Annotated in this window: 50 protein-coding genes and 2 riboswitches (1 of these 52 running past the window's edge); of the genes, 36 read left to right on the plus strand and 14 right to left on the minus strand. The window is 69.0% G+C overall.

The window, feature by feature from the left end:
* The 5 genes in view from C4F17_RS15440 to rfbB are tightly spaced (at most 37 nt apart) and all read right to left on the minus strand, a layout consistent with a single transcriptional unit that may run on beyond the window.
* A protein-coding gene (locus C4F17_RS15440) for a sugar phosphate nucleotidyltransferase (RefSeq protein WP_106935827.1) crosses the window boundary here: on the minus strand, window positions 1-376 show its 5' portion. 341 nt of this gene lie to the left of the window's left edge; only the first 376 of its 717 coding nucleotides appear in the window; it begins with the start codon at window positions 374-376; the stop codon falls past the left edge of the window.
* A gap of 13 nt (window positions 377-389) precedes the next feature.
* Window positions 390-1,394: a GDP-mannose 4,6-dehydratase gene (locus C4F17_RS15445; RefSeq protein ID WP_106935828.1), complete on the minus strand. Its 1,005-nt coding sequence runs from the start codon at window positions 1,392-1,394 to the stop codon at window positions 390-392.
* 37 nt (window positions 1,395-1,431) lie between these two features.
* Entirely contained in the window at window positions 1,432-2,328 is an 897-nt protein-coding gene (rfbA, locus tag C4F17_RS15450; protein ID WP_106937569.1) for a glucose-1-phosphate thymidylyltransferase RfbA, read from the minus strand.
* Between the two features lie 23 nt (window positions 2,329-2,351).
* Window positions 2,352-3,242 (minus strand): dTDP-4-dehydrorhamnose reductase, encoded by an 891-nt coding sequence (gene rfbD / locus C4F17_RS15455; protein ID WP_106935829.1) that lies wholly within the window; start codon window positions 3,240-3,242, stop codon window positions 2,352-2,354.
* On the minus strand, window positions 3,239-4,309 hold the full coding sequence (gene rfbB, locus C4F17_RS15460; protein ID WP_106935830.1) for a dTDP-glucose 4,6-dehydratase: 1,071 nt from the start codon (window positions 4,307-4,309) through the stop codon (window positions 3,239-3,241). The genes rfbD and rfbB overlap by 4 nt, the downstream gene beginning before the upstream one ends.
* Window positions 4,310-4,435: 126 nt before the next feature.
* Window positions 4,436-4,539, plus strand: a riboswitch (glycine riboswitch).
* 17 nt (window positions 4,540-4,556) lie between these two features.
* Window positions 4,557-4,664, plus strand: a riboswitch (glycine riboswitch).
* 93 nt (window positions 4,665-4,757) lie between these two features.
* Between rfbB and C4F17_RS15465 the strand changes: the two genes are divergently transcribed.
* Complete coding sequence (locus tag C4F17_RS15465) at window positions 4,758-6,065, plus strand: D-amino acid dehydrogenase (RefSeq protein WP_106935831.1); 1,308 nt, start codon at window positions 4,758-4,760, stop codon at window positions 6,063-6,065.
* 19 nt (window positions 6,066-6,084) lie between these two features.
* Here the strand turns inward: C4F17_RS15465 and C4F17_RS15470 are convergent, their stop codons facing one another.
* The 4 genes from C4F17_RS15470 to C4F17_RS15485 all read right to left on the minus strand — a co-directional run bounded on the left by C4F17_RS15470 (window position 6,085) and on the right by C4F17_RS15485 (window position 11,332).
* Entirely contained in the window at window positions 6,085-7,491 is a 1,407-nt protein-coding gene (locus C4F17_RS15470) for an RtcB family protein (protein ID WP_106935832.1), read from the minus strand.
* Between the two features lie 189 nt (window positions 7,492-7,680).
* A complete protein-coding gene (locus C4F17_RS15475; protein WP_106935833.1) occupies window positions 7,681-8,961 on the minus strand; it encodes an FIST signal transduction protein in 1,281 nt (426 codons plus the stop codon).
* A 45-nt stretch (window positions 8,962-9,006) separates the two neighbouring features.
* A complete protein-coding gene (locus C4F17_RS15480) occupies window positions 9,007-9,777 on the minus strand; it encodes a PhaM family polyhydroxyalkanoate granule multifunctional regulatory protein (RefSeq protein WP_106935834.1) in 771 nt (256 codons plus the stop codon).
* A gap of 91 nt (window positions 9,778-9,868) precedes the next feature.
* The gene (locus C4F17_RS15485; RefSeq protein WP_106935835.1) at window positions 9,869-11,332 is read right to left on the minus strand and encodes an aminotransferase-like domain-containing protein; all 1,464 of its coding nucleotides are present in this window, start codon (window positions 11,330-11,332) and stop codon (window positions 9,869-9,871) included.
* A gap of 122 nt (window positions 11,333-11,454) precedes the next feature.
* Here C4F17_RS15485 and C4F17_RS15490 point away from each other — a divergent pair, with 122 nt between their 5' ends.
* The 10 genes from C4F17_RS15490 to C4F17_RS15535 are packed head-to-tail and all read left to right on the plus strand — an operon-like array spanning window position 11,455 to window position 19,739.
* Entirely contained in the window at window positions 11,455-12,054 is a 600-nt protein-coding gene (locus C4F17_RS15490) for a LysE family translocator (protein WP_081268328.1), read from the plus strand.
* The gene (locus C4F17_RS15495; RefSeq protein WP_106935836.1) at window positions 12,051-13,037 is read left to right on the plus strand and encodes a DMT family transporter; all 987 of its coding nucleotides are present in this window, start codon (window positions 12,051-12,053) and stop codon (window positions 13,035-13,037) included. The genes C4F17_RS15490 and C4F17_RS15495 overlap by 4 nt, the downstream gene beginning before the upstream one ends.
* Before the next feature lie 53 nt (window positions 13,038-13,090).
* A complete protein-coding gene (locus C4F17_RS15500) occupies window positions 13,091-14,293 on the plus strand; it encodes an aminotransferase-like domain-containing protein (protein ID WP_106935837.1) in 1,203 nt (400 codons plus the stop codon).
* Window positions 14,294-14,315: 22 nt separating this feature from the next.
* Window positions 14,316-14,954, plus strand: coding sequence for a LysE family translocator (locus C4F17_RS15505; protein WP_106935838.1), 639 nt, complete (start codon window positions 14,316-14,318; stop codon window positions 14,952-14,954).
* A gap of 12 nt (window positions 14,955-14,966) precedes the next feature.
* A complete protein-coding gene (locus tag C4F17_RS15510; protein ID WP_106935839.1) occupies window positions 14,967-15,803 on the plus strand; it encodes a PhzF family phenazine biosynthesis protein in 837 nt (278 codons plus the stop codon).
* 35 nt (window positions 15,804-15,838) lie between these two features.
* The gene (locus C4F17_RS15515; protein ID WP_106935840.1) at window positions 15,839-16,480 is read left to right on the plus strand and encodes a glutathione S-transferase; all 642 of its coding nucleotides are present in this window, start codon (window positions 15,839-15,841) and stop codon (window positions 16,478-16,480) included.
* A gap of 5 nt (window positions 16,481-16,485) precedes the next feature.
* Window positions 16,486-17,409: a PhzF family phenazine biosynthesis protein gene (locus C4F17_RS15520; protein ID WP_199851858.1), complete on the plus strand. Its 924-nt coding sequence runs from the start codon at window positions 16,486-16,488 to the stop codon at window positions 17,407-17,409.
* Between the two features lie 14 nt (window positions 17,410-17,423).
* Window positions 17,424-18,116, plus strand: coding sequence for a VOC family protein (locus C4F17_RS15525; RefSeq protein WP_106937570.1), 693 nt, complete (start codon window positions 17,424-17,426; stop codon window positions 18,114-18,116).
* 5 nt (window positions 18,117-18,121) lie between these two features.
* Window positions 18,122-18,754 (plus strand): LysE family translocator, encoded by a 633-nt coding sequence (locus tag C4F17_RS15530; protein WP_106935842.1) that lies wholly within the window; start codon window positions 18,122-18,124, stop codon window positions 18,752-18,754.
* A gap of 13 nt (window positions 18,755-18,767) precedes the next feature.
* On the plus strand, window positions 18,768-19,739 hold the full coding sequence (locus C4F17_RS15535) for a threonine dehydratase (protein ID WP_081268320.1): 972 nt from the start codon (window positions 18,768-18,770) through the stop codon (window positions 19,737-19,739).
* Window positions 19,740-19,748: 9 nt separating this feature from the next.
* Here the strand turns inward: C4F17_RS15535 and C4F17_RS15540 are convergent, their stop codons facing one another.
* Entirely contained in the window at window positions 19,749-20,579 is an 831-nt protein-coding gene (locus tag C4F17_RS15540) for a creatininase family protein (RefSeq protein ID WP_106935843.1), read from the minus strand.
* Between the two features lie 389 nt (window positions 20,580-20,968).
* Here C4F17_RS15540 and pgaA point away from each other — a divergent pair, with 389 nt between their 5' ends.
* The 5 genes from pgaA (at window position 20,969) to C4F17_RS15565 (ending at window position 28,342) form a co-directional block, all read left to right on the plus strand.
* The gene (gene pgaA / locus C4F17_RS15545; protein ID WP_106935844.1) at window positions 20,969-23,473 is read left to right on the plus strand and encodes a poly-beta-1,6 N-acetyl-D-glucosamine export porin PgaA; all 2,505 of its coding nucleotides are present in this window, start codon (window positions 20,969-20,971) and stop codon (window positions 23,471-23,473) included.
* Window positions 23,473-25,569, plus strand: a complete 2,097-nt coding sequence (gene pgaB, locus C4F17_RS15550; protein ID WP_106935845.1) for a poly-beta-1,6-N-acetyl-D-glucosamine N-deacetylase PgaB — start codon at window positions 23,473-23,475, stop codon at window positions 25,567-25,569. The genes pgaA and pgaB overlap by 1 nt, the downstream gene beginning before the upstream one ends.
* On the plus strand, window positions 25,566-26,843 hold the full coding sequence (gene pgaC / locus C4F17_RS15555) for a poly-beta-1,6-N-acetyl-D-glucosamine synthase (protein WP_081268316.1): 1,278 nt from the start codon (window positions 25,566-25,568) through the stop codon (window positions 26,841-26,843). The genes pgaB and pgaC overlap by 4 nt, the downstream gene beginning before the upstream one ends.
* Entirely contained in the window at window positions 26,833-27,417 is a 585-nt protein-coding gene (gene pgaD / locus C4F17_RS15560) for a poly-beta-1,6-N-acetyl-D-glucosamine biosynthesis protein PgaD (protein WP_081268315.1), read from the plus strand. Before pgaC ends, pgaD begins: the two co-directional genes overlap by 11 nt.
* A gap of 127 nt (window positions 27,418-27,544) precedes the next feature.
* On the plus strand, window positions 27,545-28,342 hold the full coding sequence (locus C4F17_RS15565) for an SDR family oxidoreductase (protein WP_106935847.1): 798 nt from the start codon (window positions 27,545-27,547) through the stop codon (window positions 28,340-28,342).
* Between the two features lie 290 nt (window positions 28,343-28,632).
* On the opposite strand, the gene C4F17_RS15570 is transcribed toward C4F17_RS15565, so the two are convergent.
* Entirely contained in the window at window positions 28,633-29,541 is a 909-nt protein-coding gene (locus tag C4F17_RS15570) for a LysR family transcriptional regulator (protein ID WP_106935848.1), read from the minus strand.
* Between the two features lie 85 nt (window positions 29,542-29,626).
* Here C4F17_RS15570 and C4F17_RS15575 point away from each other — a divergent pair, with 85 nt between their 5' ends.
* Together C4F17_RS15575 and C4F17_RS15580 are read left to right on the plus strand one after the other, a co-directional pair.
* A complete protein-coding gene (locus C4F17_RS15575) occupies window positions 29,627-30,637 on the plus strand; it encodes a zinc-binding alcohol dehydrogenase family protein (RefSeq protein ID WP_106935849.1) in 1,011 nt (336 codons plus the stop codon).
* Window positions 30,638-30,667: 30 nt separating this feature from the next.
* On the plus strand, window positions 30,668-31,237 hold the full coding sequence (locus C4F17_RS15580; RefSeq protein WP_106935850.1) for a GNAT family N-acetyltransferase: 570 nt from the start codon (window positions 30,668-30,670) through the stop codon (window positions 31,235-31,237).
* Window positions 31,238-31,244: 7 nt separating this feature from the next.
* On the opposite strand, the gene C4F17_RS15585 is transcribed toward C4F17_RS15580, so the two are convergent.
* Entirely contained in the window at window positions 31,245-32,633 is a 1,389-nt protein-coding gene (locus tag C4F17_RS15585; protein ID WP_199851859.1) for a PQQ-dependent sugar dehydrogenase, read from the minus strand.
* A gap of 131 nt (window positions 32,634-32,764) precedes the next feature.
* Between C4F17_RS15585 and C4F17_RS15590 the strand changes: the two genes are divergently transcribed.
* From C4F17_RS15590 to C4F17_RS15625, 8 genes are all read left to right on the plus strand, one after another.
* Window positions 32,765-33,538, plus strand: a complete 774-nt coding sequence (locus tag C4F17_RS15590; RefSeq protein ID WP_106935851.1) for an alanyl-tRNA editing protein — start codon at window positions 32,765-32,767, stop codon at window positions 33,536-33,538.
* 43 nt (window positions 33,539-33,581) lie between these two features.
* Window positions 33,582-35,810 carry a protein-disulfide reductase DsbD family protein gene (locus C4F17_RS15595; RefSeq protein ID WP_199851860.1) on the plus strand — a complete coding sequence of 743 codons (2,229 nt, stop codon included), beginning with the start codon at window positions 33,582-33,584 and terminating at the stop codon, window positions 35,808-35,810.
* A gap of 94 nt (window positions 35,811-35,904) precedes the next feature.
* Window positions 35,905-36,597, plus strand: coding sequence for a thioredoxin family protein (locus C4F17_RS15600; protein ID WP_199851861.1), 693 nt, complete (start codon window positions 35,905-35,907; stop codon window positions 36,595-36,597).
* Window positions 36,597-37,205 (plus strand): class I SAM-dependent methyltransferase, encoded by a 609-nt coding sequence (locus C4F17_RS15605; protein ID WP_106935852.1) that lies wholly within the window; start codon window positions 36,597-36,599, stop codon window positions 37,203-37,205. Before C4F17_RS15600 ends, C4F17_RS15605 begins: the two co-directional genes overlap by 1 nt.
* 84 nt (window positions 37,206-37,289) lie before the next feature.
* Window positions 37,290-38,630, plus strand: coding sequence for an MFS transporter (locus tag C4F17_RS15610; RefSeq protein WP_106935853.1), 1,341 nt, complete (start codon window positions 37,290-37,292; stop codon window positions 38,628-38,630).
* A 47-nt stretch (window positions 38,631-38,677) separates the two neighbouring features.
* The gene (gene hemE / locus C4F17_RS15615) at window positions 38,678-39,787 is read left to right on the plus strand and encodes a uroporphyrinogen decarboxylase (RefSeq protein ID WP_106935854.1); all 1,110 of its coding nucleotides are present in this window, start codon (window positions 38,678-38,680) and stop codon (window positions 39,785-39,787) included.
* A 480-nt stretch (window positions 39,788-40,267) separates the two neighbouring features.
* On the plus strand, window positions 40,268-42,343 hold the full coding sequence (gene priA, locus C4F17_RS15620) for a replication restart helicase PriA (RefSeq protein WP_106935855.1): 2,076 nt from the start codon (window positions 40,268-40,270) through the stop codon (window positions 42,341-42,343).
* A 49-nt stretch (window positions 42,344-42,392) separates the two neighbouring features.
* Window positions 42,393-43,307 (plus strand): hypothetical protein, encoded by a 915-nt coding sequence (locus C4F17_RS15625; RefSeq protein WP_234382113.1) that lies wholly within the window; start codon window positions 42,393-42,395, stop codon window positions 43,305-43,307.
* A 22-nt stretch (window positions 43,308-43,329) separates the two neighbouring features.
* Here the strand turns inward: C4F17_RS15625 and C4F17_RS15630 are convergent, their stop codons facing one another.
* Entirely contained in the window at window positions 43,330-43,539 is a 210-nt protein-coding gene (locus C4F17_RS15630; RefSeq protein WP_081268301.1) for a hypothetical protein, read from the minus strand.
* Between the two features lie 270 nt (window positions 43,540-43,809).
* Here C4F17_RS15630 and C4F17_RS15635 point away from each other — a divergent pair, with 270 nt between their 5' ends.
* Entirely contained in the window at window positions 43,810-44,499 is a 690-nt protein-coding gene (locus C4F17_RS15635; RefSeq protein ID WP_234382115.1) for a hypothetical protein, read from the plus strand.
* A 12-nt stretch (window positions 44,500-44,511) separates the two neighbouring features.
* On the opposite strand, the gene C4F17_RS15640 is transcribed toward C4F17_RS15635, so the two are convergent.
* The gene (locus C4F17_RS15640; protein WP_106935857.1) at window positions 44,512-45,531 is read right to left on the minus strand and encodes an AEC family transporter; all 1,020 of its coding nucleotides are present in this window, start codon (window positions 45,529-45,531) and stop codon (window positions 44,512-44,514) included.
* Window positions 45,532-45,643: 112 nt separating this feature from the next.
* Between C4F17_RS15640 and C4F17_RS15645 the strand changes: the two genes are divergently transcribed.
* From C4F17_RS15645 to C4F17_RS15685, 9 genes are all read left to right on the plus strand, one after another.
* Window positions 45,644-47,746, plus strand: coding sequence for an ATP-dependent helicase (locus C4F17_RS15645; protein ID WP_106935858.1), 2,103 nt, complete (start codon window positions 45,644-45,646; stop codon window positions 47,744-47,746).
* Window positions 47,743-48,222 carry a hypothetical protein gene (locus C4F17_RS15650; protein ID WP_081268298.1) on the plus strand — a complete coding sequence of 160 codons (480 nt, stop codon included), beginning with the start codon at window positions 47,743-47,745 and terminating at the stop codon, window positions 48,220-48,222. Before C4F17_RS15645 ends, C4F17_RS15650 begins: the two co-directional genes overlap by 4 nt.
* Entirely contained in the window at window positions 48,219-49,388 is a 1,170-nt protein-coding gene (locus C4F17_RS15655; protein ID WP_081268297.1) for a phospholipase A, read from the plus strand. The genes C4F17_RS15650 and C4F17_RS15655 overlap by 4 nt, the downstream gene beginning before the upstream one ends.
* Window positions 49,389-49,413: 25 nt before the next feature.
* The gene (gene nadE, locus C4F17_RS15660; RefSeq protein ID WP_081268296.1) at window positions 49,414-50,271 is read left to right on the plus strand and encodes an ammonia-dependent NAD(+) synthetase; all 858 of its coding nucleotides are present in this window, start codon (window positions 49,414-49,416) and stop codon (window positions 50,269-50,271) included.
* 87 nt (window positions 50,272-50,358) lie between these two features.
* Window positions 50,359-51,078 carry a DUF3348 domain-containing protein gene (locus tag C4F17_RS15665; RefSeq protein WP_106935859.1) on the plus strand — a complete coding sequence of 240 codons (720 nt, stop codon included), beginning with the start codon at window positions 50,359-50,361 and terminating at the stop codon, window positions 51,076-51,078.
* Window position 51,079: 1 nt separating this feature from the next.
* Window positions 51,080-53,593 carry a DUF802 domain-containing protein gene (locus C4F17_RS15670; RefSeq protein ID WP_106935860.1) on the plus strand — a complete coding sequence of 838 codons (2,514 nt, stop codon included), beginning with the start codon at window positions 51,080-51,082 and terminating at the stop codon, window positions 53,591-53,593.
* Window positions 53,593-54,252 carry an OmpA family protein gene (locus C4F17_RS15675; protein WP_106935861.1) on the plus strand — a complete coding sequence of 220 codons (660 nt, stop codon included), beginning with the start codon at window positions 53,593-53,595 and terminating at the stop codon, window positions 54,250-54,252. Before C4F17_RS15670 ends, C4F17_RS15675 begins: the two co-directional genes overlap by 1 nt.
* Window positions 54,245-54,919, plus strand: a complete 675-nt coding sequence (locus tag C4F17_RS15680) for a DUF2894 domain-containing protein (protein ID WP_234382118.1) — start codon at window positions 54,245-54,247, stop codon at window positions 54,917-54,919. The genes C4F17_RS15675 and C4F17_RS15680 overlap by 8 nt, the downstream gene beginning before the upstream one ends.
* Window positions 54,920-55,061: 142 nt before the next feature.
* Window positions 55,062-56,450, plus strand: coding sequence for a coniferyl aldehyde dehydrogenase (locus tag C4F17_RS15685; RefSeq protein ID WP_442805189.1), 1,389 nt, complete (start codon window positions 55,062-55,064; stop codon window positions 56,448-56,450).
* The last annotated feature ends 60 nt before the right edge of the window (window positions 56,451-56,510 follow it).

Raw genomic sequence — 56,510 nt, forward strand, 5'->3', positions numbered from 1 at the left:
CCGACTGCCGTTCTGTATGCGTGCGCACCAATTGACCGATGTCAAAGGTGGTGAGCAGGTCGCCGTTAGTGACGATGAAGTTTTCCCCAACATCTTCGATCAACGCTCCGAGCGGACCTGCCGTGCCTAGCGGGCTGTCCTCAAGGCTGTAGTCGATCTTCAGCCCGAAACGCGAACCGTCGCCGCAGAACGCGCGAATCAGGTGATGCAGATGATTGACCGCTAGGATCACTTCCTCGACACCAGCGCGGCGAAGCTGACGCAACAGGAGTTCAAGCACGGGCATATCACCCAGCGGCATGAGAGGCTTGGGGAACGAGGCGGTGAACGGCTGAAGGCGGGTGCCCTTGCCGCCGGCCATGACGACTGCTTTCATGATTAGTGCTCCCTTAGACGGTATAGACAGTGGGACGGTACAGGTGAATATTGCGACGGATGAATTCAATGCTCTGGCGCAGTCCTTCGTCCAGATCCACCTGCGGTGACCATCCCATCACTTTTGCGGCCAGCGAGTTATCGGAAACGAGTTTGAGAACCTCGCTCTTGTCAGGACGCATGCGCGCGGAGTCGGCAACGATCTCTTTTTCCACACCCATCAGTTTCAGGATGCGCTCGGCAAAATGTCCGATGGTGAATGTCGAGCCTGTCCCGAGGTTGATCGTCCGCCCTTCGATTCCAGGCGCCACCGAGGCAGCAATGAAACCGGCCACGGTGTCCGTCACGAAAGTCATGTCGCGTTCGGGTGTCAGTGAGCCAAGCTTGATCACATCCTGCGTCAACGCTTGAGAAATGATGGTCGGAATGAACGCGCGCGCAGACTGCCGCGGGCCGAACGTATTGAAGGGACGCAAGGTCACTACGCCGGTATCGAACGAACGGTAGTAGCTCTCCGCGATCTTGTCGGCGCCAATCTTGGAGGCCGAGTAAGGTGACTGCCCCTGCAGCGGATGTTCTTCGTCGATTGGCACTCGTATGGCAGTGCCGTACACCTCCGATGTGCTTGTGTGGACCACACGACGCACCGACAGCCGACGTGCGGCCTCGACGACGTTTAGCGTACCTTCGACATTGGTGCGCACGTAGCTGCGCGGCGCAACGTAGGAGTACGGAATAGCAATGAGGGCTGCCAGATGGCACACGACGTCGATACCCTGCATCGCATGCATCACAAAGTCACCGTCGTCGACGTTACCCGCTACAACGCGAAATTCACCCTTCACATCGTCCGAAACAAATTCAAGATTGCCCCAGCTTGAGGCGGACCCATAACGAACCATCGCAGTTACGTCAGCACCAGCTCGGACCAGTGCCTCCACGAGATGACTTCCGATGAATCCGCCGGCGCCGGTTACAAGATACTTTTGTCCAGTGAGGTCTTGAGTGGGAGAGTGCATGTCGTGCTTTATAGAAAAATTTTTAGAAGTCGTGGGCTCACGATGAACGGTCTTCAACGAGCAACCGATTGAGATATTTGCCGTAAGCGTTCTTCTGCAAGGGCGCTGCCAAGCGCGCAAGCTGGTCCTTGTCAATGAAGCCATGGCGCCATGCAATCTCTTCGGGGCAGGCAATCTTCAGTCCTTGGCGATGTTCAAGCGTGGCAATGAATTGCCCCGCTTCGAGCAAGCTCTCGTGCGTACCCGTGTCCAACCACGCATAGCCCCGCTGCATGATCTGCACATTGAGCTGATTGCGATCCAGGTACGTCTGATTCACTGCCGTAATCTCCAACTCGCCGCGTGCGCTCGGCTTAACGGCCTTGGCGATGTCAACTACCTGGTTGTCATAGAAGTAGAGGCCGGTCACGGCATAGCTGCTCTTCGGCTTCAGCGGCTTTTCTTCAATGCTGCTCGCCCTGCCCTTTCCGTCGAACGCTACGACGCCATAGCGCTCCGGGTCCTGCACGTGATAGGCGAACACGGTGGCACCGGAGTCCTTCGTGTCCGCATCGGCAAGCAGTTGCACGAAATCGTGACCATAGAAGATGTTGTCCCCCAGCACCAGCGCGCTGGGCGAGTTGCCGACGAACTTGTCCCCGATGATGAAAGCCTGCGCAAGCCCGTCCGGGCTGGGCTGCACTTCATACTGCAGATTGATGCCCCACTGGCTGCCATCGCCCAGCAGCTGCTGGAACCGCGGCGTGTCCTGCGGGGTGCTGATGATCAGGATGTCGCGCATGCCGCCGAGCATCAGCGTGCTCAGCGGGTAGTAGATCATCGGCTTGTCGTACACCGGCAGCAGCTGCTTGCTGAGCGCGAGGGTTGCGGGGTGCAGGCGAGTGCCCGAGCCACCGGCCAGGATGATGCCTTTGCGTTGCGTCGTCTTGGTCATGCTTTTCTTTTCGTGGGTGTTCTTCAAAGCGTCTCGCGCAGCATGCGCGCAACGCCTTCCTGCCAAGGCGGCAGGCGCAGGCCGAAAGTGGTCTGCAGCTTGGTGGTATCAAGACGCGAGTTGTGCGGGCGCTTCGCCGGGGTCGGGAAGGCGCTGGTCGGCACGGCCTCGACAGCCTGCGGGCCGGCCTTGAGCTCGACGCCGGCCTGCTGCGCCATTTCGAGCACGAAGCGCGCATAGCCGTGCCATGTCGTTTCACCGCCCGCAATCGCGTGATAGAGCCCGGCCTTGGCCGGATCCTGCAGCGTGGCGCGAATGGCATGGGCCGTCACGTCGGCCAGCAACTCGGCACCAGTGGGCGCACCGAACTGGTCGTCGATGACGGTCAGCTTGTCGCGCTCCTTGGCCAGGCGCAGCATGGTCTTGGCGAAGTTGCCGCCGCGTGCCGCGTACACCCAGCTCGTGCGGAAGATCAGGTGGCGCGGGCAGTGCTGCGCCACCAGCTGCTCGCCTTCGAGCTTGGTCTGGCCGTACACGCTGAGCGGGCCGGTCGCGTCGTCTTCCTTCCAGGGCTTGCTGCCGCTGCCATCGAAGACATAGTCGGTCGAGTAGTGCACCATCAGCGCGCCGATCTGCTGGGCGGCTTCGGCCACCACGCCGGGCGACGTGGCGTTGAGCTTGCGCGCGAATTCGGGTTCGCTCTCGGCCTTGTCGACGGCCGTGTGTGCTGCGGCATTCACGATCACGTCGGGGCGGACCTTCAGCACCGTCTCGGCCAATTGCTCCGGCCTGCTGAAGTCGGCGTGGAAATCGGTGCTGTCGAAGTCGAGCGCCACCAGTTCGCCCAGCGGCGCAAGGCTGCGTTGCAGTTCCCAGCCGACCTGTCCGCCCTTGCCCAGCAGCAGCAGCTTCATGCCGCGGCCTTTGCGTCGTATTGCTTTTCGACCCACTCGCGGTAGGCGCCGCTTTGCACGTTGCGCACCCACTCGCTGTTCGCGAGGTACCACTCGACGGTCTTGCGGATGCCGGTGTCGAAGGTCTCGGCGGGCTTCCAGCCGAGTTCGGCTTCGAGCTTGCGTGCGTCGATGGCGTAGCGGCGGTCGTGGCCGGGGCGGTCGGTGACGTAGGTGATCTGCTCCTTGTAGGGCTTGCCGTCTGCCTTGGGGCGCAGCTCATCCAGCAGCGCGCACACGGTATTGACGATCTCGATGTTCGGCTTCTCGTTCCAGCCGCCCACGTTGTAGGTCTCGCCCAGTTTGCCGGCCTCGAGCACACGGCGAATGGCGCTGCAGTGGTCCTTCACGTAGAGCCAGTCGCGCACCTGCATGCCGTCGCCGTACACGGGCAGCGGCTTGCCGGCCAGCGCGTTGACGATCATCAGCGGGATGAGCTTCTCGGGGAAGTGGAACGGGCCGTAGTTGTTGGAGCAGTTGGTGGTGAGCACCGGCAGGCCGTAGGTGTGGTGCCAGGCGCGCACGAGGTGGTCGCTGGCGGCCTTGCTGGCCGAGTACGGGCTGTTGGGCTCGTACTTGTTCTCTTCGGTGAAGGCCGGGTCTGTCTTCGAAAGCGAGCCGTAGACCTCGTCTGTCGACACGTGCAGGAAACGGAAGGCCGTTTTCTGGTCGGCTGGCAGCGCGCTCCAGTAGCCACGTACGGATTCGAGCAGGCGGAAGGTGCCGAGCACGTTGGTCTGCACGAAGTCTTCGGGGCCGTGGATCGAGCGGTCGACATGCGACTCGGCGGCAAAGTTGACCACGGCGCGCGGCTTGTGCTCGGCCAGCAGGCGGTCGACCAGGGCGCTGTCGCCGATGTCGCCCTGCACGAAGATGTGCTGTGGGTTGTTCTTGAGCGATGCGAGCGTCTCGAGGTTGCCGGCGTAGGTCAGCTTGTCGAGGTTCACGACAGGCTCGTCGCTGGTCGCGATCCAGTCGAGTACGAAATTGGCGCCAATGAAGCCAGCGCCGCCGGTAACCAAGATCATGGGGTCCCCTGAATGTTGAAAGTCATCGCCGTGTCGCAATGAACCTTAACGTTCGATTATCCCATTGGGCCAATTGGCGGAAACACAAGACGTTACCGTTCTGCCCTCGGCGTGTTTACAATCGTTCGCGATACCGCAGGAGAGCGGGCCACCCCGGTGGCCCTACCGAAGGCGCAAACTCCCATAAACGCTCAGGTCGGCCCGACGAAGTCTTGGATTTCGGCAAGGGGTCAGTACTGCATCAACTGAAACGCCGTCTGGAGAGACGCCACTTCACGTGGCGCACCGAAGGAGCAAATTCGTTGCAATGGCGCAACGAATGAATCTCTCAGGTACCGAGGACAGGGGGAGCGGCAACTTGGACAGCGGTCGTCCGGTTGCTTGCTATTAATTCAATAGTATTCACCCTCGCCCGCCGTTCAAGCGCAGCACCTCAAAGGTACTTGAAATGCGCGTGATCGTTCTTGGCGCCGGCCTGCTCGGCGTGACCTCGGCTTACTACCTCCAGCAACTCGGCCACGAAGTGACCGTGATCGACCGGCAGGCCACCCCGGCCGCCGAAACCAGCTTCGCCAATGGCGGGCAGATTTCCGTCAGCCATGCCGAACCCTGGGCCAACCCCAGCGCGCCGCTCAAGGTGCTGCAATGGCTAGGCAAGGAAGACGCCCCGCTGCTGTTCCGCATCCGCGCCGACATGCGCCAGTGGCTGTGGGGCCTGCAGTTCCTGCGCGAATGCACGCCGGCGCGCACCCGCCACAACATCGAGCAGATCGTGCGTCTTGGCACATACAGCCGCTCGATGTTGCAACAGTTGCGCCGCGACACCGGCATCGCCTACGACCAGCGCACCCAGGGCATCCTCCACTTCTATACGACGCAGAAGGAATTCGACGGAGCCCTCGCGCCCGCCGAGCAGATGCGCGCGCTGGGCTGCGAACGCCAGGTCATCTCGGCAGACGAGGCCGTGAAGATCGAGCCCGCCCTCGCCCACATCCGCCCCAAGCTGGCCGGCGCCACCTACACGGCCGAGGACGAATCCGGCGATGCCAACCGCTTCGCGCGCGAACTCTCCCGGCTCGCGGCCGAAGCCGGCGTGAAATTTCTCATGAGCCACACCGTCACCGCCCTGCGCGAGGCCGGCGGCAGCATCGACCACGTGGAGGTCACCGGCGCCGAAGGCCGCTTCCAGCGCATTCGCGGCGACGCCTTCGTGATGGCGATGGGCTCGCTGAGCCCGTTGCTCGCGGCGCCGCTGGGCATCCGCCTGCCGATCTATCCGGCCAAGGGCTATTCGGTCACGCTGCCCGTCAAGGACGCCTCCAAAGCGCATCAGGTCTCGCTGACCGACGACGAATTCAAGCTCGTGTTCTCACGCTACACCTCGGAATCCGGCGACCGCCTGCGCATCGCCGGCACGGCCGAGCTCAACGGCTACGACCGCGACCTGAACCGCGTGCGCTGCGAAGCCATCGTGCGCCGTGTCGAAGAGCTGTTCCCCGGCGCCGGCGACACCACGCAGGCCCAGTTCTGGACCGGCCTGCGCCCCGCCACGCCAAGCAACGTGCCGCTGATCGGCAAGACGAAGCTCGCCAACCTGTTCCTCAACACCGGCCACGGCACGCTCGGCTGGACGCATGCCTGCGGCTCCGGCAAGTCGATCGCGCGCATCGTGAGCGGGCTCGCACCAGAGGTGGATTTCGCCTTCACGGGAATGCCGGCGCCGCAGCCACGTATCCCGCAGCCCGCACTCGGCTGACCGGCGATCAGGACATGACTCAGGCCTTGAAGGTGACCCAGGGCTTGAACCGCACAGCGCAGCGGATCAGCCCCGCGCGCTCTTGCGCATCAATCACGGCGCCGATGGGCTTGTAGGCCTGCGGCGCCTCTTCAATTCGGCGCTCCTCGCGCAAGGTCACGCATTGCCAGCTGGAGTTCTCGTCAGCTGGCGTCGGCCGCATGGCGCGTACTTCCTGGCGCCGCACGCGACGACCTGCACCATGGCTACACGACCATAGCCAGTCTTCGTGACCGAGCCCTGTTGCCAGGTAAGAGAAGTCACCCATCGACCCCGGGATCAACGCCAGGTCTCCGTCATGAGCGGGCGTCGCCCCCTTTCGATGGACGTTCATCTCGTGCTCGCGCAGCACCACGTTATGCGGCACATCGATCACGAGCCTCGACGCCGTGGCACCGAGCAGCTCAGCGAAATCCTTGCGCACCAGTTCGGCCAACACCACGCGGTTGGCCCATGCGTAGCGCGCCGCCACGCCCATAGCCTCGAGGTATTCCTGTGCCAACGGCCCTGTCAGGCCATACAGACCGCTCTTCGGATGGCGAAGCCCCTTGGGCCACTCGCTCCGAGCTCGTTCCATCCAGCGACCACCCACATGAAAGCCGACGTCACGCGAGCCGCTGTGAATCATCACGACGACATCGCCTGCCTTGAGCCCGGCGCGGTACGCGGCGTGCCGGTCCATCACTTGGTCAACGACCTGCAGCTCCACGAAATGGTTGCCTCCGCCCGGTGTGCCGAGGCAGGGGTCACGGAACACCTCGTGCCGCGCACCGGTATGAGCCTCTGGCGCATGCCGCGCGCTGCCGCCGAAACTCGCAAGGCCGATGCAGGCACCGATCTCCGATTGCATCCGGTCCCGATCGCACGAGGCCCAGAGCCCCTCGCCATCGACTGCTTCCAGGAAAGCCGAAGGCCCCAGGTCGAATAGAGCCCTGAACGCCGCCGTATGCACCGGTACGTCGCGTCCGTTATCGAGCAGACTGCGCGTGAGCCGCGCGATCAGTCGCGTCTTGTGCGGCGCCACCTGATCGAGCGTGAGACCTGTGGTCAGCAGCCGCATGCCGCAGTTGATGTCGGTGCCCACCGCCGCGGGAATGACGAAGTCGGCATCGGTCGCGACGACACTGCCAACCGGCGCAACGGAACCTGGATGGAAATCCGGCGTCGCGCATGCCTTGCACACGCCCTGCTTGCCGTCGGGCGAACGAACGCTGGCAAAGGCCAGCAACTGGTTCACCGCCTTTTCTTCCAACGGAAGACTGGGCGGCAGGAGCACCGTGGCCTGCGAGACCTCGTGGTGCAGGTGGTAGACGCCGTCGCGGTAGTCGACGGCAATGCCGGCACGCGAGAACGCACGCTGGAGTCTGGAGAAACGAAGATCACTCATTGCTACTGTTCCATTGTGGAAACCATGTCGGTTTCCCGCCCCGGTACACATTGCATGGCGGGGCGAAAGAGATCGGCCGTGCGTCTCGAGAGGCACGACTTGCTCTTTCTTGCAGCAGCAGATTCAAGAAAGCGTGCGGATTCTAGCGACGCATGCCGCAATTGAAAACCCGCGAGTCGCTTTTCCCCGTCAGTCGGGCGCCGTGAACACCGTCAGCACCCCCGTATAGCCATACAGGTGGTGCCGCGCGATCTCCCCGGCGGCGAAGAACCCGACCAGCGGCACGTCGCCCAGCGCGTGCCGCACGATCTGCAACTCGGCGCCCGGCGCGCCGAAATGCGGGCCGCCACGCCCGGAACAGCTCACGTACACCGCACCCGCGATGCGCCGCGCCGGATGCGGCGCCGCCTCGGCCTCGCCGGCAGCCACGGCGCGCGCGGTGGCCAGCGTCTGCTCTTCGGGCTCCAGCTCTTCGCGGATCTCGGCGCAGATGCGCATCAGGTCGGCCCGCGCCGCCTGCGCATTGCGGCGGCAGAAGGTCAGCCGCATGCCGGCTTCGGCCGTGTCGGCAATCGCGATGCCGCGCCGCGTCGGGTCGAGCCCGATGATGTGGCGCACCAGCACGTCGGCGCCCAGGTCGCCGGTGCGGCGGATGCCGTCGCTGCCCGCGTCGGCCAGCCCGACCAGCGTGTTGCGCACGGCGTCGATGGCTTCCTGCGGCCTCTCCAGCGACACCTGCAGGTCGGCCAGCAGCACGTCCAGGGCCGGTTCGCCGTCGAGCCTGAGCAGCAGGTTGCCGTCGGCCTCGGTGATCTCGCGCTCGCGCACCGCGCCCGAGCGCAGCGGCTGGCAGCCCTGCGTGACGCGCGACACCAGCCGCACGCCGTCGCCGAACACCACGCCCGACAGGCCGCCCGAGAACACACCGCCCGCCGCCCCATGGCCGCGGATGTTGCCGTTGCCGCCGACCGCGAACTGAAGCGCGCCGCCACGGCCCGACGAGAGCCCGCCGAACAGGTAGCCGGTGTCGGTGCGGCCCGCCATCTCGGCGATCAGCTCGGTCAGGTCGGGCGTGGCCGGGTCGGCGTGCACCAGCGCGGTGTGGGCCTCGAAGCCGCTCATTTCGGAGTTGCCCAGCGGCGCGACGCCGGAGAACACGCGGTACTGGTCGCTCGGCAGCGCGCAGAGCATCAGCGTCATGCCGGGCTCGTCGAAGTATTCGGCGTTGTTGGCCGCCACGCCGATGCCGACGGTGCCCGACCAGTCGGTCACCTCGGGCAGTTCGGCGCTCAGGTGGTCGAGGATGTCCTGCGCCTCGGCTGCGTAGTGGTCGGTGATGTAGAGCAGCCCGAGCGTCGGCGACGGCGCGTAGTCGGGCAATGCCATCTGTGCGCGCAACTGGGCCAGCACGAGGCCGGCCGCCATGCGCCATTGCGGGTGGGTGGCATGACCGGAGGGAAACAGTTTCATGATGCGTGCCAACCCGTTCTTTCCAAAAAATGTATGGGTATGACGTCAGCGCCGGCTGGAGGTTCGCTTGCGCGCGGCGGTCGTCGTCTTTTTCCTGGCGGCCGGGGCCGCCGCTTTCTTTGCCGCGGCAACGGGCTTGCGGGCCTTGGTTGCCGCCGGCTTGCCGCCCATCGCCTTGCCGACCGCGTCGGCCAGCGGCTGGGCCATGGCCGGCACCTTCAGCTGCGCAGCGTCCTGCAGCGCCGAGCTGGCGATCTGCTGGAACTGCTCGGTGAGCGAGCCCCACCACTGCATGGGATCGATCACGCCGGCGCCCTCGCCGGCCTTGGATTTCGCGGCGGCGGGACGCGCGCTCGTCTTCGTCTTCTGCGGCGCCGGCGCTTCCTCTTCCTCGGGCAGCTCGTCTTCTTCCTCGACCTCCTCGGGCTCCGGCTCGACCGGGGCCGCAGGGGCTGCTGCCGCGGGCGCCGGGGCCATGGCAGCAGCCTGCTTGGTGAACGCGCTGGCGATGTCTTCCATGCGCACGTTCATGCCGCGCAGCGTCGACAGCGTCATCTTCTGCACCTCGAGCGCCTGGATGGTGGCCTTGAGCGCATGGCCGTTCTGCTCGAGCCAGTACTGGACCGTCTTGAGTTCCTGGATGCGCTTGTCGACTTCTTCCACGCTCAGCGTGGGCGCGACCCAGCTCGCGAGGCTCGGAATCCCAGGCACCGAACCGGCACCGGCACCCGCCGCGGCACCGCCGGCGAGGTTCTTCAGGAAGTCGAATCCGGGGACGAACTGGCTGAAGTCGAAGGGCTTGCTGGCGTTGCTCATGCGGAAGGTCTCCTGGGAGGGTTTTCTTGTGCTCCCAGCTTACTCCAAGCCCTTGCCGTCCGGCCCGGCCGGCGCGGGGATTTACCTGCCGTCAGAGTTCGTCGCGGACCTTGCTGAAAACCTTCCAGAAAGTGGCGTCCTGCGAGGTCGCGAAGTTGATGCGCATCATGGTGCTCGGCGGCCGGCGCGCATGGAACAGCGAGCCCGGCGCCAGCAGGTAGCCCTGGTCGAGCATGCGCTGCGTGAGCGCGTCGGTGTCCACGCCCGTGTCGACCCAGCCGAACAGCCCCGCCGGCTCCGACGCGAAGGTGCAGCCGTGCGACATGGCGAGCTTCACCGCCCGCCCGCGCGCCCCGTCGAGGCGGATGCGCACCCGCTCCGAATGCCGGCGCAGCTGGCCCTGGTCGATGCACCACGACAGCGCCCGCTCGAACAGCGTGGGCGAGGTCAGCGTGGCCAGCAGCTTGGTCTCGAGCAGCCGCTCTTTCAGCGCGGGCGGCGCGGCCAGGAAGCCGATGCGCCAGTTGGGCGCCAGGATCTTGGCGAAGCCGCTCACGTAGATGGTGCGCTGCAGCCCGTCGAGCGCGCTGAGCCGGGTGGCGTGCTCGGGCGCGAGGTGGCTGTAGGTGTCGTCCTCGACGATGTGGAAGTCGTGCTCGTTCGCCAGCTTGAGCACGCGGTGCGCGCTGCCCGGCGTGAGGCTGTAGCCGGTCGGGTTGTGCAGCACGCTCACGCTCACGAACAGCTTGGGGCTGTGCAGCTTGCAGTACTGCGCCATCACCTCCAGGTCGGGCCCGTCGGCGCGGCGCGGCACCGGCAGGATGCGCATGCCCAGCGCCTCGAGCCGCGCGAATTCGAGCGCCCACCCCGGCTCCTCGACCATCACCGGGTCGCCCGGGCGCAGCAGCGTGCGGCTCACGATGTCCAGCGCGTGGGTGGCGCCGATGGTGGTCACGATCTGGTCGGGCGTGGCCGGCACGTTGATGCCCACCAGCTTCTGCGACAGGCTGCGCCGCAGGCTCATGTCGCCGGCGGGCTCGCCGTACTGGAGCGACAGCTCCTGCAGGGCGGCCGTGCTGGTCATGCGCCGGACGGCCGTGGGCATGAAGGTCGACGACATCCAGTCGGGCGGGAACACGCCCATGCCCGGCTGCGGCTTGTCGCTGGGCCGGTGGAACATGCTGCGGATCAGCGAGCTGGCGTCCGCCGGCACGCGCGAGGCCATCATCTGCACGGCGATGGCCGCCGGCATGCCGATGGCATCCGGGCCATTGGTCCCATGGGTGCCATTGGTGCGATTGGCCAGGCGACCTTCCTGTACCGGCGCGGCGTCGCGCACATAGAAGCCGCGCTGCCGGCGGGCTTCGACCAGCCCCTGCGCCAGGAGCTGGTCGTACGCGGCGACGACCGTGTAGGGGCTCACCCCCTGCTGCCGCGCGCAATCGCGCACGGAGGGCAGCCGCGCGCCGGGCGGAAGCAGCCGGGTACGGATGCGTTCGGCCAGCCGGTCGGCCAGCTGCCCCGTGAGCGACTGGGTGGAGGTTCTTGTCAGCATGCGTGCCCGTGTTCCAGAAGAGCCTTGTGGGCTCTGTGCCGAAGGAATGACCAATACAGTTTCAGTGTTTGTTTGATCATCTGTACTGGAACTGTAATGGTCTCAAGTTTAGAGTGTGTGTCATGAACTGGCAAGAATTCACCGCGCTGCTGGTGCTGGCCACGGCGATGAGTTTCTCGCCCGGTCCCAACACCACGCTCTCGACCGCCCTGGCGGCCAACGGCGGCCTGCCGCGCGCAATGCGCTTCGTGGTCGCGGTGCCGGTCGGCTGGACGCTGCTTCTGGTGCTGTGCGCCGCAGGCATCGGCGCGCTGGTGGTGGCCGTGCCGCCGCTGCGGGTGGCCATCAAGGCCTTGGGCATCGGCTACCTGCTGTGGCTGGCCTGGAAGCTCAGCGGCAGCGCGACGCTCGGCAACGCCGACAGCGCCAGGCTGTCGGTCGGCTTCGGCCAGGGCGTGATGCTGCAGTTCGTCAACATCAAGGCGTGGCTGCTGGCGCTCACGCTGGTGGCCGGCTGGATCGCCGGGCAGCCCGACGCGCTGCGCCGCTTCGCCATCGTGGCGCCGGTGATGCTGTTCTTCGCCTTCGCCAGCAACTTCGCCTATGCGCTGGTCGGTGCCCTGCTGCGCGACTGGTTGTCCAAAGGCGCGCGGCTGCTGTGGTTCAACCGCGCGATGGGCCTGGTGCTGGTGCTCACCGCCTGGTGGATGGTGAGCGTATGAGGCCGGGCATCAAGGACGAGACGCTGGGCATGTGGCTCGGCGTCGTCGGCGTGGCCATGTTCGCCATCACGCTGCCGATGACGCGGCTGGCCACCGGCTCTCAAGACGCGCCGCAACTGTCGCCCTGGTTCGTCACGCTCGGGCGCGCGGCGCTGGCTGGCGTGCTGTCGGCCGTCTTCCTGCTGGTGACGCGCTCGCCGCGCCCGGCCCCGCACCAGTGGCGGCCGCTGGGCATCGCGGTGCTGGGCAATGCCGTCGGCTTTCCGCTGCTGCTGGCCTACGCGCTGCGCGTGGTCACGGCCAGCCATGCGGCGGTGGTGACGGCGCTGCTGCCGCTGGTCACCGCGGCCGTGGCGGCCTGGGTGCTGCACCAGCGCGCACGGCTGGGCTTCTGGCTCTGCGCCATCGCGGGCAGCCTGCTGGTGGTGGTGTTCTCGGTACTGCGCGCCAGCCAGGCGGGGCACGGCTTCGGCTTCGAGTGGGCCGACCTGCTGCTGGTCGGCGCGGTCGTCGCGGCATCGTTCGGCTACATCTACGGCGCGCAGGTCACGCCGTCGCTGGGCGCCGAGCGCGTGATCTGCTGGGTCTGCGTGATGGCGCTGCCCGTCACGCTGCCGGCCACGCTGGCGCTTTGGCCGCGGCAGCCCGTTGCCACCTCGGCCTGGCTCGCCTTCGTCTACGTGGGCATGTTCTCGATGTGGATCGGTTTCTTCGCCTGGTATCGCGGCCTGGCGCTGGGCGGGGCGCTGCGTGTGAGCCAGACGCAACTGCTGCAACCATTCCTGTCGATCCTGGCGTCGATCCCGCTGCTGGGCGAGCCGCTCGACGTGGTGACGCTGGGCTTCGCGATCGCGGTGGTGTCCACCGTGGTCGTGGGCAAGCGGCTGTCGCAGCCGGCCAGCCCCGCCACCAACCCGGCACAGGCCGCAGCGCCGAAAATGACGCCTGCCGCCGCCCGCAAGGCCAGCCCGCACGGACGCTGATCCGCCGTACCCTCTCCTTCGAATCTCACCTCACCGCCTGAAAGAAGAAAGCCATGAACTGGAAACTCGCCGCCCGCGCCGCAAAGATGAACCCCTCGGTGCTGCGTGAAATCCTGAAGGTCACCGAGCGCCCCGGCATCATCAGCCTGGCCGGCGGCCTGCCCTCGCCCAAGACCTTCCCGATCCAGGCGTTCGCCGACGCCTGCGCCGAAGTGCTGCACAACGACGGCCAGGCCGCGCTGCAGTACGCCGCCAGCGAAGGCTACGCGCCGCTGCGCCAGGCCGTGGCCGACATGCTGCCCTGGGACGTCGACGCCTCGCAGGTGCTCATCACCACCGGCTCGCAGCAGGGGCTGGACCTGGTCGCCAAGGTGCTGATCGATCCGGGCAGCAAGGTGCTGGTCGAGACACCCACCTACCTCGGCGCGCTGCAGGCCTTCGGCCCGATGGAGCCGAACCCGGTGGGCGTGGCCAGCGACGACGACGGCGTGATCGTCGATGACCTCGTGGCCAAGGCCAAGGACGCGCGCTTCGTCTACCTGCTGCCCAATTTCCAGAACCCCACCGGCCGCACCATGACCGAGGAGCGCCGCGCCGCCGTGTCCGCCGCCGCCGCGCAAGCCAACCTGCCGATCGTCGAGGACAACCCCTACGGCGAGCTCTGGTTCGACGAAGCCCCGCCGCTGCCGCTGGCCGCGCGCAACCCCGAAGGCGTGATCTACCTGGGCTCGTTCTCGAAGGTGCTGGCTCCCGGCCTGCGCCTGGGCTTCCTGGTGGCGCCCAAGTCGATCTACCCGAAGCTGCTGCAGGCCAAGCAGGCGGTCGACCTGCACACGCCGATCTTCACGCAGCGCATGGTGTCGGCCGTCATGAAGGACGGCTTCCTGGACCGCCACGTGCCCACCATCCGCGCCCTCTACAAGCGCCAGCGCGACGCGATGATCGCCGCGCTCAAGCGCGAGATGGCCGGCCTGGACGTGAAGTTCAACGCGCCCAAGGGCGGCATGTTCCTGTGGGCGCGCCTGCCCGAGGGCGTCGACACCGTCACGCTGCTGCCCAAGGCGGTGGAGCGCAACGTGGCCTTCGTGCCGGGCGCGCCGTTCTACGCGGGCGAAGGCGATCCGCGCACGCTGCGCCTGTCGTTCGTGACCGCGAGCGTGGAAGAGATCGACACCGCCATCGCCGCGCTGGCACAGACGCTGCGCGAAGAATTGGTGCTGCTCGGCGACAAACAGCTCGCAGCCGCCCAGATCTGAAAGCCCCACAAGGAGCCCTCCCTTGATCGGCCTCGCGACGCTCTCGCTCTTCCTGCTCGCGGTACTGGCGCTGTTCCTGTCGCCGGGCCCGAACATGGCGTTCGTGCTCTCGCACGGCGTGGCCCATGGTCCGCGCGGCGGGTTCGCGGCGGCCGTCGGCATCTCGGCGGCCGACCTGGTGCACACGCTGTTCGCCGCCACCGGCGTCACCGCGCTGGTGGCGGCGTGGCCGCCGTCGTTCGACGTGCTGCGTTATGCGGGCGCGCTGTACCTGGTGTGGCTGGCGGTGCAGGCGCTGCGAAGCGGCGGCGGCCTTCGCGTCGGCGCGCGGGCGCAGCCGGCCGGCTTCGGCCGCATCGTGCGCATGGCGCTGCTGAACAACCTTGTCAATCCGAAGGCGCTGCTGTTCTTCATGGTGTTTTTGCCGCAGTTCGTCGACGCCTCGCGCGGCAGCGTGCCGCTGCAGCTGGTGCAGCTCGGCGTGGTGCTGTCGATGGCCGCACTGGCCTTCAACACGCTGCTGGGCGCGTGCAGCGGCCAGATCGGCCGCTGGCTGCACGACCGGCCCGGCGCGGCGCGGTTGCAGAGCGGCCTGCTGGCCGCCGTGATGCTGGGGCTGGCCGTGCGCCTGCTCTTCCTCGATCGTCCTTCACCTCGCTGAAGAGGGCTTGCCATGAACGTTCTGAAGATCGCGGCCTTCTCCGATGGCGAGACGGGCGGCAACCCCGCCGGCGTCGTCATCGCCGATGCGCTGCCGCCCGAGGCGCAGATGCAGCGCATTGCCGCGGAAGTCGGCTTTTCGGAAACCGCGTTCGCCGCCCGCGCCGATGACGGCGGCTGGCGCGTGCGCTACTTCGCGCCGCAGTCCGAGGTGCCCTTCTGCGGCCACGCGACGATCGCGCTGGGTGCCGCGCTGGCAATGCAGCAAGGCGACGGCGTGTTTCCGCTCGCGCTCAACAATGCGCGGATCACCGTGGAAGGCCGGCGCAGCGGCAGCCTGGTCGAGGCCGCGCTGCAGTCGCCGCCCACGCGCAGCGCCGCGGCGTCCCCCGAGCTTGTGGCCGAGGCCCTGGCCCTTTTCGGCCATGCCCGGCAAGACCTGGATCCGCGCATCCCGCCGGCCGTCGCCCATGCGGGTGCCGACCATCTGGTGCTGGCCCTGAATAGCCGCGCAGCGCTGTCGGCGATGCAATACGAGCTGGAGGCCGGCCGCGCGCTGATGGCCCGCGCCGGGCTCACGACCATCGTGCTGGTCTTTGCCGAGACCGCGCAGCGGCTGCACACGCGCAACCCCTTCGCGTCCGGCGGCGTGTACGAAGACCCCGCCACCGGCGCCGCCACGGCCGCGCTGGCCGGCTACCTGCGCGACATCGGCTGGCCGCACGGCGGCGCCATCGACGTGGTGCAGGGCGAAGACATGGGCATGCTGTCGCGCCTGCGCGCCGACATCTCGCCCGTGCCGGGCAGCTCCATCCGCGTGTCGGGCACCGCGCGCATCATGCGGCCCTGAGCCGCCGAAGAACCAGCAAAAGAAAGAACCCGATCATGCTCAATATCTGGGGCCGCATCAGCTCGATCAACGTCCGAAAGGTAGTGTGGTGCGCGCAGGAACTCGGGCTCGACTTCCAGCGCACCGAGGCCGGCGGCAAGTTCGGCATCGTGCAGACGCCCGAATACCTGGCGCTCAACCCGAATGCCATGGTGCCCGCCATCGACGACGGCGAAGGCGCCGAGCGCGTGACGCTGTGGGAGTCGAACGTGATCGTGCGCTACCTTTGCGCCAGGCATTCGCACGGCAATTTCTACCCGAGCGAACTGCCCGCGCGCTTCGACGCCGAACGCTGGATGGACTGGCAGCAGACCACGCTCAACCGCGCGAGCCGCGACGCCTTCATCCAGTGGGTGCGCACGCCGCCGTCGGAACGCCAGAGCGCGCTCATCGACGCCTCGGTGCGCGAGAGCGAAGCGCTGTTCGCGATTCTCGACGCGCACCTGGCCAGGCGCGCCTATCTCGGCGGCGACAGCTTCACCATGGCCGACATCCCCGTCGGCTGCGAGGCGCACCGCTGGTTCGGCCTGCCCGCGGCCGAATACCGCCGGCCGAGCTGGCCGAACGTGGAGCGCTGGTACGCCGATCTCCTTTCCCGCCCCGGCACGCGCGGCGTGCTCGATCTAAGCCTCGAATGAAACTGATGAAATCCCGCCCCTTCAAGCAAGTCGACGTCTTCACGGCCACGGCCTACCGCGGCAATCCGCTGGCCGTGGTGATCGACGGCGACGGCCTCGACGACGCCGCGATGCAGCGCTTCGCGCAGTGGACCAACCTGTCCGAGACCACCTTCCTGCTGCCGCCCACCGAACCGACGGCCGACTACCGCGTGCGCATCTTCACGCCCGGTGGCGAGCTGCCCTTTGCCGGCCACCCGACCATCGGCAGCTGCCATGCATGGCTGCAGGCCGGCGGCAAGCCCAAGGCGCCCGGCATGGTGGTGCAGCAATGCGGCGCGGGGCTGGTGCCGCTGCGCCGCGAGGGCGAACGCCTGGCCTTTGCCGCGCCGCCGCTCAAGCGCAGCGCGCCCAGCCCCGCGCTGCTGGCCAAGGTGGCCGGCGCGCTGGGCCTGAAGGCGCAGCAGATCATCGCGGCGCAGGTGCTCGACAACGGCCCGGTCTGGTTCGGCCTGCTGGTCAATGACGCCGACGCCGTGCTGGCGCTCACGCCCGACCACCGCACGCTCAAGGAGCTCGGCGTGAAGGCCGGCGTGGCGGGCGTTCCCGCGGCCATCGACACCTCGCCGCTGATCGGCCGCTCCAACCGCGAGGCCCGCGCCTTCGGCAACCGCCCGGCCGTCGAGTACGACGACGGCGCGAAGATCGACCTCGAGGTGCGCGCCTTCGCCGAGCCTGTCGGCGTGCAGGAAGACCCGGTCACCGGCAGCCTCAACGCGAGCCTGGCCGAGTGGCTGATCGCCGACGGCCACATGCCCGAGCGCTATCTCGCGGCGCAAGGCCAGTGCCTCGGCCGCGCCGGGCGCGTGTACATCGAGCGCGACGCCGAAGGCCGGATCTGGGTCGGCGGCGACGCCGTGACCTGCATCGACGGCCAGGTCACGCTGTAGGCATGACGACCGCCATGCGTGCGCGACTCGACCACCTCGTGATCGCCGCGGCCTCGCTCGACGAGGGCGTGGCGTGGTGCGAAGCCACGCTCGGCGTCGTGCCGGGGCCGGGTGGCACCCATCCGCTGATGGGCACGCACAACCGGCTGCTGAATATCGCGAGCGATGCATTCCCGGCGGCCTACCTGGAAATCATCGCGATCGAGCCCGGGCGGCAGCCCGCGCGGCCGGGCACGCGCCGCTGGTTCGACCTGGACGACCACGAACTGCGGGCCGGCCTGGCCCGGCAGGGGCCGCGGCTGATCCATTTCGTCGCGCGCGTGCCCGACGCGCATGCGGCCATGCGCGCCCTGGCGCACGAAGAGCATGCGCACATCGACCGCGGCCAGTTGCTCGAAGCCTCGCGCGACACGCCGGCCGGCCGGCTCGAATGGCAGATCACCGTGCGCGACGACGGCCAGCGGCTGTTCTACGGCGCGCTGCCCACGCTGATCCAGTGGGGGCCGGTGCACCCCACCGACGCGATGCCGGCGTCCGGCCTTGCGATGCGCGCATTGCGGGCCACGCACCCGCGCGCACCCGCCCTTGCGGCGGCCCTGTCGGCCATCGGCATGCAGGACATGCACGTCGATGCCGGCCCGCCCAATCTCGTCGCGCTGCTCGACACGCCGCGCGGCCCCGTCACGCTCGAATCCAAAGGACTCTGACGATCATGCTGACACTCACGGAAATCGCGTGGTTCGCCCTCGCCTCCCTGCTGCTGGCGCTCACGCCGGGGCCGAACATGATCTATTGCGTATCGCGCACGCTGATCCAGGGGCGCCGGGCCGGACTCATCTCGCTGGGCGGCGTGCTGTCGGCTTTTCTGGTGCACCTGTTCGCGGCGGCGCTGGGCCTCACCGCGCTGCTGCTGGCCGTGCCGCTCGCATTCGACGCGATCCGCATCGCCGGCGCGGCCTACCTGATGTGGCTCGCATGGCAGGCCGTCAAGCCCGGCGGCAACGCGCCCTTCGAGGCCCGCGCGCTGCCGGCCGATCCGCCGGCCAGACTGTTCCGCATGGGGTTTCTCACGAACCTGCTGAACCCGAAGGTGGCGATGTTCTATCTCTCGTTCTTTCCGCAGTTCATCCATCCCGAGCGCGGCTCGGTGCTGCTGCAGAGCATGCAGCTGGGCGCCGCCCAGATCGCGACAAGCGCGGCGGTCAACACCGTGATGATCGTCGGCGCCGCCAGCATCACCGCGGTGCTGTCGCAAAGCGCGGGCTGGCTGCGCGCGCAGCGCTATGTGATGGGCAGCGTGCTGGCCGCGCTGGCGGTGCGCGTGGCGCTGACCGAACGCAAGTGAGCAAGGACCTCCGATGAGATTCACCCGAGAAGAGATCGAGGCCGCCCAGCGCACCGTGCGCTCGGCCATGCCGCCCACGCCGCAGTACGCATGGCCGCTGCTCGCCCGGCGCCTGGGTGCCACCGTGTGGGCCAAGCACGAGAACCACACGCCGGCCGGGGCATTCAAGATCCGCGGCGGGCTGACCTACTTCGAGACGCTGGCGCGCGAGCAGCCCGGCGTGCGCCACGCCATCAGCGCCACGCGCGGCAACCACGGCCAGTCGGTCGGCTTCGCCGCGCGGCGCCATGGGCTGGCCGCGACCATCGTGGTGCCGCACGGCAACTCGCTCGAGAAGAACGCGGCCATGCGCGCACTCGGCGTCACGCTGGTGGAGCACGGCGACGACTTCCAGGCCGCCGCCGAACACGCGGCGCTGCTGGCCGAACGCGACGCACTGCACCGCGTGCCTTCGTTCCACCGCGAACTGGTGCGCGGCGTGTCCACGGCCTATGTGGAGTTCTTCGACGCACTGGCGCACACGCCGCCCGACGTGATGTTCGTGCCCATCGGCCTGGGTTCCGGCTTTGCCGCCGCGGCTGCGGCGCGCGCGCATTGCGGGGCGAAGACCAAGCTCATCGGCGTGGTGTCCGCGCACGCCACCGCCTACCGCGATTCCTTCCGCGCCGGCAAGCCGGTCGAGTCGCCTGTGACCACGCGGCTGGCCGACGGCATGGCCTGCCGCACGCCGGTGCCCGAGTCGGTGGAAGTGATCTTGCGCGAAGCCGACGACGTGATCGCCGTCACCGACGACGAAGTGGCCGAGGCCATGCGCATCCTCTTCAGCGACACGCACAACGTGGCCGAAGGCGCGGGCGCGGCGGCGCTGGCGGGTGCGCTGCAGCAGCAGGAGCGCTGGCGCGGCAGGACGGTGGGTATCAGCGTGAGCGGCGGCAATGTCGATACGGACATGTTCGCCGGGGTGCTGGCGCGCGTCGCTTCCTGAGCCGCGGGGCTACGGCAGCGGCCCCGTGTTGGCGGTGCTCAGCGGCAGCCGCGACACCTCGGCCAGCAGCAGCGCCAGTTGCCGCGCGGCCGCATCGATCACGGCCTGGCCGCTCTCGGGCGTGGCCGCGGCCGCGTTGCCGGCGGCGCCGTGCGCGTTGTAGTCCTCCATCGCCCAGCCCAGCTTGGCGCTCTTGCCGTTGCCCAGCAGCGCGTAGTCGGCTGAGCGCTGCTGCGACGTCGAGCTGAAGTCGCGCGCCTCGCCCATGCGCACCAGCTGGGGCGTCAGCGCCAGCATCATCGAAGTCTCGATTTCGCCCGCATGCACGCCGAATCGATGCTCGTGCGCGCTGAAGCGCTCGCCGGCCTCGCCCAGCGGCAGGTTGAACCAGCTCACGCTGTAGACGATGAGCCCGTGCGCCGCGCGCAGCTCGCGCGCCACGATGTCCATCGCGCCCACGTGGCCGCCGTGCGCATTGAACAGCACCAGCTTCTTCACGCCCGCGCGCGCCACGCCGGCGCCGATCTCGTTCCACATGCGGATGAGCGTCTGCGCCGACAGCGTGAGCGTGCCCGCGAAACGCGCGTGCTCCGGGCTCAGGCCGATCTGCTGCGTGGGCAGGAACAGCACCGGCAGCCCCGCCGGCAGCAGCGGCAAGGATGCGGCGACGATGCCGTCGGCCAGCACCGTGTCCACGCCCAGCGGCAGGTGCGGCCCGTGCTGCTCGGTCGCGCCCAGCGGCAGCACCGCGACGGTGGAAGCCGCGTCCAGCCCCGCGAAATCGCGCGTCGTGAGCTGGGACCAGTAACGGGGCAACGAAGAGGCCGTGGATGCGTTCATCACGCGATCTTAGGCCGTGCGTGCCGCCGTTTCCGAGCGCGCTTGTCTGACAGAACCTGTCAACGCTGACCCCAAAAACGCCAATCTATTCACATTTAGAACCGTTTCTTGGCACTTAAGTTTGCTTTTGTTAACAGTTCTATCTAGAGTCGATTGCAGATTCAATTTTTCATGGAGCTTTCGGTCCTGACGCATTCGGGGCCGGGAGTTCGGCTTTTGCGGCGGCCCCAGGCCGCGCAAAAGGCGCAATTTAAGGGAGCAGAGTGTTCATCCAGAAAAAAGCTGGAGGCACGGTCTTGGGTGGGCGTCCGTCGGCGCTTGCCTGCGCCTTGTCTCGTCACCTCGAACAAGCAGCACGAGGATTTCCCCCGATCGTTTGCGCGCTGGCCATGGGTGCTTCACCCGCGGCCTTCGCGAATCCGCCCATCGCAGCCACCGCACCCGCGGCCAACCCATCGGCGGCCTATGGCGCGCAGCAGCACGACGCCTTGATCGCAGCGCGCCGCGCCGACCGCATCGGCGCCGCGCAGGCTTTGCAGCAGTTGAAGGACTGGCTCGCCGCGCCGCTCACTGACGCCGAACGCCGGCGCGTGGTGTCCGACGCGGTGGCCATCGCGGCGACCGACAGCCAGTTCGCCGAAGCCATCGCGTTCGCCCGCCAAGTTCCGCTCGCCTCGCTGAACGACTATGCATTGGGCCCGCTCGCGCTGGCCGCGCGCCGCACGCATGACCTGTCGCTGCAGGGCGAAGTCATTGCCCGGTGGCGCGCACGGCAGCCGCAAGCGCGCGAGCCGCGCATCCACGAAGCTTTCTGGAAGCTCGACAGCGGCGACGTCGCCGGCGCCAAGGCGATCTACGACGCCCTCGCGCGGCAACCGGTCCCGCAGGTCGAAGACCGCGTCGCCCTGCTCGAGCTGCGCGGTGCCGTGGCGCGCGCCGAAAAGCAACCGCTGCAGGCGCTCGCCGCCTACACCGAGGCCGGCGCGCTGCGGCCCGAGCGCCGCGACCTGCGCCGCGAAACCGACTTCCTGCTCGCGGACAGCGGCGCCGCATCGACCGCGTTCGACGACGCCGATGCCGCCGAGCGCGCGCATCCCGGCAGCTTCTCGCCGCTGGCGTTGTCGACGCTGCAGCAGCAGGCGCTGGCACAGCGGCTGCGCTGGGCCATCGAGGAACGCGACCAGCGCCTGGGCGCGGCACGCCTGACGGCACTCGACCGCGTGCTGGCCGACGAGGAAACCGCGCTGGCCCGGCTAGACACATCGGCCGCCCAGGCCGCGCCGGAAGATGCCGACGCATGGCGCCAGTTGCGCGTGCGGCTGCTGGCCGACCGGCTGCTGGCGCTGGTGGAGCGTGGCCGCCCCGCGGATGCCATCGCGCTCTACGAATCGCTGCGCGCTGCCGGTACCGACCTGCCCTTCTGGGGCCTCGGTGCCGCGGCCCGCGCCTTCGCGCAGGAGCGCCGCTCGATAGACGCCGTGCCGCTCTACGAAGCGGCCGTGGCCAAGGGTGGCGCCGACCTGCCGATGCCCGACGACCTGTATTTCGGCCTGATCTACGCCTACCAGGACACCGGCCGCTTCGAGGACGCCGAGGCGCTGCTCAAGCGGCTCGAAGAAGCCACGCCGGCGCTGATGCGCCTCTCGCCCGAAGCCGGCCGGCCCAACGGCCAGTACACCGACGTGAGCGGCATGCGCGGCCTGCTGCAGCTCTACACCGACCGCGCGGCACTCGCGCAGCAGAGCTTCTCGACGCTGACCGGCGAAGCGCCGCTGAACGCCGGCTACGCCTACGGCGCGGGCCAGACCGAGCGGCTGCGCGAGCACCCCGAGGCCGCCGTCGCGCGCTTCGAGGCACAGGCCGCCGACCAGCCCTACGACATCAGCGCGCGCGCCGGCCATGTCGAGGCACTGCTCGACGCCGGTGAATTCCGCCAGGCCCGCGAACGCGCAGAGTCGCTCGCGGCCGACGTGCCCGAGGCCGCCGAGGTGCGAGACGTGGAGCGCAAGCGCCGCGCCGCCACCGGTCCGCGTCTCGATGTCGACGCCGAGGCCTCGTCGGGCGGCGCGGCCATCGCCAACCGCGAGTGGCGCATCGACAGCCGCCTCAGCTCCGGCCTCATCGACGACCAGTGGCGCGTGTTCTACGACCAGACGCTGGGCCGCGGCACCACCGACATCGGCAACGCCAACTGGGCGCGCGGCGGCCTGGGCCTGGGCTGGCAGCAGGGCCGGTGGCTGGCCGAAGGCGTGCTGCAGCACGCGAACAGCGGCCCCTACCGCAACAGCGTGGCGGGCCGCGTCGACTACCGCGCGGGCGACGCATGGCGCCTCTCGGCCACCTACGACGGCGACAGCAAGGAGCTGCCGTGGAAGGCCCGCGTCGCCGGCATCGGCGCGCGCGAGACCGGCGCGAGCGTGGGCTACGTGGTGAACGAATCGCGCCGCTTCGACCTGCAATGGCAGCGCCTGGACTTCAGCGACGGCAACCTGCGCAACGGCCTGGAGCTGGGCTGGCGCGAACGCTGGGTGAGCACGCCGCGCTTCCAGCTCGAGACCCGCCTGGGCGCCGGCACCAGCCGCGGCCGCGACATCGACACGCCCTACTTCAACCCGTCGAGCGACAGCACCGTGCAACTGGCGGTGCGCGCGCAGTGGCTCAACTGGAAGCGCGACGACCGCCAGTTCTTCCAGGCCGTGGAGCTCACGGGCGGCAACTACCGCCAGGCCGGCTTCGGCAGCGGCCCACTGTGGAGCCTGCGCTACGAGCACCGCTGGGACCTCGGCCCCAAGTTCACGCTGCGCTACGGCCTGAGCATTTCCAGCCATCCCTACGACGGCGTGCGCGAGCGACAGCGCGGCGTCTTCCTGAACCTCTCGATGCCCCTGCAGTGATGCGAACGACCGACAACAACCCCATGACCTTCCTGCGCGCGGCCATGCTGTGGCTGGTGATCGCGGCGGCATCCGCGCTGGCGCTCCCCGCCTTCGCGCAGCCATTGCCGCCCGCCGACCCCGACGACGGCCTGAGCTTTCGCGTGCTGTCCTTCCACGACGTGCGCACCGGCGTGCGCGCCAGCTTCGAGCAGTCGCCCGACGAGACCGCCGTGGACGACAGCACCCTGGCCGAGGTGTTCGCCTGGCTGCAGTACAACGGCTACCACCCGGTGAGCCTGCAGCAGATCGTCGACGCGCGCGCCGGCGGCAAGCCGCTGCCTTCGCAGCCCGTGCTGCTGACCTTCGACGACGGCTACCGCAGCGCCTACACCAAGGTGTTTCCGCTGCTCAAGCGCTTCAACTACCCCGCGCTGTTCGCGCTGGTGACGAGCTGGCTAGACGTGCCCGAAGGCCAGCTGGTGCATTGGGGCGACAAGCCCGCGCCGCGCGAGAACTTCCTGCTGTGGCCCGAGGCGGCCGAGATGGCGCGCTCCGGCCTGGTCGAGTTCGCGAGCCACACCGACGCGATGCACACCGGCGTTCTCGCGAATCCGCAGGGCAACATGCTGCCGTCCGCCGCCACGCACCGCTACGACCCGAAGACCGGCCGCTACGAGGACGACGAGACCTACGTGCGCCGCATCGAGGCCGACCTGCGTCGCAGCCGCGAGATCATCGAGGCGCGCACCGGCGCCAGGGTGCGCGCCACCGTGTGGCCCTACGGCGCCTACAACACGGCCGCGCTGGAAGCCTCGAAGCGCGCCGGCATGCCCATCACCTTCACGCTCGACGACGGCGCCAACACGCAGGCCGTGCCGCTCACGCGCATCCGCCGCGCGCTTGCCGCGTACGACAACAAGGCGCCCGACTACGCGCAGCTGCTGCGCAGCCCGGTGGGCGGCGAGGTGCGGCCGGTGAACCGCGTGATGCATGTCGACCTCGACTATGTGTACGACCCCGACCCCGCCCAGCAGGAGCGCAACCTGTCGGCGCTGATCGACCGCGTGGCCGCCGTGCGTCCGCGCTCGGTGTTCCTGCAGGCCTACGCCGACCCCGACGGCGACGGCGTGGCCGACGCGCTGTATTTCCCGAACCGCCACCTGCCGATGCGCGCCGACCTGTTCAGCCGCGCCGCCTGGCAGCTGCGCACCCGCACCGGCGTGAAGGTGTACGCATGGATGCCGGTCACGGCCTTCCGGCTGCCAGCGTCGAACCCGCTGGCCACGCACACGGTGATGGCGCAGGGCGGCACGATGCCGCCCGGGCGCTACCACCGCCTCACGCCCTTCGACCCCGCGGTGCGTACGCTGGTGGGCGACATCTACGAAGACCTGGGCCGCCACGCATTCTTCGAGGGCGTGCTGTTCCACGACGACGCGACGCTCTCCGACGACGAGGACGCAAGCCCCGCCGCGCTCGCCGCCTATGCGAAGTGGGGCCTGCCACCCGACGTGGCCGCGATCCGCGCCGACCCGGCGCTGGCGGCGCGCTGGAGCGCCGCCAAGACGCGCTACCTGATCGACTTCACGCACGAGCTGGCCGCGCGACTGGGCGCCTGGCGGCCCGCGCTGGAAACGGCGCGCAACCTCTACGCGCGCCCGGTGCTCGAGCCCCAGGCCGAGCAGTGGTTCGCGCAGAACTACGAAGCCTCGCTCGCCGCCTACGACTACGTCGCGCTGATGGCCATGCCGCGCATGGAACAGGAAGCCGACGCCGACGCCTGGCTCGCCCGCCTGGCGCGCCGCGCGGCCGACACGCCAAGAGGCCTGGACGGCACCGTGTTCGAACTGCAGGCGCGCGACTGGCGCACCGGCAAGCCCGTGGCCGATGCCGAACTGGCCCGGCAATGGACGCTGCTGCAGCGCGCCGGCGTGCGCCACCTGGGCTACTACCCCGACGACTTCCTCAACAACCAGCCCTCGCTCGACGTGGTGCGCCGCGCCATCTCGGTCCGCACGCTGCTGCCGCGGGCCCTGCGCGCGTCGGCCGCCGAGACCACGCCACCCCAGGCACCACAAGCATCACCACCGGCGCACGGAGAGCGGACCCCATGACCACCAGCCACTTCCTTGCGCAGACGCTGCCGTCGCTGCTGTTCGGCTTCGTCTTCTATTACCCGTTCTTCATGGCCTACGTGTGGATGGCGGGCGGCCTCTCGCATGCCTGGGTGTTCGAGCGCAAGCGCGACGTCGATGTCAACCCGCTCGACCTGCTGCCCTCGCGCCCGCTGGTGACGGTGGTGGTGCCCTGCTTCAACGAGGCGCCGCACCTGCGCGAAGTGATCGAGCAGCTCATGCGCACACGCTACCCGAACTACGAGGTGATCGCCGTGAACGACGGCAGCACCGACGGCACCGGCGAGCTGCTCGACGAGATGACGAAGGAATACAGCCGGCTTCGCGTGATCCACAACGCCAGCAACCAGGGCAAGGCCGTAGGGCTCAACACCGCCTGCCAGCTCGCGCGCGGCGAATACATCCTGGGCATCGACGGCGACGCGCTGGTCGACGAGGACGCCATCGCCTGGATGCTGCGGCCCATGCTGGCGTCGGAGCGCATCGGCGCCGTGACGGGCAACCCGCGCATCCGCACCCGCACCACGCTGCTCGGGCGCATGCAGGTGGGCGAGTTCTCTTCGATCATCGGCCTCATCAAGCGCTCGCAGCAACTGGTGGGCACGCTGTTCACCGTGTCGGGCGTGATCGCGATGTTCCGCCGCCGCGCGGTGATCGACGTGGGCTTCTGGAGCCCCGACGTGCTCACCGAGGACATCGACATGAGCTGGAAGCTGCAGCTCGGCGGCTGGAAGCTGCGCTTCGAGCCGCGCGCGCTGTGCTGGATCCTGATGCCCGAGACCTTGCGCGGTCTCTGGAAGCAGCGCCAGCGCTGGGCCATCGGCGGCATTCAGACCATGCTGCGCAACACCACCAGCATCCTGAAGCCGCGCAACTGGCGCATGTGGCTGGTGTATGCCGAGTACATGACCAGCGTCGTCTGGGCCTATGCGATGGCGGCGGTGCTCGTGGTCAGCCTGGCTCGGCCTTTCCTGCCGATCGAGTCGGCCTGGCACTCCGCGCTGCTGCCGCACTGGCAGGGCACGCTGCTGGCCATGACCTGCATCCTGCAGATGCTGCTGAGCCTGTGGATCGACCGCCGCTACGACCGCGACCTGATGCGCTATTTCGCAGGAACGATCTGGTACCCGATCGCTTTCTGGACTATCACGATGGCGACCACCGTCATCGCCCTGCCCAAAGCCCTGATACGCCGCCGCGGCAAGCGCGCGGTGTGGACGAGCCCTGACCGAGGAGTTTCCGATGCCCCATGAAGACACAATGACCCACAGCCGCTTTCCCGATACCGACCACGACACGCCGCCGCCGAGCCGCCGCCCCTCCTGGGGCCAGCCTGCGGTGGAGGAGCCCATCATCGATGCCGCGCGCATCTCGCTGAGCGCCTTCGGCAACGGCCGCTCGCGGCAGCGCACGATGGCCATGTACCTGTGGCTGCGCGTGCTGCGCCCGGCCGTGACCATCGCCATCTGGTTCTGCGCCATCTGGTACGCATGGCCCTATGTGCTGGGCGCGCGCTCGCAGCCGGAGGTGCTGCACCTGCTGGGGCTGTACGCGTTGGTGATCGGCGCGATCCTGGTGTCGATGCTGGCGATGGCGCCGTGGCGCCGCCGCCAGCAGAAGCGCGAGTCGCCGCCCGACCAGGAACAGTCGTCGCTGTTCGCGCTGGCCTCTTACATCGAAGTGCCGCCCGCGCGCCTGTCGACCTGGCAGCGCACGCGCCAACTGCTGGTGCACCACGACCGCGACGGCCAGCTGCGCGACGCCACCGACACCGCGCCCGGCGCGCTGGAGCCCGAGCCGCTGCGCCACGCGGCGGCACGCCGCTGACCGAGGCGGCGGCACGCCGCTGAGCAAGGCGGCCGGAGGTCCGCAAGGCGCGGCATAGGGCCGCGCGCGTGCAGGGGTTTAACGGCGGTGCTTCAATCGCGCCACCCCCTCCACCAAGGACCTCTTCATGGATCTCCAGCTCCAGGACCAGCACGTACTCATCACCGGCGGCAGCAAGGGCATCGGCCTGGCTTGCGCGCTCGGCTTCCTGCGCGAAGGCGCCCGCGTGAGCCTCGTCTCGCGCGAGCTCGGCAACCTGGAGCGGGGCAAGAAGACACTGATCGACTCGTTCGCCCAGGCCGACGGCCGCGTGTCGGTGCATGCCGCCGACCTCAAGGACCCGGCCGGCGCCGAGGCCGCGCTCGACGCGGCCGAGCAAGTGTTCGGCCCCGTCGACGTGCTCGTCAACTCGGCAGGCGCCGCCCGCCGCACCCCGCCCGACGAGCTGACCGCCGCCTCATGGCACGACGCGATGGACGCCAAGTACTTCACCTACGTCCACATGATCCACCCCGTGGTCAGGCGCATGGGCCAGCGCGGCCGCGGCGCCATCGTCAACGTCATCGGCCAGGGCGGCAAAGTCGCGAGCCCCGTGCACATGGCCGGCGGCGCCGCCAACGCCGCACTGATGCTCGTGAGCGCAGGCATGGCCGCCGCCTATGCCGGCAAAGGCGTGCGCGTGAACGCCGTGAACCCCGGCCTCACCCTGACCGAACGGCTGCAGGAAGGCATGAAAGCCGATGCCAGGCTGCAGGGCATCGACACCGAAGAGGCGCTCCAACGCGCAAAGGCCAGGCTGCCGCTGGGCCGCATCGCGACACCGGAAGAAGTCGCCAACACGGTGGTGTTCCTGGCGTCGCCGAAGGCGAGCTACGTGACCGGCGCGATCGTCGCGATGGACGGCGCAGTCACTCCGATGATCTGAAAAAAGAAAAGGTAACGGAACCCAAGGGCCGAGCGAAGCAAAGGCCCGAGTGGGCTCCTCTCCCCTCTGGCTGCGCCGAGGAGCGCAGCGTTTCGCGGATCAGGGCTCGCCCTTGTCTGAGCGCAGCGAGTTTGGGCGAGACCCCGCGAAACGCGAGCACCGCAGGTTGCCCGCAGCGAAGCGGAGGGACGCAGACAGTGGGGTCGCCTTTCTTTTGCCTACGTTTCTTTGGCGAAGCAAAGAAACGTAGGTCGCCCGCCGGGGCGAGTCCCGGCCCCGGAACGCAAACCTCAGGCAACCGCCAGCAAAGCCTCGAACTTCAACCCCAGGAAGTCGACGAACGCCCGAACCCGAGCCGGCACGAACCGCCCGCTCGGCAACAGCGCATGCAGCGGATAGGGCTCCGTCTCCCAATCAGGCAGGAGCCGCACGAGACGCCCTTCGCGAATGTCCTCCCGCACATCCAGCGCGGACTTCAGCGAAACGCCGTAGCCCGCCACAGTCCACTCCCGCGCCAGCGAAGCATCGTCCACGCTGCGGTTGCCATTCACCCGCACCTCCGTCCACTGCCCGTTCTGCGCAAACCGCCAGACCCGATGCCGCCGCCCTGAACGGTTGAAGATCAGGCAGTTGTGATGCGCCAGGTCCTGCGGCACCTTCGGCGCGTCGTGGCGGCGCAAGTAGCCGGGCGAAGCGGTCAACACCGGGTTGGTCAGCGCAAACGGCCGCGCCACCAGCCGCGAATCGGCCAGCGCGCCATAGCGCAGCGCCACGTCGACCTCGTCGCGCATCACGTCCAGCGGCCGGTCCCCCACCGACAGCGACAGCTGCACACCAGGGTGCAAGGCAAGGAATTCGTCGAACCACGGCAGCAGCGTGCTGCGCGTGAGGTCCGACGGCGAAGCCACGCGCAGCGTGCCGACCAGCTCGCCGCGGTCGGCGGTGACCAGCGACTCCCCCTCGTCCAGCAATTCGAAGGCGCGCACCGCGTAGTCGAGCAGCGTCTGGCCCTGCGGCGTGAGGCGCATCGCGCGGGTCGAGCGCTCGAACAGCCGGGCGCCGAGCTGGGCCTCCAGCCGCTTGAGCGTGGCGCTGGCCGCCGCCGGCGTGATGCCCAGCGCATGCGCCGCAGCGGTGAGCGTGCCGCCGCGCGCAGTGTGCACCAGCACCTGCAGGTCGGAGATATTTTCAATCTTCATTTGAAAGTGTTGCTGTTCCAGGCCGTCTTATCAAACCGGCCTTGCGATCCTACATTCGACGCATCGTCACTGAAAGGCCATTGCCATGAAAGCCGTCGGCTACTACCAGCCCCTCCCCATCGACAACCCCGAATCGCTGCAGGACATCGAGCTGCCCGCGCCCCAGGCCGGCCCGCGCGACCTGCTGGTGCGCGTGAAGGCGGTGTCGGTCAACCCGGTGGACACCAAGGTCCGCAAGAACGCCGCGCCGGAAGCCGGCCAGGCCAAGGTGCTGGGCTGGGACGCCGTCGGCACCGTCGAGGCGGTCGGCAGCGGCGTGAAGAACTTCAAGGTGGGCGACCGCGTGTACTACGCCGGCTCGATCATCCGCCCGGGCGCCAATGCCGAGCTGCATGCGGTCGACGAGCGCATCGCCGCCCTCGCACCCCGTAGCCTCGACGACGCGCAGGCCGCCGCGCTGCCGCTGACCACCATCACCGCCTACGAACTGCTGTTCGACCGCCTGCAGGTGCCCAAGGGCGGCGGCGAAGGCCAGACGCTGCTCATCACCGGCGGCGCGGGCGGTGTCGGCTCCATCCTGATCCAGCTGGCGCGCCAGCTCACCAGGCTTCGCGTGGTAGCCACCGCCTCGCGCGCCGAGACGCGCGAATGGTGCCTGGCGCTGGGCGCGCACACCGTCATCGACCACTCCAAGCCGCTGGCGGCAGAGCTGAAGGCGGCGGGCATCGGCGAGGTCGACATGGTCGCCAGCCTCACCCAGACCGAGCAGCACTACGCGCAGATCATCGAAAGCCTCAAGCCCCAGGGCCAGCTCGCGGTGATCGACGACATGAAGATGCTCGACGCCATGCCGCTGAAGACCAAGTGCATTTCGCTGCACTGGGAAATGATGTTCGCGCGCTCGCGCTTCGAGACGCCGGACATCGCCGAGCAAGGCGCGCTGCTGGCCGAGGTGGCGGGGCTGGTCGACGCGGGCCGCGTGCGCACCACGGCGAACGCGAGCTTCGGCACCATCAACGCGGCGAACCTCCGGCGTGCGCATGCGCTCATCGAGAGCGGCAAGGCACAGGGCAAGGTGGTGCTGGCGGGCTTCTGAGCCCACGACAGAGCCAGCACAATCGGGCGCATGAACGACATTGCAGCCCGTGCCCACCCCATCGAGTTCGAAACCGCGCGGCTGCGCCTGCGCCAATGGCGCGCGAGCGATCTCGCGCCGTTTTTCGAGCTGGCCCGCGACCCGCAGGTGATGGAGTTCCTGCTGCCTTTGCCCACGCGCGCCGACAGCGATGCGATGGTCGAGCGCATCAAGGCGCTCATCGCCGCGAACGGCTGGGGCTTCTGGGCCGTGGAGCACCGCGAGTCGGGCGCGTTCATGGGCTTCACCGGACTGAACTCGCCGCTGGCGGACCTGCCGTTCTCGCCGTGCGTGGAAATCGGCTGGCGCTTCGCGCGGCAGTGGTGGGGGCAGGGCTTCGCGAGCGAGGCGGCGCGCGGAGCGCTCCAGGTGGGGTTCGAGCGGCTGGCGCTGGATGAGATCGTCGCCTTCACCGCTTGGAACAACACCCGCTCGGCAGCGGTCATGGAGCGCATCGGCATGCATGAAGACGTGGGCGGCGCATTCGACCACCCGCTGGTGCCCGAGGGCCACCCGCTGCGCCGGCACCGGCTCTACCGCATCGCCCGGCCGCAACGCTGAAGAAAAGCTACTTCGCCTTCGACACCCGCCACACGGCGTTGCCCACGTCGTCCGCAACGATCAGCGCGCCGCTCTTGTCCAGCGCCACGCCCACCGGGCGGCCCTGCGCCTTCTCGTCGGGCGACAGGAAGCCGGTGAGCACGTCGACCGGCGGGCCGCTCGGCTTGCCGCCGATGAAGGGCACGAACACCACCTTGTAGCCCGACTTGGGCTTGCGGTTCCACGAGCCGTGCTCGCCGATGAAGGCGCCGCTGGCGAACTGCTCGGGCATGCCGCCCGGGCGCGAGAACGCCATGCCGAGCGGCGCGACGTGCGAGCCCAGCGCGTAGTCGGGCGCGATGGCCTTGGCCGTCATGGCGGGGTTCTGCGGCGTGACGCGCGCGTCGACGATGCCACCGTAGTAGCTCCAGGGCCAGCCGTAGAAGGCGCCGTCCTTCACCGAGGTGAGGTAGTCGGGCACGAGGTCGCTGCCGATCTCGTCGCGCTCGTTCACCACGGTCCACAGCACCTTGGTTTCCGGCTCCCAGCCCATGCCGTTGGGGTTGCGCAGGCCGCTGGCGAACATGCGCTTCTCGCCGGTCTTCGTGTCGACCTCCCAGATGGCGGCGCGGCCCTCTTCGGCGGCGAGGCCGTTCTCGCCGATGTTGCTGTTGGAGCCGACCGTGACGTAGAGCTTGCTGCCGTCGGCATTGGCGATCACGTTCTTGGTCCAGTGGTGGTTGATGCCGGCGGGCAGTTGCGTCACCAGCGTGGGGTTGGCGCTGACGGAGGTCTGGCCTTCGGTGTAGGGCACCTTCACCAGCGCGTCGGCGTTGGCGATGAAGAGCTCGTTGCCCACCAGCACCATGCCGTAGGGCGACATCAGGTTGGTCATGAAGACCTGCTTCACCTCGGCCACGCCGTCGCCGTCGGCGTCGCGCAGCAGGGTGATGCGGTTGGCGCTGGGCACGCCGGCACCGGCGCGGCCCATGACCTTGCCCATGACCCAGTTGCGGATCTTGGCGACGAGGCCGTCGCCGCCGTCGGTGGCGCCGCCGCCGGGCTTGGGCGGCTTGTTGCTCTCGGCCACCAGGATGTCGCCGTTGGGCAGGGTGTAGACCCAGCGCGGATGGTCGAGCCCGCGCGCCAGCGCCGTGACCTTCAGGCCCTCGGCCGGCGTCGGCATGGCGACGTCCGTCCAGCCGACCGCGGGGGCGACGTTCACCGTGGGAATCAGCGTCTTGTTCGGCTCGGCCAGCTGCGGGCGCGGCCCGACCGTGACTTCCGGCGGGAGCTTGGCGGACTCGCCGCAGCCGGCGAGGAACAGCGCGGCGCCCACGGCCAGGACGGCGACGGCGGGAGAGGCGGAAGAAAAGGGCGATGCGGTGCGGGTGGGTACTTGCTGCGGTGCCTTCATGCGTGTTCCTTGAGCGGCCGATGCCGCATGGCGGTCGGATCATCGCCGGCCGGCCGGCGCGGCCGGTGTCGGTCGTGGGCGCTTTATGGCGTGGGCGCACCTCATTGGCGCATCGCCGCTACCATCGCCGGATGACCGAAGACCTGTTCCGCGCCGACGCCTACCTGCGCACATGTGAAGCCCGCATCCTGCGCATGGATGACACCGGCATCGTGCTGGACCGCACCGTGTTCTATCCGCTGGGCGGCGGCCAGGCCGGCGACACCGGCGTGCTGGTGCTGGCAGACGGGCGCGAACTGGCCATTGCAGACACCCGCAAGGCCAAGAACGAAGAGGGCCAGCCGACGAACGAATTCATCCATGTGCCGGCCGAGGGCCAGGCCGGCCTGCTGGCCGCGCTGAAACCCGGCGACGCCGTCACCGCCCGGCTCGACTGGGAGCGCCGCCACCGGCTGATGCGCTTCCACACCGCCTCCCACCTGATGTGCCACCTCGTGCCGGTGCCGGTGAACGGCTGCTCCATCACGCCCGAGTACGCGCGCATCGACTTCCACATGACCGACCCGCTCGACAAGGAAGCGCTGACCGCCGGCCTCGCCAGGCTGGTCGAGGCGGCCCACCCGCTGACCGTGGGCGCCATCACCGACGAGGAACTCGACGCCAACCCGGCGCTGGTCAAGAGCATGAGCGTGCAGCCGCCGCGCGGCACGGGCACGGTGCGCACCATCCGCATCGGCGGCGGCAACGAGGGCGCCGACCAGATCGACTTCCAGCCCTGCGGCGGCACGCATGTTGCAAACACCGCGGAGATCGGCGCCGTGGTCGTCACCAAGATAGAGAAGAAGAGCGCCAACACCCGCCGGGTGGTGCTGGGCTGGGCTCCTTCGGCGGCAGCAGCTGCCTGAACCGCCCGGAACTTCACCCCCGCAGATCGCTCCGACCCTCGGCATGATTTTTTCGCGCATCCATTTCGCTACGCTTCTGATAGCAGCCGCCGCATCCAGCATGCCGGCCGCGGCGCAGTTGGCTTCCAAGCCGGGCGCGGTGGTGACAACCCCGCACGTGCGGGCCGAACTGATCGCCCATGCCCCCGACGGCGTGGCGCCCGGCAGCCCGGTGTGGGTGGGCCTGCAGATCACGCACCAGCCCGAGTGGCACACCTACTGGAAGAACGCCGGCGATTCGGGCCTGCCCACCGAAATGACGTGGACGCTGCCGGCCGGCGTGTCGACCGGCGAGATCGCATGGCCGGTGCCCGAGAAGATCCCGGTCGGCAACCTCGCCAACTACGGCTACGAAAACACCGTGCTGCTGCCGGTGCCGCTGGAGGTGTCCACGCTCTACAAGCCGCCGATGGCGCTGGGCGGCAGCACGCCGGCCATGGACATCCAGCTCAAGGCTTCCTGGCTGGTCTGCCGCAAGGAGTGCATTCCGGAGGAAGGCACGTTCTCGCTGTCCCTGCCGCTGCAGGGCTCGACCGCGCTGCACAAGGCCGAGTTCGACACCGCGCAGGCCGCGCAGCCGCAGCCGCTGGCCCAGGCCGGCGCAGTGGAAGTCGACGGCCACAACCTGAAGGTGCGCCTCGACGGCCTGCCCGCCGCCGCGCAGGGCAAGACGCTGGGCTTTTTCCCCGAGACCCCCGAGGTGATCCGCACCGCGGCAGTCTCCGGCAAGGACTGGACCCAGTCCTGGCAAGGCGGCACCTGGACCGCCACCATTCCGCTGGCCGACCAGCGCAGCGCCAGCCCCACGGTGATGCCGGTGGTGGTGGCGCTGGCCGAAGCCGACCGGCAGGCCGGCCAGCCCGTCGCATGGCGCGCCGAGGCGCCGGTCAGCGGCAACTGGCCCGCCGCCGCGGCACCGCGCGCCGAGGTGTCGCCGGCGCTGCAGGCCGCGCTGGCCGCCAACGCGGCCAACGCAACCAATGCGGCCAGGCCCGCCGAAGCGCCCGCCCCTTCTTCCACCACCTTCATGGCCGCCCTGCTGGGCGCCCTGCTCGGCGGCCTGCTGCTCAACCTGATGCCCTGCGTGTTCCCGATCCTCGCGATCAAGGTGCTGGGCTTCGCGCGGCAGGCCGGCAACGACAGCGCGCACCGCCGGGCCGGGCTGGCCTACACGGGCGGCGTGATGCTGTCTTTCCTCGCGCTGGGCGGCGCCATGCTGGCGCTGCGCGCTGCCGGCGCCGGGCTGGGCTGGGGCTTCCAGCTGCAATCGCCGGGCGTGGTGGCGGCGCTGGCCGCGCTGTTCACGCTGATCGGCCTGAACCTGGCGGGCGTTTTCGAGTTCGGCCGCGCCGCGCCGTCGTCGATCTGCAGCGCCCAGGCCAAGCATCCGCTGGCCAACGACTTCCTCTCCGGCGTGCTCGCCGTGGTGATCGCCTCGCCGTGCACCGCGCCCTTCATGGGCGCATCGCTGGGCTTCGCGATCGGCCTGCCCGCCGCCCAGGCGCTGCTGCTGTTCGCGGCGCTGGGCTTCGGGCTGGCGCTGCCTTACCTGGCCGCCAGCTTCGTTCCCGCCGTGGCGCGCCTGCTGCCCAAGCCGGGGCCATGGATGCACACGCTGCGCCGCCTGCTCGCGTTTCCCATGTTCGCCACCGTGGCGTGGCTGGTCTGGGTGCTGGGCCAGCAAAGCGGCATCGACGGCGCCGGTACGCTGCTGGCGCTGCTGGTGTGCATGGCCGCCATCGTCTGGGCGTTCACGCTGCGGGGCCGCACGCGGATCGTGATCGCGGCGGTGATGATCGCCTTCACCGCGGTGCTGACCGCCGCCATCGGCCGCAATGTGTTGCAAGTCGTTGAGCCCGCCCGGCTGGCCGCGGCGGACGGCACCGGCCAGCCGCAGCGCTGGCAGCCGTGGTCGGCCGAGCGCGTGGCCGAGCTGTCGGGCGCGGGCCGGCCGGTGTTCATCGACTTCACCGCCGCCTGGTGCGTGACCTGCCAATACAACAAGAAGAGCACCCTGGCCGATGCCCAGGTGCTGGCCGACTTCGACGCCAAGAAGGTCGCCATGCTGCGCGCCGACTGGACCCGGCGCGACCCCGCCATCACGGCGGCGCTCACCGCGCTCGGCCGCAGCGGCGTGCCGGTGTACGTGCTGCAGGCGCCGGGCAAGCCGCCGGTCGTGCTGACCGAGATCCTGGGCAAGGACGAAGTGCGCGCCGCCATTGCCGCGCTTTGACCACCGGCATGACATGGGTTGTCACATCCACTTGAAGAAACCGTTCTAAGCTGCAGTTGTTGTTTGGAATTTTGTTTTGGAGTTCAAGCTGGCCATGTCTCTTTCGCCAACCACAGACTCGCGTTCCCTTCGTGCCGCGCGCCAAGCCCGCGCCGCCCTGAGCCGGGCTTCCCGCCGCGCCGTCGTCGCCGCGGCCGTGGCGCTGGGCGCCACCTTCCTCATGGGTTCCAATGCCGTCGCCGCCCCCGCCGTGGGCCAGCAGGCACCCGATTTCGTCGCCGTCGACACCACCGGCGCCAAGCACAAGCTGTCCGACTTCGCGGGCAAGTTCGTGGTGCTCGAGTGGACCAACCCCGGCTGCCCCTTCGTTCGCAAGCACTACGGCAGCGGCAACATGCCCGCCACGCAGAAGGCCGCCACCGACAAGGGCGTGGTCTGGCTCGCCATCAATTCCACCGAGCGCGCCGCCAGCGACTACCTGAAGCCCGATGCGCTGGACGCATGGATGAAGTCGCAGAAGGCCGCGCCCACCGCCGTGCTGATGGACGAAGACGGCCTCATCGGCCAGGTCTACGGCGCGCGCACCACGCCGCACATCTTCATCATCGACCCCAAGGGCATGCTGGTGTATGCGGGCGGCATCGACAGCATCGCCTCGGCGCGGCCCGACGACATCAAGACCGCGACCAACTACGTGAACCAGGCGCTCGGCGAGGCCTTCGGCGGCAAGCCCATATCGGCGGCCAGCACGCGGCCCTACGGCTGTTCGATCAAGTACAAGACCTGATGACGAGCGAAGTCGGGGGAACGGCCGGCTACGGCGCCAATGCCGCGGTGCTGGCGCAGCAGTACGAAAGCCTGCGCTTCGAAGACGTCCACCGCGAGGTGCTGCACCTGTTTCCCCGCGCGCCGGGCCGGGTGCTCGACATCGGCGCCGGTTCCGGGCGCGACGCCGCCGCGCTCGCCGCGCTGGGGCACCGGGTGGTGGCTGTCGAGCCCACGCCCGAACTGCGCGCCGAGGGCATGCGCCGCCACGCCGCGCTGCCCATCGAGTGGATCGACGACCATCTGCCCGGCCTGCAACGCACGCGGGCGCTGGACGTGCGCCACGACCTGATCCTGCTGACCGCCGTGTGGATGCACCTGGACGCCGCCGAACGCGCCACGGCCATGGAAGCCCTGGCAGCGCTGGTGGCCGAAGGCGGCCAGGTCGCGATGTCGCTGCGCCACGGCCCCGTGCCCGAAGGCCGGCGGATGTTCGACGTCTCCCCCCGGGAAACCGCAGAACTCGCGGGCCGGCACGGACTGCGACAGCGCTTCCTGGGCGAGCGCGAGGACATGCTCGGCCGCGCGGACGTGCGCTGGAGTTTCCTGGTCCTCCAGCGCCCCGCGTGACAGCTACCTGACCCGCGCAGTCAGGCAGCGGTCGGGAAGCCCGGCCTACCCTCGGCAGATACACATGCCACAGGGGACAACGAGATGAATCCCGCGCCTTCCACCGCGCAAAAGGGCACTGCCGCCGCGCACGCTTCGCCCGCAAGCTCCTCCAAATTCGCCACCGTCCTGCGCGTGACCGGCGGCAATTTCATGGAGATGTTCGACTTCTTCCTGTTCGGCTTCTACGCCACGCAGATATCGAAGGCGTTCTTCCCGGCCGGCAACGAGTTCGCCTCGCTGATGCTGACCTTCATGACCTTCGGCGCCGGCTTCCTGATGCGGCCGCTGGGCGCGATCTTCCTGGGTGCGTACGTCGACCGCGTCGGCCGGCGCCAGGGCCTGATCGTCACGCTGGCGCTGATGGCGCTGGGCACGCTGCTGATCGCCTGCGTGCCTTCATACGCCACCATCGGCCTCGCGGCCCCGGTGCTGGTGCTCATCGGCCGGCTGCTGCAGGGCTTCTCGGCCGGCGTGGAGCTGGGCGGGGTGTCGGTGTACCTGTCGGAAATGGCCACGCCGGGCCACAAGGGCTTCTACGTGAGCTGGCAGTCGGCCAGCCAGCAGGTGGCCATCGTCGTCGCGGCAGCGCTCGGCTACTGGCTCAACGTGACCTTCACCTCGCAGGAAATCGGCGACTTCTACTGGCGCGTGCCCTTCTTCGTGGGCTGCCTGATCGTGCCGGTGCTGTTCATCATCCGCCGCTCGCTGCAGGAGACCGAGGAGTTCATGGCGCGCAAGCACCGCCCCGACGCGCGCGAGATCTTCCAGTCGATGCTTGCCAACTGGGGCCTGGTGCTCGCCGGGATGATGCTGGTGTCGATGACCACCGTGTCGTTCTACCTGATCACCGTCTACACGCCCACCTTCGGCAAGGCGGTGCTGCACCTGAGCACCACCGACGCGCTGATCGTCACGCTGTGCGTGGCCATCTCCAACTTCATCTGGCTGCCGATCATGGGCGCGCTGTCGGACCGCGTGGGCCGCAAGCCGCTGCTGATCCTGTTCACGGTGCTTACCATCCTCACGGCATACCCGTCGCTCAAGTGGCTGGTCGGCGAGCCGAGCTTCGCGCGCATGCTCGCCGTCGAGCTGTGGCTGTCGTTCCTCTACGCCAGCTACAACGGCGCGATGGTGGTGGCACTGACCGAGGTGATGCCGGTGAACGTGCGCACGGCCGGCTTCTCGCTGGCGTACAGCCTGGCCACCGCGGTGTTCGGCGGCTTCACGCCGGCCATCGCCACCGGGCTGATCGAGATGACCGGCGACAAGGGCGCACCGGGCCTGTGGATGACGGCCGCCGCGGTGTGCGGCCTGATCGCGACGCTGGTGCTGTACCGCCACAACCTGAACCCGGCGGACGCGCGGCGCGTGCCGGTGGTCTGAGCAGCACCGGGCCGGTCAGGGACAGGGTGCCCTGCGACAATGTCGCAATGCCCTTCGCCCCACTGCAAAACGACACTTTCCTGCGAGCCTGCTGGCGCCAGGCCACCGACCACACGCCCGTCTGGCTGATGCGCCAGGCCGGCCGCTACCTGCCGGAATACGTGGCCACCCGCGCCAAGGCGGGCAGCTTCATGGGACTGGCCACCAACACCGACTACGCCACCGAGGTCACGCTGCAGCCGCTGGCGCGCTATGAACTCGACGCGGCCATTCTCTTCTCCGACATCCTGACGGTGCCCGACGCCATGGGCCTGGGCCTCTCGTTCGAGGCCGGCGAAGGCCCGCGCTTCGCGCGCCCGGTGCGCGACGAAGCGGCAGTGGCCGCGCTCGAAGTGCCCGACATGGAGAAGCTGCGCTACGTCTTCGACGCCGTGGCCTCGATCCGCAAGGCCCTGAACGGCCGTGTGCCGCTGATCGGCTTCTCGGGCAGCCCGTGGACGCTGGCCTGCTACATGGTGGAAGGCGCGGGCTCCAGCGACTACCGCCTCGTGAAGAGCATGCTGTACGGCCGCCCCGACCTGATGCACCGCATCCTCGCGGTCAACGCCGATTCGGTGGCCGCCTACCTCAACGCCCAGATCGACGCCGGCGCGCAGGCCGTGATGGTGTTCGACAGCTGGGGCGGCGTGCTGGCCGACGGCGCGTTCCAGGAATTCAGCCTGGCCTACACCGCGCGCGTGCTGGCCGGCCTGAAGCGCAACGGCGCTGACGGCCAGCCGGTGCCGCGCATCGTGTTCACCAAGGGCGGCGGGCTGTGGCTGGACGCCATGCGCGAGCTCGACTGCCAGGTGCTGGGCGTGGACTGGACCGTGAACCTGGCCTCGGCCCGCAAGCAGGTCGCCGAGGGCACGGACGGCAAGGCCAAGGCGCTGCAGGGCAACATCGACCCGAACGTGCTGTTCGCGCCGCCCGCGCAAATCGAAGCCGAGGTGGCGAAGGTGCTGGACGCCTTCGGCAAGCCCCACACCGACCGCGGCACCCAGGGCCCGACGCACATCTTCAACCTGGGCCATGGCATCAGCCAGTTCACGCCGCCGGAACATGTGGCGGCGCTGGTGAAGGCAGTGCATGCCCACTCGCGCGCCATGCGCGGTTAACACGGCTGTCATCGAGCGGGAGCTTGCCGGTGCGGACGCCCGACATCCTAAAAGTCGGTTCGCGGCCGTTTGTCAAGCGCAAAAACGGCATATGGGTCTGACTTATGCACAAAACCCGTGCTGCACTGCGCAAGATTGTCCGGGGGTGCACCTTGTTTGCTCCCAAAGCGATAGCGACGCTAAGTCGTTGATTTATATAGGATTTGGTTTTTGCTTTTTTTCCGGGCAATCCAGCGAGAGCCTTGATTTTCAAGGCTCGCCGACGTAACGAGCCCGCTTGTCAACAAAGTTATCCACAGAAACTCTGGATGGCGCCCAAAGCCCAGAAGAATCAATGACTTAAGCGGATTTGCTCAAAGCCGCATTAACAAACCTTGCCAAGAAGGACCTCGAATCGCCACCGCCGCCCTCCCCCTCGACGGGACAAGCCAACCGACGAACGGTAGCCCGCCGGCCCTGCCCTGGCGGCTCGACATCGCGGTGCAGACGCCCGCGCATGCCGCGCTGGGCGACCTGCTGAGCTACGCCGGCGCCGAGCCGATGCCGCCCGGCACGCTGGTGCGGGTGCCGCTGGGCAAGCGCGAAGTGCTGGGCGTGGTCTGGAACGAGCCGGTCTCGCTGGAAGGCGCCGAGCCCGACATGGCGCTGAAGCCCGTGGGCGCGGCGCTCGACGCGCTGGCGCCGCTGGGCGAGGCCTGGCGCGACCTCGTGGCCTTTGCCGCGCGCTATTACCAGCGCTCCATCGGCGAGATCGCGCTGGCCGCCCTGCCGCCGCAGCTGCGCGACCTGACGACGACGCAGCTGGCGCGCCGGCTCAAGCGCAAGACCACGGCCGGACCGGTGGCCGAGACGGCCGAATCGGCGAACCTGATCGCGCTGAGCGCCGAGCAGACCGCCGCGCTGGAGCGCATCGAGGCCGCCGGCGGCACCTTCCTGCTGGTCGGCAGCACCGGCAGCGGCAAGACCGAGGTCTACCTGCGCTGCGTGGCCGACCTGCTGGCGCGCGAGCCCGAAGCGCAGGCGCTGGTGATGGTGCCCGAGATCAACCTCACGCCGCAGCTCGAAGCCCGCTTCAAGGCCCGCTTCGGCGAAGAGGCGGTGGTGTCGCTGCACAGCGGCATGACCAACCCGCAGCGGCTGGCGAGCTGGCTGGCGGCGCACAGCGGCGCGGCGCGCATCGTGCTGGGCACGCGCATGGCGGTGTTCGCGTCGATTCCGGGGCTCAAGCTGATCGTGGTCGACGAGGAACACGACCCCAGCTACAAGCAGCAGGAAGGCGCGCGCTACTCGGCGCGCGACCTCGCGGTGTGGCGCGGCCAGCGCGAAGGCGCGAAGGTGATCCTGGGCTCTGCCACGCCCTCTTTTGAGAGCTGGCACCAGAGCCGCCCCGCCGAGGGCGACGACCCGGGCGGGCGCTATGTGCGGCTGGCCATGCCCTCGCGCATCGGCGCCGGCGAGCTGCCCGCGGTGCGGCTGGTCGACATGAACCTGCAGCCGCCCAAGACGGTGATTTCGGGCGCGCTGCTCGAGGCCATCGGCCAGCGCATCGCGCGCGGCGAGCAGAGCATGATCTTCCTGAACCGGCGCGGCTATGCGCCGGTGCTGGCCTGCGGCGACTGCGGCTGGAAGAGCGAATGCCCGCACTGCAGCGCCTACCGCGTGTTCCACAAGATCGACCGCACGCTGCGCTGCCACCACTGCGGCTTCACCGAACGCGTGCCGCGCGCATGCCCGGCCTGCGGCAACCCCGACATCGCACCCGTGGGCCGCGGCACCGAGCGGCTCGAGGAGCACCTGGCCGAGCTGTTCGCCGCCGTGAAGCGGCCCGACGGCGGTGCGGTGCGTATTGCGCGCATCGACGCCGACAGCACGAAGAAGCAGGGCGCGCTCGAATCGCAGCTGGCGGCGGTGCATTCGGGCGAGGTCGACGTGCTGGTCGGCACGCAGATGATCGCCAAGGGCCACGACTTCCGCCGCATCACGCTGGTGGCCGGGGTAAACCCCGACGGCGCGCTGTTCTCCAGCGACTTCCGCGCGCCCGAGCGGCTGTTCAGCCTGCTGATGCAGTCGGCCGGCCGCGCGGGCCGCGACGCCGCCTATCTCGCCGCGCAGGGCGCGACGGCCGAGATGTGGATCCAGACGCACCATGCGCACCACCCGCTGTTCATGGCGCTGCGCAGGCACGACTACGCGGTGTTCGCCCAGCAGCAGCTCGACGAGCGCCGCGCCGCCGGCATGCCGCCGTTCGCGTTCCAGGCGCTGCTGCGGGCCGATGCGCGCGAGCAGTCGGTGGCGCAGGCCTTCCTGAACATCGCCGCCGACCAGGCCGAGGCGCTGCCGGGCGCGGACCTGGTCACGCGCTATCCGGCGGTGCCGCTCACCATCCAGCGCGTGGCCAACGTGGAACGCGCGCAGATGCTGATAGAGAGCCCTTCACGCGCGGCGCTGCAGAAGCTGCTGGCGGCCTGGCAGCCGCTGCTGCACGAACTGCGCCGCACGCCGGAGGGAAAAGGCGTGATCCGCTGGCTGGTCGACGTGGATCCGCACAGCATCTGAGCGAGTTGTCCTGCAAGGCCGTCCGCCGCGCGCGCCCAAGGTGCCGGGCATGAACACCCATTCCGCCCACCGGATCATGAACACGACGAACACGGCCCGCCGCCTTCCGCTGCTGGCCATGCTGCTGGCGGCGGCACTGTCGCTGGCTCCCGCAATGGCACCCGCGCAGACGGCCGCGCCGGCCGGGGACGCGAGCGCATTGCGCGACAAGCTCCAGGCGCTGGCGCCGCAGCTGGCGCGCAACGCCTTCAAGCGTCCGCTGGCCATCGAATCGAACGAGGCCTCCGACCGGCTGAGCGGCGACATCTACGCGCTGGTGGACCATCCCTTCAATAGCGTGAACGGCGCGTTGCGCACGCCCGCCGCCTGGTGCCAGGTGCTGATGCTGCACCTGAACACCAAGAGCTGCGCCGTGAGAAACGGGGGCAGCCAGATCGAGCTGGCCGTCGGGCGCAAGTTCGACCAGCCGCTGTCGGACACCCAGAAGATCGCCTTCGACTACAGCCTGGCCAAGACCGACGCCGGCTACCTGAACGTGCGCCTGAGCGCGGCCGACGGCCCGCTTTCCACGCACGACTACAGCATCGTGCTGGAGGCCGCGCCGGCCGACAACGGCAAGACCGCCATCCACCTGAGCTATGCCTATGCCTACGGCACCGCCGCGCGCTTCGCGATGAAGGGCTACCTGGCCACGCTGGGCAGCGACAAGGTGGGCTTCACGAAGCAGGGCCAGGGCGGCGCCTACATCGGCGGCGTGCGAGGTGTGGTGGAGCGCAACACCATGCGCTATTACCTGGCGATCGACAGCTACCTGGACGCCCCCGCGCCGGGCCAGCTCGACCAGCGCCTCGGTGCGTGGTTCGATGCGACCGAGCAGTACGCCCAGCAGTTGCACGAAATGGACCGCGACGACTACCTGGCAATGAAGCGCCGCGAGTTCGAACGCCTGCGCACGGCGTCCTGAAAAAACCAACAAACCGCGATTTTCAGTGGTAGCCCGTGGGCTCCTTGCCCATGTCGACGTAGCGCAGCTCGTCATGACGGCGCCGCGCGATGCTCACCGGCCAGGCAAACACCACCAGGCTCAGCGCGGCGAGCGCGATGGCGGTGGCCGTGCCGAACTTGCCGGCATGCCAGAACCAGCCCACGCTGGCGAGCCAGACGAACCACAACAGGATGCGAACCAGTATTGCCATAGCGCGCCCCATTCACATCTTTGACTTGCAACCACTGTAGCAGCGGTTCTGCAAACTCAAGCATTCAACTGAAGCAGTAGACGCCGCTATGCCTTACGGCCAACCCCTGGCTTACCCGCAAATTTGTGAAAAAAAGATTGACGGGAAGCCGTGCCGCTACTCAAGCTGTTACAGCGTGAACGCACGAACTCCGCGCGGAATACGCATTCAAATTTGCTCGCTCATTGCAAGGGGGTCGACGTGAAACCGCCATCTGTCTCTGGTTGGGTTTTGTCCCTGGCGTCCCTCGCCTGCGCCGTCGGCGCATCCACGGCATCCGCTGCCGAGCTGGAATTGCAGGGCAGCCGGCTGGTGGTGTCGGGCACGCTCGACGGCAGCGCGATCCAGGAATTCAACGAACGACTGGGCAGCGGCACGGTCCGCACGGTGGTCTTCGAAGACTCGTTCGGCGGCACCGCCGAGGCGGCCGGCGCCTTTGCCGACGCCATCCGCGCCAGCGGCGTGCAGACCGAGGTGCGGGGCCAGTGCATGGCCGCCTGCGCCTATGCCTTCCTGGCGGGCAAGACGCACCGTTTCGGCTACGGCCTGCAGGTCAACGGCATCATGCTGCCGGTGGCGGCGCGGCCCACGGCGGCAGAACTCGCGGTGCGCTGGCGCGGCGACGAAGCCCACAAGACACTGGCCGACTTCACACCCGCCCCCAATCCCGTCACGGCCGCCGTCGTGACCACGGCGGCGGCGACCACTGCCGATGCACCGGCCGCGCCGGTGGAAGCCAGCGTGCAGCCGCCCAGGGACAACTGGCAGCCCGAGCACGGCGTGCTCTTCACGGCCAGCCCGTCGCTCTTCGGACGCATCTACAACACCTACTACTGCGACGGCACGCAGGGCCGCGACTTCTCGAAGTGCGAGCGCCTGCCCGACGCCGACCCGTACAAGCTCGGCGTGCTGACGCCCTAGCGCCCCGCCGGCTCAGTGCAGCAGGCCGACCGCCAGCGGAAAGCTGAAGAACGCCACCACCGTCGTCCACAGGATGATCCGGGCGATGCGGCCGTTGTCGGCGCCGAAGCGCTCGGCCAGCATCGACACATTGCTGGCGCTCGGCAGTGACGCCACCAGCACCATCACCACCAGTGCGGCGGGCGCGAGCGGCAGCCCCAGCGCGATGGCGCCCAGGCCCAGCCCCCAAATCAGCAGCGGGTGCACCAGCAGCTTCACCGCCACCACGGGCAGCACGTCGCCCCACGGCGCCCTGGGCGCGGGCTGCACGCCGGTTCCCAGCGCCTCGGCCACCGCCGCGCTGGCGTCGTGCTCGCGCGCCAGCAGCGCCGAGCGTGCCAGCACCGCGCCGATGGTGAACAGCGCCACCGGCGACGCGGCATCGGCCAGCATGGCCACGGTGCGCTCCAGCGGCCCCGGCAGCTGCCAGCGCGCGGCCGACAGCAGCACGCCCAGCAGGATCGACCAGGGCATCGGGTTGACCAGGATGCCGCGCAGCGCCTTGCGCGCCGCCTGCGTGGCGCCGCCCGCCGCGCCCGCCCCCACCCCGTCGAGCCGCGACAGCCCGATGCACAGCGACGAGGTGACGACCATGTCGAACGCGATCGCGATGATCATCGGCCCCGCAGCCTGCGCCCCGAGGATCGCCACCAGCAGCGGCACGCCCATGAAGCCGGTGTTCGGGAATGCGGCCACCAGCGCGCCGAATGCGCCGTCGTTCCAGCCGACGCGGGCGTTGCGCGTGAACGCCACCACCCCCGCCACCACGGCGAGCGCCCCCAGGCCCCAGACCAGCGCCACGCTGCCGTCCAGCAGTTGCCCGATGGGCGTGCCCGCGCCGAAGCGCAGCAGCATGCAGGGCAGCGCGAAATAGAGCACGAAGGCGTTCAGGCCGGGAATCGCGTCCAGCGGCAGGATGCGGGCGCGCGCGGCGCCGTAACCGGCGGCGATTAACGCGAAGAAAGGGAAAGTAACAAGAAATACAGGCAGCACATGCCGATTGTCGGGGGCACCGGCCTACAACCCCGGGAAAGGCCGTCCCCGTATCATTGCCCGCTTTGCGCATGCCCTTCCCCAGGGCGTTTTCCGGCTCTTTCTCTCCCCAATGTCTCACGGACTCAATCCCGCGCAACTCGAAGCGGTCAACTACATGTACGGTCCCTGCCTGGTGCTCGCCGGCGCGGGCTCGGGCAAGACGCGGGTGATCACTCACAAGATCGGACGCCTGATCCAGTCGGGGCTCGAGCCCCAGCGGATCGCGGCCATCACCTTCACCAACAAGGCGGCCGCGGAAATGCGCGAGCGCGCCAAGGACCTGATCGGCAAGGACGCGCGCAAGGTCGTGGTCTGCACCTTCCACGCACTGGGCGTGCGCATGATGCGCGAGGACGGCGCGGTGCTGGGCCTGAAGAAGGCCTTCAGCATCCTCGACTCCGACGACGTCACCAAGATCCTGAAGGACGCCGGCGGCACCACCGACATCGCCACCGCGCGCATCTGGCAGTGGACCATCAGCAAGTGGAAGAACATGGGCCTGAACGCCGCGCAGGCGGAGGCCGCCGCGGTGGACGACAACGAGCGCATCACCGCGCGCATCATGGCCCGCTACGAAGAGCGGCTGCAGGCCTACCAGAGCGTCGACTTCGACGACCTGATCGGCATGCCGCTGAAGCTGCTCTACGAATTCCCCGAAGTGCGCGCCAAGTGGCAGGCCGCGCTCGGCCACATCCTGGTGGACGAATACCAGGACACCAACGCCACCCAGTACGAAGTGCTCAAGGCCCTGGCCGGCGAGCGCGGCCACTTCACCGCGGTGGGCGACGACGACCAGTCGATCTACGGCTGGCGCGGCGCCACGCTGGACAACCTGCGCAAGCTGCCGGTCGACTACCCCACGCTCAAGGTCATCAAGCTGGAGCAGAACTACCGCTCCACCAGCGCCATCCTGCGCGCGGCCAACAACGTGATCGGCCCCAACCCCAAGCTGTTTCCCAAGACGCTGTTCTCCGAACTCGGCGAAGGCGAGCCGGTGCGCATCGTCGACGCCGACAGCGAGCAGCACGAGGCCGAGCGCGCCGTGGCGCGCATCGTCAGCCTGCGCGCGGGCGACGCCACCACGCAGGGCAAGCAGTACAAGGAATACCGCGACTTCGCCATCCTGTACCGCGCCAACCACCAGGCGCGCGTGTTCGAGCAGGCGCTGCGCAAGGCGCAGATCCCGTACAAGGTGTCGGGCGGCCAGAGCTTCTTCGACCGCGCCGAGATCAAGGACCTGTGCGGCTGGTTCCGCCTGTGGGTCAACAACGACGACGACCCGGCGTTCCTGCGCGCCATCACCACGCCCAAGCGCGGCATCGGCCACACCACGCTCGCGAGCCTGGGTACCTTCGCCAGCCAGTACAAGCTGAGCCTGTTCGAGGCGCTGTTCAGCCCATCGCTGCCCAGCGTGATGCCCAAGCGCACGCTGGAAGGCATCCACGAGTTCGGCCGCTACATCAACGACCTGGAATACCGCGCGCGCCGCACCATGGGCGCGGAAGACTCGCGCACCTTCATGCTCGACTGGCTGAAGGAAATCGACTACGAGAAGCACCTCTACGACGGCGAGGACAGCGAGTCGGCCGCGGCCTCGCGCTGGACCAACGTGCTGGAGTTCGTCGACTGGATGTCACAGCGCGCCGGCGGCACCATCGACGACACCTCGGGCGCCGACAACACCATCGAGACCGAACGCAAGAGCCTGCTCGAGGTGGCGCAGACCATCTCGCTGCTGTCCACCATCAGCGAGCGCCAGCAGGACCAGGACGTGGTCACGCTCTCGACGCTGCACGCCTCCAAGGGCCTCGAATGGCCGCACGTGATGCTGATCGGCGTGAGCGAGGGCCTCCTGCCCTTCAAGCTCGACGACGACAACGGCCGCCAGCAGAAGGTCAGCGAAGACACGCTGCAGCGGCTGCAGGAAGAGCGCCGCCTGATGTACGTGGGCATCACGCGCGCGCAGCGCAGCCTGGCGGTGAGCTGGACCAAGAAGCGCAAGCAGGGCCGCGAGATGGTGCCCTGCGTGCCCAGCCGCTTCATCGCCGAGATGGGCCTGGACAAGGCCACCACCCGGGAAGACCCGCGCGAAAAACTCAAGGCGCTGCGCGCCGAGTTCGCGCGCAAGGCGCAGGACAGCGCGGCCAAGGCGGCCGCCGCCTCATCATCATGAAGACGACGAAACTCAAGACCGCGATGCCGGCCGCGCTGCTGGCCGGTGCCGTGCTCGCGCTGTCGGGCTGCGCCACCGGGCGCGGCAACCCCGACTGCCCCACCGACGCGCGCGACCTGCCGCTGCAGTCGCTCTACGGCCGCTGGGAAGCACGCTTCGACGGCCTGCCCGCGGCGGCCGTGGTGCAGCTGGGCAAGCACCCCGACTACGACGGCGTTCGCGGCACCATCACGCGCAACGGCGCCAGTCCCGGCAAGGCGCGCATCGCGCAGCTGGCCGGCGACGTGGACGACGAGGGCGCGCTTTCCATCGACGAGTCGCAGGACGGCCGCGCCATCAGCGGCGTCTGGTCCGGCAAGCTGCAGAAGGGCTCCTGCGGCCGCGAATTCAGAGGAACGTGGCGCGACGCCACGGATGAAAGCACCCACCCGTTCGTGCTCAGCAAGACCGCCGCCCCAGAGGAAAAAAAGCCATGACGACGAAACGACACCACATCCGGCTGCGCGAGCTGGCCGCCCTGGCCGCCTGCCTGGGCGGCGCCGCCGGCGCGCAGGCGCAGGCCGTCGACAAGCCCGCGAGCCCGCTGGCCGATTCGCAGCTCACCTGGCAGCAGTGCACCGCGCTGGGCGCCAACAACGAGGCACGGCTGGCCTGCTTCGACCGCTGGGCGCAGCAGCAGACGCTGCCCTCGGTGTCGGTGCCCGTGGCGCCGCCGGTGCTCGCGAGCACGCAGCCGCCGGTGGACGGCACGATCCCGGCCACGCGCGTGGTCTCGGTCGCCACCACCGAAGGCTGCCGCGACCGCCAGTACTCGGCGCTGTCGCGCTTCTGGGAGCTGGAGAACGCCACCGACTGCGGCACCTTCGGCTTTCGCGGCTACCGGCCGCTCACCGTGTCGGTCTCGGCCGCCACCAACAAGCCGCAGACGCCCACTTCGCCGTCGCCCGACCACACCGGCCAGCCCGTCGCCTACCAGGCCAACGAGATGCGCATCGGCCTGTCGGTGCGCACCAAGCTCGCCCAGGGCCTGCTCACGCAAGGCGACCCGGTGAGGAAAGACTCGCTGTGGTTCGCCTACACCCAGCAGTCGACCTGGCAGTTGTTCAACGGCGCCATCTCGCGGCCGTTCCGCACCACCGACCACGAACCCGAGCTGATGTATGTCTACCCGACCGACTTCAAGCTGCCCGGCGGATGGCGCTGGCGCTATTCGGGCCTGGGCATCGTGCACCAGTCGAACGGCCAGAGCCTGCCGCTGTCGCGCAGCTGGAACCGCGTCTACCTGATGGGCGGCGCCGAACTGGACGACCGCTTCACCATCACCGGCCGCATCTGGAAGCGCATTTCCGAGAGCGCCGCCAAGGACGACAACCCCGACATCGCCGACTACATCGGCCGTGCCGAAGTCACAGGCCGCTGGAACCTCGATCGCGACAACCAGTTGGCCGTGACCGTGCGCAACAACCTGCGCGACAGCGGCCGCGGCTCGATCCGCCTCGAGTGGCTCAAGGCCATCGGCGACCCGACCAAGAGCAACCTGCGCTTCCACACGCAGCTGTTCTCTGGCTACGGCGACACGCTGGTGGACTACAACCGCAAGCGCACGGTGCTCAGCATCGGCCTCAGCCTCGTGGATTTCTGACCTCTTTCATACGCAGACAAAACCAATGAGCGCAGACCTCACCCCCGTCGACGACACGCAGCGCGAGATCATCGCGGCGCTGCATGTCGCGCCCGTCTTCGATGCCGCCCGCGAGCTGGAGCGGCGCGTCGACTTTCTCGCGAGCTACCTGAAGCAGACCGGCCTGAAGACGCTGGTGCTGGGCATCAGCGGCGGCGTCGATTCGCTGACCGCCGGCTGCCTGGCGCAGCGCGCGGTCGAGAAGCTGCGCGCCACCGGCCATGACGCCACCTTCATCGCCATGCGCCTGCCCTACGGCGTACAGAAGGACGAAGCCGAGGCGCAGGCTTCGCTCGCCGTCATCAGGCCCGACCGCACCATCACCGTCGACATCCGCCCCGCGGCCGACGGCATGCTCGCCGCGCTGAAGGCCGGCGACCTGAGCTTCCGCGACGCGGCGCACGAAGACTTCGTGCTCGGCAACATCAAGGCGCGCGAGCGCATGGTGGCGCAGTTCGCGGTGGCCGGCGCGCACGACGGCATCGTCATCGGCACCGATCACGCGGCCGAGGCGCTGATGGGCTTCTTCACCAAGTTCGGCGACGGCGCGGCCGACATCACGCCGCTCACCGGCCTGAACAAGCGCCGCGTGCGCGCGGTGGCGCAGCTGCTGGGCGCGCCCGATTCGCTGGTCTACAAGGTGCCCACGGCCGACCTCGAGTCGCTGGTGCCGGGCAAGCCCGACGAAGACGCCTTCGGCGTGACCTACGAGCAGATCGACGATTTCCTCGAAGGCAAGCCGGTGTCGGCCGAGGCGCGCGCGATCATCCTGTCCACGCACCGCAAGAGCGCACACAAGCGCGCGCTGCCCGTCGAGCCCCCGGCACCCGCCGCGCTCGGCTGAAGCTGGCGGCCACTCTGTGGCCGGGCCGCTCCTGCAGGGGCCCGGAGGGGCGCGGTGTAGACTGCTAGGTTTTTCGATTTGACGGTAATGGTGCAAGCGTCACGGCGCACAGGTTTCACCGGTTCGCCGCTCGTGCGCTTGCTTTCCAGGCTGACCGACAGCGACGTCGGGCAACCCCGGCAGACGACCGCGGAGCGGCTGAGCCAGTGGTTCGGCTGGACCGACGACATCTCGCTGTCCGCGGCGTTGAACGCCGGCCCGGCGAGTTCTCTCTCCAGTGCAAAAAAAGCCTCCTCGAGCGCCGAGGAAGCCGAGTGCGCCCGCGTGCGCGCCGCGCTGACCAAGGCCATCGCCTCCGACGGCGCCGCCCCCGCGGACGCCACCGACTTCGCCCCGCTGCGCCAGCGCTACCTGGCCCGGCAACAGGCGATGGAAGCCGGCATCGGCCCGCTGCGCAGCCGCCTGCGGACCACGCTGGCGGGCCGTTCGCAGGCCATGGCCAAACTGGCGGCGGTCGACGTCGTGATGGAGCAGGTGCTGGCCGTGCAGGAACGCAGCCTGCTCTCGGGCGTGCCCGCGCTGCTGGAGAAGCGCTTCAGACGCCTGCGGCAGGCGGCGCTGGAGGCCCAGGCCGAACAGGCCACCGAACCGGCAGCCGATCAGACAACGCCGGCCCCATCTGCCGGTGCCGCGTGGCAGGACGTGTTCCACAAAGACCTCCAGGACGTGCTGCTCGCCGAACTGGACTTTCGATTTCAACCGGTCGAAGGGCTGCTCGAAGCCCTTCGCATGAAGCAACCAGGCTGACATGACCAGATTTCTTCCTCACGCTGTGTTCGCAGCGGGCTTGGCCGTCGTGGGCTGGGTCGCCGTCGGCTACGTCGGCGCGAACCCGCTGGCGCTGGCCGTCACCGCGCTCGTCGCCGCGTTCTATCTGATGGGCGCGCTCGAACTGCGCCGTTTCCAGCAGGCCACCGACACCCTGTCGCGCGCCGTGGCCGAACTGTCCGAAGCGCCCGCCAGCCTCGGCGCCTGGCTCTCCCGCCTGCCCGCCTCGCTGCAGAACGCGGTGCGCCTGCGCATCGAGGGCGAGCGCGTCGGCCTGCCCGGCCCCGCCCTCACGCCCTACCTGGCCGGCTTCCTGGTGCTGCTGGGCATGCTCGGCACCTTCCTGGGCATGGTGGTCACGCTCAACGGTACCGGCCTTGCGCTCGACAGCGCGACCGACCTGCAGGCCGTGCGCTCGTCGCTCTCTGCGCCGGTGAAGGGCCTGGGGCTGGCCTTCGGCACTTCGGTGGCGGGCGTGGCCGCCTCGGCGATGCTGGGCCTGATGTCGGCGCTGTGCCGGCGCGAGCGGCTGCAGGCCGGGCAACTGCTCGACAGCAAGATCGCGACCACGCTGCGCGTGTTCTCGCAGGTCCACCAGCGCGAGGAATCGTTCAAGCTGCTGCAGCAGCAGGCGCTGGCCATGCCCGAGCTGGTCGGGCAGCTGCAGGCGATGATGGCTGCGCTGGCACAGCAGAGCCAGGCGCAGAACGACCGCCTCATCAGCAGCCAGGACAGCTTCCACGGCAAGGCCGAGGCGGTGTACGCAGGCCTCGCCACTTCCGTCGACCAGTCGCTGCGCCAGAGCCTGACCGAGAGCGCGCGCATCGCCGGCGCGGCGATCCAGCCGGTGGTCGAGGCCACCATGGCCGCCATCGCGCGCGAGACCGCCGCACTGCACGGCACGCTCTCGCAGACCGTGCAGCAGCAGCTCGAAGGCTTGTCGAGCCGATTCGCGGCCACCACGGCCGGCGTGGCCGACACCTGGCAGGCCGCGCTGGCCGAGCACCGGCAGACGAGCGAAGCCCTCTCCGGCGAAGTGCGCGGCTCGCACGACCGCTTTGCCGAGACCTTCGCGCAGCGCTCGGCCGCACTGGTCGACAACGTTGCCGCGCAGCTCGAGCGCACCGTGGGCAGCGTCTCGCACACCTGGAGCGGCGCGCTCGCCGAGCACCAGCGCGTGAGCGAGAAGCTCTCGGCCGATTCGCAGCAGGCGCTGACCGCCGCCGCCGCGACCTTCGAACAGCACTCGGCCTCGCTGCTGCGCACCGTGGGCCAGGCGCATGCCGAACTGCAGACCGACATCGCGGCGCGCGACGAACAGCGGCTGGCCGTGTGGACGCAATCGCTGGCGGCGATGGCGGCAGGGCTGAAGGACGAATGGCAACAGGCCGGCACCTATGCGGCAGGCCAGCAGCAGCACTTGCTCGACACGATCTCGCAGGTGTCGTCGCGCGACGAGCAGAAGCTCGCTGCGTGGACGCAGTCGCTGGCTGCGATGGCGGCGGCGCTCAGGGAAGAATGGCAGCAGGCCGGCGTGCATGCGACCGGCCAACAGCAGCTGCTGCTCGATTCGATCGCGCAGATTTCGTCGCGCGACGAACAGCGCCTCTCTGCCTGGAGCCAATCGCTCGCATCGATGGCCGCGGCGCTCAAGGAAGAGTGGCAGCAGGCCGGCGCCCACACCACCGGCCAGCAGCAGCAACTGCTTGACGCCATCTCGCAGATTTCCTCGCGCGACGAGCAGCGTCTTTCCGCGTGGACGCAGTCGCTCGCATCGATGGCCGACTCGCTGAAGGAAGAATGGCAGCAGGCCGGCGCGCAGTCCGCGAGCCGGCAGCACGAGCTGCTCGAACAGGTGGCGCAGACCGCGCGCGAGATGTCGTCGCAGACCGACGCGCACGCCAAGGCCACCGTCGCCGAGATCGCCCAGCTGCTGCAGGCCGCCTCCGAGGCACCGCGCGCGGCGGCCGAAGTGGTCGCCGAGCTGCGCCAGAAGCTGTCGGACAGCATGGCGCGCGACAACGCGATGCTGGAAGAACGCAGCCGCATCCTCGAGACGCTTTCCACGCTGCTCGACGCGGTCAACCATGCCTCCACCGAGCAGCGCGCGGCGGTCGACTCGCTGGTGGCCGCATCGGCCGAGGTGCTGGAGCGCGTGGGCGGCCGCTTCACCGAACAGGTCGAGGCCGAGACCGGCAAGATGACCGGCATTGCCGCGCAGATCACCGGCGGCGCGGCCGAGGTGGCGAGCATGGGCGAGGCCTTCGGCCTGGCGGTGCAGATGTTCAGCCAGTCGAACGACAAGATGGGCGCGCAGCTGCAGCGCATCGAGGCCGCGCTCGGCAAGTCGATCGCGCGCAGCGACGAACAGCTGGCCTACTATGTGGCGCAGGCGCGCGAGGTCATCGACCTGAGCATCATGTCGCAGAAGCAGATCGTCGAAGACCTGCAGCAGCTCGCCAGCCGGCAGGCCGCGGTGGGCAGCGAGGCGTGATGCGCGAGGACATCGACGAGAGCGGCCTGGAGCCGGGCGTGCCCGTGTGGGCCGTCTTCGGCGACCTGATGTCGGGGCTGCTCGGCGCGTTCGTGCTGATCCTGGTGTGTGCGCTGGGCATGCAGATGGAGCTCGCGTCCAGGCTGGAAACCGAAGTGCAGCAGCGGCGCGCCGAGGCGCAGCGCCGCGAGCAGCTCGAACAGGCGCTGGCGGGCCCGCTCGCGGCCGGCCGCGTGACGCTGAACAACGGCCGCATCGGCATCAGCGGCAATGTGCTGTTCGCCTTCAATTCCGCCGACCTGCAGCCCGAGGGGCGGCAGTTGCTCAGGAGCCTGTCGGCGCCGCTGGCCGCCTACCTTGGCAGCCGCGACGAGATCCTGATGGTCAGCGGCTTCACCGACGACCGGCAGATGCGCGGCGACGCGCGACGCTTCGCGGACAACTGGGAGCTGTCGGCCCAGCGCGCGCTCACGGTGACGCGCGCGCTGATCGAGGAAGGCATGCCGTCGTCGTCGGTGTTCGCGGCGGCCTTCGGCTCCGAGCAGGCGGTGGCGTCCAATGCCGATGCCGAGGGACGCTCGAAGAACCGGCGCGTGGAGATGGCGCCGACGCCGCGGCCGTCTTCCGCCGGCACCGCCAACGCGAAGCGCCGTGAATAGCCAGGAGGAAGTCAGCGCCGGCAACGTGGCGGCGGTCCAGGCGTGTATTGCGCGCGGCGACCACCGCTTCGACCCGGTGCGCTTCCGCTTCATCGAGGCACTGGCCCGGCGCGCAGACACGCACGAGGGCGAGGCGCGCCGCCTGCTCGACGAGCGCGTGGCCACGCTGCTCGCTGCGTACGGCAAGGACATGGCGGCCGCCCATGCGGCAGCCGCAGCGGACGGGCCGCAGGATGCACGGCAGCAGCCGCGCGAACGCAGCGCCCTCGCGGAACTGGTCGACCATGCCGCCCAGAATTCGCCCCTCCCCGCCGGCATGCAGGCGGTGCCCGCCGACGCCGCGCCCGGCCAGTCGCCCGCGCTGGAACTGAAGACGCTGCGCTACTTCCGCAGCACCTGGTCGAAGCTCAGCGCCGACCTGCGGCTCACGCAGTCGCTGGCCAAGGTGCCGGAGAACGCGGGGCCGCTCAACTCGCACCACCTGGTGCACCGCGCGCTCACGCTGATGCGCGACCTGTCGCCGGAGTACCTGAACCACTTCATGTCGTACGTCGACACCTTGTCGTGGGTCGAGCAGGCGAACAGCGCCAGCGCCTCGGCCGCGGCGAGCACCACGCGCGCCGAGGCCGGCGGCAGGAAGACGGCGCGCGCCGGCAAGGCCGGCTGACGCGGCAGGTGCTTTCGCCGGCGATCTCGGGCACAGTGCCGACCGGGAGAAGGTGACCGGCGCGGCGGCAAGGTGCAAGATCGCGGGCCGGTGCATCGACGACACACGGGCAGAACCCACGCGAGGATCCATGAGACAAGACATGCGACAGACCTTCGACGCCATGCGCGCCGCCAGCCTGCGCGCCCAGACGCCGCCGTGGCCCGAACGCGCCGACCGCCTGCAGCGCCTGCGCGCGCTGGTGAAGGACAACCGCGAAAAGATCGCCGCCGCCATCAGCGCCGACTTCCACCACCGTGCGTTTCAAGAGACCGAGCTGGCCGAGGTGTTCCCGGCGCTCGAGGGCATCGCGCACGCGCTGCGCCACGGCAGGCACTGGATGCGGGTGCGCCGCCGCTCGACCGGCCTGTGGTTCAAGCCCGCGTCGTCGAAGATCATGCCGCAGCCGCTGGGCGTGGTCGGCATCGTGGTGCCGTGGAACTACCCGCTGTACCTGGCCGTGGGACCCATGACGGCCGCGCTGGCGGCGGGCAACCGCGTGATGGTCAAGCAGTCGGAGTTCACGCCGCGCTTCGCCGAACTGTTCGCGGCGCTGGTGGCCGAGGCCTTCGCGCCCGACGAGATCGCCGTGGTCAACGGCGACGCAGAGGCCGCGCGTGAGTTCTCCGCCCTGCCCTTCGACCACCTGCTCTTCACCGGCTCGACCGCCGTGGGCCACCACGTGATGCGCGCGGCCAGCGACAACCTCACGCCGGTGACGCTGGAGCTGGGCGGCAAGTCGCCGGCGATCATCGGGCCCGGGGCCGACTTCGACAAGGCGGTGGAACGCATCCTCGTGGGCAAGACGCTGAACGCGGGCCAGACCTGCATCGCGCCCGACTACGTGCTGGTGCCCGAGGGCCAGCAGCAGCGCTTTGCCGACAGCGCGCGGCGCGTGTTCGCGTCGATGTACCCGGACCTCGGCAACAGCAACACCGACTACACCAGCATCGTGAGCCCGCGCCACTTCGCGCGGCTGCAGGAGCTGGCGGCCGCCGCGCAGCAGGAAGGCGCCGCGGCCGTGCCGTTGTGCGACACCGCACCCGACCCCGCCACGCGCCGCTTTCCGCCGGTGCTGCTGACCGGCGTGAACGACGGCATGCGCGTGATGCGCGAAGAAATCTTCGGCCCGCTGCTGCCGGTGCTGCCCTACGCCGGCATCGACGAAGCCATCGCCTACGTCAACGCGCATCCGCGCCCGCTCGCGCTCTACCTGTTCGAGAAGAACGGCGCGACCATCGACCACGTGATGCGCCAGACCGTGTCGGGCGGCGTGTCCATCAACGACACGCTGCTGCACATCGCGCAGGACGACCTGCCCTTCGGCGGCGTCGGCGCGAGCGGCATGGGCGCCTACCACGGGGAGTACGGCTTCGAGACCTTCTCCAAGCTGAAGCCGATCTTCCGGCAGTCGGCGTTCAACGGCGCGGGGCTGCTCAAGCCGCCCTACGGCAAGACCTTCGCGCGGATGATGAAGCTGTTGGTGCGCTGAACCGCCAGCGCCCGCCGGCCGTATATGACGGCCATGTGTCGCAATATCGCGACAAAGTTC

The sequence above is a fragment of the Variovorax sp. PMC12 genome (assembly GCF_003019815.1).
Taxonomy (GTDB): Bacteria; Pseudomonadota; Gammaproteobacteria; order Burkholderiales; family Burkholderiaceae_C; genus Variovorax.

Coding starts and splice junctions, on each gene's coding strand:
- C4F17_RS15495 (WP_106935836.1), top strand. CDS start 12,051: ATGAGGCCGGGCATCAAGGACGAGACGCTGGGCATGTGGCTCGGCGTC.
- C4F17_RS15465 (WP_106935831.1), top strand. CDS start 4,758: ATGCGCGTGATCGTTCTTGGCGCCGGCCTGCTCGGCGTGACCTCGGCT.
- C4F17_RS15530 (WP_106935842.1), top strand. CDS start 18,122: ATGCTGACACTCACGGAAATCGCGTGGTTCGCCCTCGCCTCCCTGCTG.
- C4F17_RS15475 (WP_106935833.1), bottom strand. CDS start 8,961: ATGAAACTGTTTCCCTCCGGTCATGCCACCCACCCGCAATGGCGCATG.
- C4F17_RS15520 (WP_199851858.1), top strand. CDS start 16,486: ATGAAATCCCGCCCCTTCAAGCAAGTCGACGTCTTCACGGCCACGGCC.
- pgaD (WP_081268315.1), top strand. CDS start 26,833: ATGCCCCATGAAGACACAATGACCCACAGCCGCTTTCCCGATACCGAC.
- C4F17_RS15610 (WP_106935853.1), top strand. CDS start 37,290: ATGAATCCCGCGCCTTCCACCGCGCAAAAGGGCACTGCCGCCGCGCAC.
- C4F17_RS15470 (WP_106935832.1), bottom strand. CDS start 7,491: ATGAGTGATCTTCGTTTCTCCAGACTCCAGCGTGCGTTCTCGCGTGCC.
- C4F17_RS15625 (WP_234382113.1), top strand. CDS start 42,393: ATGAACACCCATTCCGCCCACCGGATCATGAACACGACGAACACGGCC.
- C4F17_RS15500 (WP_106935837.1), top strand. CDS start 13,091: ATGAACTGGAAACTCGCCGCCCGCGCCGCAAAGATGAACCCCTCGGTG.
- C4F17_RS15595 (WP_199851860.1), top strand. CDS start 33,582: ATGATTTTTTCGCGCATCCATTTCGCTACGCTTCTGATAGCAGCCGCC.
- C4F17_RS15655 (WP_081268297.1), top strand. CDS start 48,219: ATGACGACGAAACGACACCACATCCGGCTGCGCGAGCTGGCCGCCCTG.
- C4F17_RS15590 (WP_106935851.1), top strand. CDS start 32,765: ATGACCGAAGACCTGTTCCGCGCCGACGCCTACCTGCGCACATGTGAA.
- C4F17_RS15525 (WP_106937570.1), top strand. CDS start 17,424: ATGCGTGCGCGACTCGACCACCTCGTGATCGCCGCGGCCTCGCTCGAC.
- pgaC (WP_081268316.1), top strand. CDS start 25,566: ATGACCACCAGCCACTTCCTTGCGCAGACGCTGCCGTCGCTGCTGTTC.
- hemE (WP_106935854.1), top strand. CDS start 38,678: ATGCCCTTCGCCCCACTGCAAAACGACACTTTCCTGCGAGCCTGCTGG.
- C4F17_RS15565 (WP_106935847.1), top strand. CDS start 27,545: ATGGATCTCCAGCTCCAGGACCAGCACGTACTCATCACCGGCGGCAGC.
- C4F17_RS15645 (WP_106935858.1), top strand. CDS start 45,644: ATGTCTCACGGACTCAATCCCGCGCAACTCGAAGCGGTCAACTACATG.
- C4F17_RS15665 (WP_106935859.1), top strand. CDS start 50,359: ATGGTGCAAGCGTCACGGCGCACAGGTTTCACCGGTTCGCCGCTCGTG.
- rfbB (WP_106935830.1), bottom strand. CDS start 4,309: ATGATCTTGGTTACCGGCGGCGCTGGCTTCATTGGCGCCAATTTCGTA.
- rfbD (WP_106935829.1), bottom strand. CDS start 3,242: ATGAAGCTGCTGCTGCTGGGCAAGGGCGGACAGGTCGGCTGGGAACTG.
- C4F17_RS15515 (WP_106935840.1), top strand. CDS start 15,839: ATGCTCAATATCTGGGGCCGCATCAGCTCGATCAACGTCCGAAAGGTA.
- C4F17_RS15650 (WP_081268298.1), top strand. CDS start 47,743: ATGAAGACGACGAAACTCAAGACCGCGATGCCGGCCGCGCTGCTGGCC.
- C4F17_RS15485 (WP_106935835.1), bottom strand. CDS start 11,332: ATGCTGACAAGAACCTCCACCCAGTCGCTCACGGGGCAGCTGGCCGAC.
- C4F17_RS15510 (WP_106935839.1), top strand. CDS start 14,967: ATGAACGTTCTGAAGATCGCGGCCTTCTCCGATGGCGAGACGGGCGGC.
- C4F17_RS15670 (WP_106935860.1), top strand. CDS start 51,080: ATGACCAGATTTCTTCCTCACGCTGTGTTCGCAGCGGGCTTGGCCGTC.
- C4F17_RS15480 (WP_106935834.1), bottom strand. CDS start 9,777: ATGAGCAACGCCAGCAAGCCCTTCGACTTCAGCCAGTTCGTCCCCGGA.
- pgaB (WP_106935845.1), top strand. CDS start 23,473: ATGCGAACGACCGACAACAACCCCATGACCTTCCTGCGCGCGGCCATG.
- C4F17_RS15675 (WP_106935861.1), top strand. CDS start 53,593: ATGCGCGAGGACATCGACGAGAGCGGCCTGGAGCCGGGCGTGCCCGTG.
- C4F17_RS15685 (WP_442805189.1), top strand. CDS start 55,062: ATGCGACAGACCTTCGACGCCATGCGCGCCGCCAGCCTGCGCGCCCAG.
- C4F17_RS15570 (WP_106935848.1), bottom strand. CDS start 29,541: ATGAAGATTGAAAATATCTCCGACCTGCAGGTGCTGGTGCACACTGCG.
- C4F17_RS15605 (WP_106935852.1), top strand. CDS start 36,597: ATGACGAGCGAAGTCGGGGGAACGGCCGGCTACGGCGCCAATGCCGCG.
- C4F17_RS15540 (WP_106935843.1), bottom strand. CDS start 20,579: ATGAACGCATCCACGGCCTCTTCGTTGCCCCGTTACTGGTCCCAGCTC.
- C4F17_RS15490 (WP_081268328.1), top strand. CDS start 11,455: ATGAACTGGCAAGAATTCACCGCGCTGCTGGTGCTGGCCACGGCGATG.
- C4F17_RS15585 (WP_199851859.1), bottom strand. CDS start 32,633: ATGAAGGCACCGCAGCAAGTACCCACCCGCACCGCATCGCCCTTTTCT.
- pgaA (WP_106935844.1), top strand. CDS start 20,969: ATGGGTGCTTCACCCGCGGCCTTCGCGAATCCGCCCATCGCAGCCACC.
- C4F17_RS15600 (WP_199851861.1), top strand. CDS start 35,905: ATGTCTCTTTCGCCAACCACAGACTCGCGTTCCCTTCGTGCCGCGCGC.
- C4F17_RS15580 (WP_106935850.1), top strand. CDS start 30,668: ATGAACGACATTGCAGCCCGTGCCCACCCCATCGAGTTCGAAACCGCG.
- C4F17_RS15535 (WP_081268320.1), top strand. CDS start 18,768: ATGAGATTCACCCGAGAAGAGATCGAGGCCGCCCAGCGCACCGTGCGC.
- nadE (WP_081268296.1), top strand. CDS start 49,414: ATGAGCGCAGACCTCACCCCCGTCGACGACACGCAGCGCGAGATCATC.
- rfbA (WP_106937569.1), bottom strand. CDS start 2,328: ATGACCAAGACGACGCAACGCAAAGGCATCATCCTGGCCGGTGGCTCG.
- C4F17_RS15445 (WP_106935828.1), bottom strand. CDS start 1,394: ATGCACTCTCCCACTCAAGACCTCACTGGACAAAAGTATCTTGTAACC.
- C4F17_RS15575 (WP_106935849.1), top strand. CDS start 29,627: ATGAAAGCCGTCGGCTACTACCAGCCCCTCCCCATCGACAACCCCGAA.
- C4F17_RS15630 (WP_081268301.1), bottom strand. CDS start 43,539: ATGGCAATACTGGTTCGCATCCTGTTGTGGTTCGTCTGGCTCGCCAGC.